The organism is Moraxella sp. CTOTU47579, assembly GCF_032004885.1.
Lineage (GTDB): Bacteria > Pseudomonadota > Gammaproteobacteria > Pseudomonadales > Moraxellaceae > Faucicola > Faucicola tetraodonis.
In genome coordinates this window covers 1-57,671 of record NZ_DALZOJ010000010.1, presented here as the reverse complement: position 1 = coordinate 57,671, position 57,671 = coordinate 1, and the positions used below count along the sequence as shown (strand labels likewise).

General features: G+C 44.5%; 49 protein-coding genes (1 of these 49 running past the window's edge). 30 read left to right on the top strand and 19 right to left on the bottom strand.

Annotated features, from left to right (window positions below):
* Both RTP55_RS08285 and RTP55_RS08280 read left to right on the top strand, forming a co-directional pair.
* A protein-coding gene (locus RTP55_RS08285) for an ABC transporter permease (RefSeq protein WP_312385517.1) crosses the window boundary here: on the top strand, positions 1–303 show its final stretch. 885 nt of this gene lie to the left of the window's left edge; only the last 303 of its 1,188 coding nucleotides appear in the window; its start codon lies off the left edge, out of view; its stop codon occupies positions 301–303.
* Positions 304–515: 212 nt separating this feature from the next.
* Positions 516–1,958, top strand: a complete 1,443-nt coding sequence (locus tag RTP55_RS08280) for an L-serine ammonia-lyase (RefSeq protein WP_312385516.1) — start codon at positions 516–518, stop codon at positions 1,956–1,958.
* A 50-nt stretch (positions 1,959–2,008) separates the two neighbouring features.
* Here RTP55_RS08280 and RTP55_RS08275 read toward each other — a convergent pair whose 3' ends face one another.
* The 3 genes from RTP55_RS08275 to RTP55_RS08265 form a co-directional block, all read right to left on the bottom strand.
* Complete coding sequence (locus RTP55_RS08275; protein WP_312385514.1) at positions 2,009–3,568, bottom strand: pyridoxal phosphate-dependent decarboxylase family protein; 1,560 nt, start codon at positions 3,566–3,568, stop codon at positions 2,009–2,011.
* A gap of 77 nt (positions 3,569–3,645) precedes the next feature.
* Positions 3,646–4,215 (bottom strand): nucleotidyltransferase family protein, encoded by a 570-nt coding sequence (locus RTP55_RS08270; protein ID WP_007117375.1) that lies wholly within the window; start codon positions 4,213–4,215, stop codon positions 3,646–3,648.
* Between the two features lie 83 nt (positions 4,216–4,298).
* Positions 4,299–5,663 carry a diaminobutyrate--2-oxoglutarate transaminase gene (locus RTP55_RS08265; RefSeq protein WP_007117374.1) on the bottom strand — a complete coding sequence of 455 codons (1,365 nt, stop codon included), beginning with the start codon at positions 5,661–5,663 and terminating at the stop codon, positions 4,299–4,301.
* 849 nt (positions 5,664–6,512) lie between these two features.
* On the opposite strand from RTP55_RS08265, the gene RTP55_RS08260 reads away from it, so the two are divergent.
* From RTP55_RS08260 to pgsA, 12 genes are all read left to right on the top strand, one after another.
* Positions 6,513–7,118 carry a 2Fe-2S iron-sulfur cluster-binding protein gene (locus tag RTP55_RS08260; protein WP_312385513.1) on the top strand — a complete coding sequence of 202 codons (606 nt, stop codon included), beginning with the start codon at positions 6,513–6,515 and terminating at the stop codon, positions 7,116–7,118.
* Positions 7,115–8,158 (top strand): FAD binding domain-containing protein, encoded by a 1,044-nt coding sequence (locus tag RTP55_RS08255; RefSeq protein WP_312385512.1) that lies wholly within the window; start codon positions 7,115–7,117, stop codon positions 8,156–8,158. Before RTP55_RS08260 ends, RTP55_RS08255 begins: the two co-directional genes overlap by 4 nt.
* Positions 8,155–10,578: a molybdopterin cofactor-binding domain-containing protein gene (locus RTP55_RS08250; RefSeq protein ID WP_312385511.1), complete on the top strand. Its 2,424-nt coding sequence runs from the start codon at positions 8,155–8,157 to the stop codon at positions 10,576–10,578. The genes RTP55_RS08255 and RTP55_RS08250 overlap by 4 nt, the downstream gene beginning before the upstream one ends.
* A 21-nt stretch (positions 10,579–10,599) precedes the next feature.
* Positions 10,600–11,694, top strand: a complete 1,095-nt coding sequence (locus RTP55_RS08245) for an XdhC family protein (RefSeq protein WP_312385509.1) — start codon at positions 10,600–10,602, stop codon at positions 11,692–11,694.
* Positions 11,678–12,367: a nucleotidyltransferase family protein gene (locus RTP55_RS08240; protein ID WP_312385508.1), complete on the top strand. Its 690-nt coding sequence runs from the start codon at positions 11,678–11,680 to the stop codon at positions 12,365–12,367. Before RTP55_RS08245 ends, RTP55_RS08240 begins: the two co-directional genes overlap by 17 nt.
* Before the next feature lie 7 nt (positions 12,368–12,374).
* Positions 12,375–13,661, top strand: a complete 1,287-nt coding sequence (locus RTP55_RS08235) for a molybdopterin molybdotransferase MoeA (protein WP_312385507.1) — start codon at positions 12,375–12,377, stop codon at positions 13,659–13,661.
* 2 nt (positions 13,662–13,663) lie between these two features.
* Positions 13,664–14,668, top strand: coding sequence for a GTP 3',8-cyclase MoaA (gene moaA / locus RTP55_RS08230; protein WP_062332791.1), 1,005 nt, complete (start codon positions 13,664–13,666; stop codon positions 14,666–14,668).
* Between the two features lie 128 nt (positions 14,669–14,796).
* Complete coding sequence (moaC, locus tag RTP55_RS08225) at positions 14,797–15,294, top strand: cyclic pyranopterin monophosphate synthase MoaC (RefSeq protein ID WP_062332788.1); 498 nt, start codon at positions 14,797–14,799, stop codon at positions 15,292–15,294.
* The gene (gene moaD, locus RTP55_RS08220; RefSeq protein WP_065254024.1) at positions 15,281–15,544 is read left to right on the top strand and encodes a molybdopterin converting factor subunit 1; all 264 of its coding nucleotides are present in this window, start codon (positions 15,281–15,283) and stop codon (positions 15,542–15,544) included. The genes moaC and moaD overlap by 14 nt, the downstream gene beginning before the upstream one ends.
* A 37-nt stretch (positions 15,545–15,581) precedes the next feature.
* A complete protein-coding gene (locus RTP55_RS08215) occupies positions 15,582–16,073 on the top strand; it encodes a molybdenum cofactor biosynthesis protein MoaE (protein WP_224053189.1) in 492 nt (163 codons plus the stop codon).
* 6 nt (positions 16,074–16,079) lie between these two features.
* Positions 16,080–16,817 (top strand): sulfite exporter TauE/SafE family protein, encoded by a 738-nt coding sequence (locus RTP55_RS08210; RefSeq protein ID WP_312385506.1) that lies wholly within the window; start codon positions 16,080–16,082, stop codon positions 16,815–16,817.
* A gap of 602 nt (positions 16,818–17,419) precedes the next feature.
* The gene (pgsA, locus tag RTP55_RS08205; RefSeq protein WP_248147795.1) at positions 17,420–18,094 is read left to right on the top strand and encodes a CDP-diacylglycerol--glycerol-3-phosphate 3-phosphatidyltransferase; all 675 of its coding nucleotides are present in this window, start codon (positions 17,420–17,422) and stop codon (positions 18,092–18,094) included.
* Between the two features lie 144 nt (positions 18,095–18,238).
* Here the strand turns inward: pgsA and RTP55_RS08200 are convergent, their stop codons facing one another.
* A complete protein-coding gene (locus RTP55_RS08200) occupies positions 18,239–18,745 on the bottom strand; it encodes a pyridoxamine 5'-phosphate oxidase family protein (protein WP_219332007.1) in 507 nt (168 codons plus the stop codon).
* 350 nt (positions 18,746–19,095) lie between these two features.
* Here RTP55_RS08200 and purL point away from each other — a divergent pair, with 350 nt between their 5' ends.
* The 9 genes from purL (at position 19,096) to RTP55_RS08155 (ending at position 32,177) form a co-directional block, all read left to right on the top strand.
* The gene (purL, locus tag RTP55_RS08195) at positions 19,096–23,079 is read left to right on the top strand and encodes a phosphoribosylformylglycinamidine synthase (protein ID WP_312385505.1); all 3,984 of its coding nucleotides are present in this window, start codon (positions 19,096–19,098) and stop codon (positions 23,077–23,079) included.
* Positions 23,080–23,349: 270 nt separating this feature from the next.
* A complete protein-coding gene (locus RTP55_RS08190; protein ID WP_201665032.1) occupies positions 23,350–24,045 on the top strand; it encodes a YceI family protein in 696 nt (231 codons plus the stop codon).
* A 283-nt stretch (positions 24,046–24,328) separates the two neighbouring features.
* Positions 24,329–25,054 carry a LemA family protein gene (locus RTP55_RS08185; RefSeq protein WP_050325213.1) on the top strand — a complete coding sequence of 242 codons (726 nt, stop codon included), beginning with the start codon at positions 24,329–24,331 and terminating at the stop codon, positions 25,052–25,054.
* Between the two features lie 197 nt (positions 25,055–25,251).
* Positions 25,252–26,547, top strand: a complete 1,296-nt coding sequence (locus tag RTP55_RS08180) for a TPM domain-containing protein (RefSeq protein WP_312385503.1) — start codon at positions 25,252–25,254, stop codon at positions 26,545–26,547.
* Positions 26,548–26,639: 92 nt separating this feature from the next.
* Positions 26,640–27,233 carry a TPM domain-containing protein gene (locus tag RTP55_RS08175; protein ID WP_227716714.1) on the top strand — a complete coding sequence of 198 codons (594 nt, stop codon included), beginning with the start codon at positions 26,640–26,642 and terminating at the stop codon, positions 27,231–27,233.
* 333 nt (positions 27,234–27,566) lie between these two features.
* A complete protein-coding gene (locus tag RTP55_RS08170; protein ID WP_203171333.1) occupies positions 27,567–29,960 on the top strand; it encodes an ATP-binding protein in 2,394 nt (797 codons plus the stop codon).
* A gap of 50 nt (positions 29,961–30,010) precedes the next feature.
* The gene (locus tag RTP55_RS08165; RefSeq protein WP_203171334.1) at positions 30,011–30,493 is read left to right on the top strand and encodes a tetratricopeptide repeat protein; all 483 of its coding nucleotides are present in this window, start codon (positions 30,011–30,013) and stop codon (positions 30,491–30,493) included.
* A 36-nt stretch (positions 30,494–30,529) separates the two neighbouring features.
* Positions 30,530–31,285: a tetratricopeptide repeat protein gene (locus RTP55_RS08160; protein ID WP_203171335.1), complete on the top strand. Its 756-nt coding sequence runs from the start codon at positions 30,530–30,532 to the stop codon at positions 31,283–31,285.
* Between the two features lie 274 nt (positions 31,286–31,559).
* Positions 31,560–32,177 carry an LOG family protein gene (locus RTP55_RS08155; RefSeq protein ID WP_409034776.1) on the top strand — a complete coding sequence of 206 codons (618 nt, stop codon included), beginning with the start codon at positions 31,560–31,562 and terminating at the stop codon, positions 32,175–32,177.
* 69 nt (positions 32,178–32,246) lie between these two features.
* On the opposite strand, the gene RTP55_RS08150 is transcribed toward RTP55_RS08155, so the two are convergent.
* On the bottom strand, positions 32,247–33,656 hold the full coding sequence (locus RTP55_RS08150; RefSeq protein ID WP_312385501.1) for an FAD-binding oxidoreductase: 1,410 nt from the start codon (positions 33,654–33,656) through the stop codon (positions 32,247–32,249).
* 219 nt (positions 33,657–33,875) lie between these two features.
* Between RTP55_RS08150 and serA the strand changes: the two genes are divergently transcribed.
* Entirely contained in the window at positions 33,876–35,108 is a 1,233-nt protein-coding gene (gene serA / locus RTP55_RS08145; protein WP_138017899.1) for a phosphoglycerate dehydrogenase, read from the top strand.
* A 158-nt stretch (positions 35,109–35,266) separates the two neighbouring features.
* Here serA and RTP55_RS08140 read toward each other — a convergent pair whose 3' ends face one another.
* The 3 genes from RTP55_RS08140 to ettA form a co-directional block, all read right to left on the bottom strand.
* Entirely contained in the window at positions 35,267–36,010 is a 744-nt protein-coding gene (locus RTP55_RS08140) for a DUF4435 domain-containing protein (RefSeq protein ID WP_157796991.1), read from the bottom strand.
* Positions 36,003–37,160 carry an AAA family ATPase gene (locus RTP55_RS08135; protein ID WP_099833371.1) on the bottom strand — a complete coding sequence of 386 codons (1,158 nt, stop codon included), beginning with the start codon at positions 37,158–37,160 and terminating at the stop codon, positions 36,003–36,005. Before RTP55_RS08135 ends, RTP55_RS08140 begins: the two co-directional genes overlap by 8 nt.
* A gap of 100 nt (positions 37,161–37,260) precedes the next feature.
* Positions 37,261–38,922 (bottom strand): energy-dependent translational throttle protein EttA, encoded by a 1,662-nt coding sequence (gene ettA / locus RTP55_RS08130; protein WP_007117348.1) that lies wholly within the window; start codon positions 38,920–38,922, stop codon positions 37,261–37,263.
* 286 nt (positions 38,923–39,208) lie between these two features.
* Here ettA and RTP55_RS08125 point away from each other — a divergent pair, with 286 nt between their 5' ends.
* Entirely contained in the window at positions 39,209–39,493 is a 285-nt protein-coding gene (locus RTP55_RS08125; RefSeq protein ID WP_312385498.1) for a GNAT family N-acetyltransferase, read from the top strand.
* 79 nt (positions 39,494–39,572) lie between these two features.
* Here the strand turns inward: RTP55_RS08125 and infC are convergent, their stop codons facing one another.
* Both infC and thrS read right to left on the bottom strand, forming a co-directional pair.
* Entirely contained in the window at positions 39,573–40,070 is a 498-nt protein-coding gene (gene infC / locus RTP55_RS08120) for a translation initiation factor IF-3 (RefSeq protein ID WP_172460503.1), read from the bottom strand.
* Between the two features lie 35 nt (positions 40,071–40,105).
* On the bottom strand, positions 40,106–42,034 hold the full coding sequence (gene thrS / locus RTP55_RS08115; protein ID WP_203171342.1) for a threonine--tRNA ligase: 1,929 nt from the start codon (positions 42,032–42,034) through the stop codon (positions 40,106–40,108).
* A 465-nt stretch (positions 42,035–42,499) separates the two neighbouring features.
* Here thrS and RTP55_RS08110 point away from each other — a divergent pair, with 465 nt between their 5' ends.
* The gene (locus tag RTP55_RS08110) at positions 42,500–43,519 is read left to right on the top strand and encodes a 5'-nucleotidase (protein ID WP_312385495.1); all 1,020 of its coding nucleotides are present in this window, start codon (positions 42,500–42,502) and stop codon (positions 43,517–43,519) included.
* Positions 43,520–43,596: 77 nt separating this feature from the next.
* Here RTP55_RS08110 and RTP55_RS08105 read toward each other — a convergent pair whose 3' ends face one another.
* The 6 genes from RTP55_RS08105 to RTP55_RS08080 form a co-directional block, all read right to left on the bottom strand.
* Positions 43,597–45,240, bottom strand: a complete 1,644-nt coding sequence (locus RTP55_RS08105; protein WP_312385543.1) for a cation acetate symporter — start codon at positions 45,238–45,240, stop codon at positions 43,597–43,599.
* 184 nt (positions 45,241–45,424) lie between these two features.
* Complete coding sequence (locus RTP55_RS08100; RefSeq protein WP_099807461.1) at positions 45,425–45,745, bottom strand: DUF485 domain-containing protein; 321 nt, start codon at positions 45,743–45,745, stop codon at positions 45,425–45,427.
* Positions 45,746–46,237: 492 nt separating this feature from the next.
* Positions 46,238–46,642, bottom strand: coding sequence for a thiol-disulfide oxidoreductase DCC family protein (locus RTP55_RS08095; protein ID WP_007117339.1), 405 nt, complete (start codon positions 46,640–46,642; stop codon positions 46,238–46,240).
* An 18-nt stretch (positions 46,643–46,660) separates the two neighbouring features.
* The gene (locus RTP55_RS08090; RefSeq protein WP_312385491.1) at positions 46,661–47,596 is read right to left on the bottom strand and encodes a TIGR01777 family oxidoreductase; all 936 of its coding nucleotides are present in this window, start codon (positions 47,594–47,596) and stop codon (positions 46,661–46,663) included.
* Between the two features lie 48 nt (positions 47,597–47,644).
* A complete protein-coding gene (locus tag RTP55_RS08085) occupies positions 47,645–48,109 on the bottom strand; it encodes a hypothetical protein (protein WP_201665014.1) in 465 nt (154 codons plus the stop codon).
* Positions 48,110–48,131: 22 nt separating this feature from the next.
* Positions 48,132–48,650 carry a GbsR/MarR family transcriptional regulator gene (locus RTP55_RS08080; protein WP_312385486.1) on the bottom strand — a complete coding sequence of 173 codons (519 nt, stop codon included), beginning with the start codon at positions 48,648–48,650 and terminating at the stop codon, positions 48,132–48,134.
* Between the two features lie 210 nt (positions 48,651–48,860).
* Between RTP55_RS08080 and RTP55_RS08075 the strand changes: the two genes are divergently transcribed.
* Positions 48,861–49,682, top strand: coding sequence for an enoyl-CoA hydratase/isomerase family protein (locus RTP55_RS08075; protein WP_007117335.1), 822 nt, complete (start codon positions 48,861–48,863; stop codon positions 49,680–49,682).
* A gap of 52 nt (positions 49,683–49,734) precedes the next feature.
* On the opposite strand, the gene RTP55_RS08070 is transcribed toward RTP55_RS08075, so the two are convergent.
* Positions 49,735–50,469 (bottom strand): glycosyltransferase, encoded by a 735-nt coding sequence (locus RTP55_RS08070; RefSeq protein WP_312385484.1) that lies wholly within the window; start codon positions 50,467–50,469, stop codon positions 49,735–49,737.
* A gap of 185 nt (positions 50,470–50,654) precedes the next feature.
* Between RTP55_RS08070 and RTP55_RS08065 the strand changes: the two genes are divergently transcribed.
* Positions 50,655–51,467 (top strand): NRDE family protein, encoded by an 813-nt coding sequence (locus RTP55_RS08065; RefSeq protein ID WP_312385482.1) that lies wholly within the window; start codon positions 50,655–50,657, stop codon positions 51,465–51,467.
* Positions 51,468–51,535: 68 nt separating this feature from the next.
* Here RTP55_RS08065 and RTP55_RS08060 read toward each other — a convergent pair whose 3' ends face one another.
* Both RTP55_RS08060 and ompR read right to left on the bottom strand, forming a co-directional pair.
* Entirely contained in the window at positions 51,536–52,618 is a 1,083-nt protein-coding gene (locus RTP55_RS08060) for a CobW family GTP-binding protein (RefSeq protein WP_312385480.1), read from the bottom strand.
* A 60-nt stretch (positions 52,619–52,678) separates the two neighbouring features.
* Positions 52,679–53,452: an osmolarity response regulator transcription factor OmpR gene (ompR, locus tag RTP55_RS08055; protein ID WP_239741383.1), complete on the bottom strand. Its 774-nt coding sequence runs from the start codon at positions 53,450–53,452 to the stop codon at positions 52,679–52,681.
* A 556-nt stretch (positions 53,453–54,008) separates the two neighbouring features.
* On the opposite strand from ompR, the gene RTP55_RS08050 reads away from it, so the two are divergent.
* Positions 54,009–56,558: a Tex family protein gene (locus tag RTP55_RS08050; RefSeq protein WP_312385478.1), complete on the top strand. Its 2,550-nt coding sequence runs from the start codon at positions 54,009–54,011 to the stop codon at positions 56,556–56,558.
* A gap of 84 nt (positions 56,559–56,642) precedes the next feature.
* Positions 56,643–57,575, top strand: coding sequence for a 1,4-dihydroxy-2-naphthoate octaprenyltransferase (gene menA / locus RTP55_RS08045; RefSeq protein WP_312385475.1), 933 nt, complete (start codon positions 56,643–56,645; stop codon positions 57,573–57,575).
* The last annotated feature ends 96 nt before the right edge of the window (positions 57,576–57,671 follow it).

Genomic DNA, 57,671 nt, shown 5'->3' with positions numbered 1-57,671 from the left:
CTACTTGGGGTGTGGTTTGGGGCGCGAGAACGGGCGATGCAAATCTTGGTCGCAAGTTCAATGCCGATGCTGTTTGTCTCAGGGATTTCATGGCCGTATCAAATGCTGCCTGAGCCTCTGCAGTATTTGCGCTGGGTATTGCCTAGCACCTCGGGAATGAATGCCTCTGTGATGCTGAACCAAATGGGCGTGCCACTGGCGTATGTCAAAGTGTATCTCATGGCACTCATGATGATTTTCTTGGTTTGTTTATTGCTGCTACTTTTATTAGCGAGTAAAGAAAGTGAATCGTTAGCAGATTAATCCTTGCCAACGGTTATTTTCTTCCTCATGCGGTTACACGTGCGGTTATTTGCCAAATTTGCGATGCGTGTAGCAAGTATCTATCATCCATCATCTATCATTTGATAAACTTTTCGATAGCACATTGACACAGATGGGCAATCCGTGGTTATCTAACACAATGGATGCAACATAATTGAATTTTTCAACTGATTGGCATATAGGATTTATCAGTGATCAGTATTTTTGATTTATTTAAGATTGGGATTGGACCTTCAAGTTCGCATACGGTCGGACCGATGAAAGCGGCGAATCTGTTCGTTAGCGCATTATCACAGCAGCTACTGACGCAGGTGGATAGGGTGCAAGTTGAGCTGTTTGGTTCGCTCGGTGCGACCGGTAAAGGGCACGGTAGTGATATAGCGGTGATGCTAGGTTTGATGGGAGAGCAACCACAAACGACGGATGTCGCCGCTATTTCACAAAAAATTGCCGATATCCAAGCGCAAAACACGCTATATCTAAATCAGCAGCATAAGATTAACTTTGTTGCTGACAAGGATTTAATCCTAAATGGTAGGGTATCGCTGCCCCATCATCCCAATGCCCTAACTATCACTGCTTTTACAGGCAATGAAATTGTTTACCAAAATACGTATTATTCAATCGGCGGCGGGTTTGTGCAGACCGAGCAAGAAGCCCAAGCAAAAGAACCGGTGATTGAAAGCGTCAAAAAACCAGTACCTTATCCCTTTAACAACGCCAAAGAATTATTACAAATTTGCCAACACCATCAACTGTCAATCGCCCAGGTCGTTCGAGCCAATGAGCTGGCTAACTTGAGTGAAGATGAGCTGCTGGGTGGACTTAATGACATTTGGCAAGTCATGCAAGACTGTGTCAATGATGGTTGTCGCCACGATGGTATTTTGCCAGGGGGCTTACAAGTACAGCGCCGCGCTAAGGCGATTTATCAGCAGTTATCCGCTGCCGATAGCCGAAAAGCGTTTAATGATGCCCTTGCTGTGATGGATTGGGTGAATCTGTACGCGTTGGCAGTTAATGAAGAAAACGCCAGTGGCGGACGTGTGGTGACTGCCCCCACTAATGGTGCGGCAGGCGTGATACCTGCGGTCATGCATTATTATCGAGATTTTTGCCCAAGTTATACGCTGCAAGGGTTACATGATTTTCTGCTAACCGCTGCGGCGATTGGTATCATTATCAAAGAAAATGCTAGCATCTCAGGCGCAGAAGTGGGCTGTCAAGGGGAAGTCGGATCGGCGTGTGCGATGGCGGCGGCAGGGTTAACCTATGTGCTTGGGGGTAGTCCTGCGCAATGTGCTAACGCTGCCGAAATTGGCATCGAACATCACCTTGGCATGACGTGTGACCCGATTGCGGGGTTGGTGCAAGTACCTTGTATTGAACGCAATGCCATGGCGGCAGTAAAAGCGATTAATGCCTCAAGGCTTGCGCTTAAAGGCAATGGACAGCATGTGGTATCGCTTGATAAAGCCATCAAAACCATGAAAGAGACAGGCAGAGATATGATGTCAAAATATAAAGAAACCGCAATGGGCGGGCTTGCTATCAATGTCCTAGACGAGGATGTTGCCGCCCAGTCAAATTTGATTCCGACGCTGGATGTGACGGTCAATTACAGTCAGTGTTAGTGCTACAATAAAAAAACCGATTCCTTGGCGAATCGGTTTTTTTGTGCTTATCAATCAATCGCAGGCTGATAATCCCCTGTGATAATACCGTCTTTGATGTCATCGGCTTGCGCCAACACTTGCGCCAATAAGGCTTTGACATTTTCAAGCGTGGCGATGGGGCTTAACGTGGTCATTTTAAGCGATTGCACATCTTGGTTAGCATCCCCTTGCTTTTGGTAACTGACGCGCGTCACGCCGATATTGGCTTCACCTTTGGCAAATAGCTCATCGGCGACATTTTGGTTCAAGCTATCAATCAACTCAGCCGGGTAGTCTTTGGGTACCACGCGAAATAGCACGGAGGCAAACTGTGGCTCTACCAACAATTCAAGCCCATCAGTGGCTTTGATATAGTCAGCGACTTCGCGGGTCAAATCAACGCCATGGTCAATCATCGAGCCGTATAATTCTTCGCCCAAGGCTTCCACTGTCAGCCATAATTTTAGCGCATCAAAACGGCGCGTGGTCTGTAGCGACTTAGAAACTAGGTTGGGTACGCCATGTTCTTCGTCATACGCAGAGTTTAAATACTCAGCTTCATAATGCATGAAGCGATAGTTGGCTTCCTCTTTGAGCAAAAACGCCCCGCAAGAGATGCTTTGGAAGTAATGTTTATGGAAGTCGAGGGTGATAGAATCGGCTTGCTCAATACCTGCAAGTTTATCGCGGTAGTTATTCGATAAAATCAGCGCCCCGCCCCAAGCGGCATCAATATGAAGCCATGCACCGTACTCATGGGTAAGCTTACGAATCGCAGGGATTGGGTCAATCGCGCCCGCGTCCGTGGTGCCTGCAGTAGCGACCACACAGGCGATGATTTTGCCTTCGGCTTTCAATTGCGCCATGGTGTGTTCAAGTGCGGCAACATCCATCTGCGCTTGGTCATTGACTGGCACAGTGACCACCGATTGAAAACCCATGCCCATCATTGCCATGTTTTTTTGCACGCTAAAATGCGCGTTTTCTGAGCAGATAACTTTCACTTTTTGCATGGCATCGGCTGGGATACCGTCACGCTGTACCGACCATTCTGACCCATCGTCATTTTTATAGTTTTTAGCGATACACCAATCACGGGCGAGTAACACGCCCATCAAGTTGGATTGGGTGCCACCTGAGGTGAATACGCCCGCTTGTCCGCTACCAAAACCGACTTTTTGACGTAGCCAATCAATCAGTTGCACTTCCATCAGTGACCCTGCTGGGCTTTGATCCCAAGAGTCCATCGATTGGTTGGTGGCATTAATCAGCACTTCGGCGATTTGGCTTGTGACCATCGTTGGGCAGTGCAAGTGAGCAAGCGAATGTGGGTGATGCACCTTTAAGCTTTTATTAAGAAATAATTCGACTGAACGTTTTAACGCATCTTCCAAGCCAAGTCCTTCTTTTGATGGCTGAAAAGCAATCTCAGCGCGCAGCTGCTTGATACTACCGCCTGTGTACATTTTGTCGTTTTTGAGCCAGTCGGTGACGGCTTGCACGGCAGTGTTCATGTTTTTTTGGTAATCGGCAATGGATTGGCTGTCATTACAAAATAACGCTTGGCGGTGCTGTGATAAGTTTGACATGGTAAGTCCTTGCATTCTTTAAGATAGAGTTAACTATAAATTGTCATTAAACAGAGTGATACGAGCAAATGGTTAATTTATTTTACAAAATTACGCTTATACAGTTGATGATTTACAATATTGGCTTTGGCATCGTTTATATCCCAAATTTGCAATTCCCACGGATAATAAAAATTGCTCGCATTTTTAAAATACACATGCACACCGATATACCCGTCGATATCACGTAAATACCAATTTTTTAGACTGTAATCTGTTTTCCAATCATCCAGTTTTTCCATGATGTTTTTCACATCAGCCGATGGCAAAATTATCCGAGCACCAAAAATATCATTTAAAATATTATTGACTGGGTACTGGTTTTCTCGTGCCAAATAGCGATTGACTTTGTCATAGATGCTTTCAGCCGTTTTAACGCGGTAAAAAAAATCAATATTTTGGGTGTCGGCAAATGCCAAATAATCATTAATCGCTTCATGCAAATTAAGCCGATATGACAAGATAGGCTCAATAGGGACGGTTTTGAGCGTATGTGATAGGTTGATTTTTTGTACCTTGCCTGTTTCGAAATAATCTTGTGAATACTCACCATGAATCCGATTGATTTCTCGAATCAGGCGTTCGGTCTTGGCGATATTGGTTTCCATATTTTACTCAAAATGAAATAAACAGATAATAAAAACGGCAAAGCCACGTCAGTAACTTTACCGTCTTGATAGGCAATAATCAATTACCCACGTACTTTTTGCACGGCTTCTTTGACTGCCTTTTTAAAGCGTTCAAGCACTGCATCACATTCTTCTTGAGTGATGTTAATCGGGCAAAGCAAGCGAATCACTGTACCGCCACGACCGCCTTTTTCCAACAATAACTTGTTGTCAAAACACGCTCTTTGAATCGCATTCGCCATGTCAATATCAGCAGGATAAGAGCCGATACGGTCAGCAGGCTTACGCTCATCGACAATCTCAATACCGGTCATCAAGCCGCGACCGCGCACGTTACCGATACAAGGAAATTCTTTGGCGATTTTTTTGAGTTCATCACGCAAGAATTCACCACGGATACGCGCATTTTCTGCCAAGTTTTTGCTGCGGATTTCATCCAATACTTGAATCGATGCCGCCATTGCAAGCTGATTGCCACGGAAAGTACCCGTGTGACCGGCTGGCGCCCATGCATCGAATTTTTTGTTGATGGCAAGTACACATAATGGCAAACCACCCCCGACCGCTTTACTCATCACCACCACGTCAGGCACGATGTCGGCATGTTCAAAAGCAAACATTTTGCCTGAGCGCGCAAACCCAGCTTGCACTTCATCCAAAATCAATACGATATCATGCTTAGCGGTCACTTCACGGATTTTTTGTAGCCATTTTTTGGGCGCAGGCACGACACCGCCTTCACCTTGAATCGCTTCTAGGATGACCGCTGCAGGTTTGACCACGCCGCTTTCAACATCTTCAATAAAGTTTTCAAAGTAGTAAGTCAGCGCATCAACACCCGCTTCACCCCCTAGACCAAGTGGGCAGCGGTATTCATGCGGATAGGGCATAAACTGTACCCCTGGCATCAAATTGCCCACTTTTTCTTTGGCAGACAAATTGCCAGTCATGGCAAGCGCGCCATGAGTCATACCGTGATAACCACCGCTAAATGCGATAACGTTGTCACGCCCTGTATAAGTTTTTGCTAATTTAATCGCCGCTTCTGTACCATCAGCACCGGTCGGACCGCAAAATTGCAATACAAAATCTTTTGGGAAAAAAGACAGCAAGGATTCGGTAAATGCATCTTTGACAGGGGTAGTGATATCTAGGGTGTGCAGTGGCAGACCACTTTCTAACACATCATATAAGGCTTGTTTGACGGCTGGGTGGTTGTGACCCAAGGCTAATGTACCAGCACCGGCTAGGCAATCAAGGTAATCATTGCCTTCAACATCGGTGACCCAAATACCTTGGGCTTTGGCAATGGCTAGCGGTAGTTTGCGGGGATAACTACGAACATTAGATTCCATCGTGTTTTGACGAGTTAAGTAATATTCGTTAGTGGCATGAGAAATAGGGTGTACAGGGGTGTGAACGCTCATATCGGATTACCATCTCAGATAAGGGTTTAAGAAAATTTGCTTGTGGCTATCTTTCTCGAACTTGTGAATAACATATCAGTCAGGATGACTGACACCAAAACAAAAACGTTATACCGCAAAACCCCAAAATGCCATGACACTGCACCCAAGACCTAACAATATAACGTTCAAAATTTATGGGGGCATAATACCCTTTTTTTGTGAAAAATACAGTCTTTTTTGCAAAAAATCGGCTCAATCTTTCAAATTGATAACACAGGCTGTATTTTGCGATAACAGAGGTAAAAAATCATGGCAAGCGGTGAGCAAGGTGAGTAATGAGCGGCACAACACTACGAAGAAGTGGGGAAGGTCTGACAATCGTTGACAGTCTATGCGGTATATAAAACTCTGCAGTCACAATTTTAGTCACGATAATGATAAAAAAATTACCTAGTTAATACCATGTTAATAAATTGTTTGGTACAAAATAGGCGAGTGTCAACAAGGCTAACAACATCCAAGCTTATACCATCAAAATTTTATAAAAGCTAAATTGCTTATTGAGACTTTTACACGGATAAACATACAAAAGCTGATTAAAAAAATAAAATAAAATAAAATCAATTACCTAGCAAAATAGACTGGCAAAAAAACTAGTAAAAAAATTAGCAAAAGAAACTGCCAAAAAAAAATTGCCAAAAAAACGGGATGGCTACATACGCAAAAATAACAAACCCTTCTAATGTTAGTATCGTCCTTGCGTAGGCAAGGCGTAGCGAATTTTTAGAAATGAGTTTGATAACATGCGTTAATCTTAGATAAGACACTTAAAAATAAATCCATAACAACTAGACGAGAAGCAACTTTATGCCACAATCCTTAACACTTACTATCAATCAGCAACAACACACGTTGACGAATCTAGATGTACGCACCACGGTGCTAGATGTCTGTCGCAATCATCTTGGCTTGACAGGCAGCAAAAAAGGCTGTGACCACGGTCAGTGTGGCGCGTGCACCATGCTGATTAACGGTCAGCGGGTCAACAGCTGTCTAACCCTGGCAGTCATGCACGAAGGCGATAGCATCGAAACCATTGAAGGCATTGGCTCACCTGAGGCGCTTGACCCGATTCAACAAGCGTTTTTGGAACATGACGCCTTTCAATGTGGTTATTGTACCCCTGGGCAAATTTGCTCGACCAAAGCGATGATTGAAGAGCTACGCCAAAACTGGGCAAGTCATGTGTCGGATGATTTGATGCAGCCTTTATCAAGCGATACAGCACAATTTAAACAACAATTAGATAAAGAAATCTCTGAGCGTATGAGTGGCAATATTTGTCGCTGCTCGGCATACCCCAACATCGTGCGAGCGATTAAACAGGTATTACAAGAAACCGGTTTTTCGGCAGAGACAGATAACGTAACCACTCAGACAGCAGCTACTCAGGCTACAGGAGTGTCGCTATGAAAACTTTTGATTATCAGCGCGCCAACTCGGTGGATGACGCCATCAAAATAGCCACGTTAACTGAGGGGGATTTGGCTGAGGTGCAGCGTCCGTTTTTTATCGCTGGGGGTACCAATTTACTTGATTTGATGAAACTCGAAATCGAACAGCCAACACAGCTGATTGATATTTCACGTTTGCCGCTTAATACAATTGAAGCCACGCCAGAAGGTGGGTTAAAAATCGGCGCTATGGTCAGTAATAGTGAATTAGCGGCTCACCCTGTTATTCGTCAAGATTATGCGGTGCTTGCCCGTGCCTTGTTGTCGGGTGCATCGCCGCAACTGCGTAACAAAGCCAGTACCGGTGGCAATCTACTACAGCGCACCCGTTGTTATTATTTTTATCAGCCCGATAGTCCGTGTAATAAGCGTGAGCCCAATTCTGGCTGCGGGGCAAAGGCAGGTCTTCATCAGAACTTAGCAATTTTAGGCACAAGCGAGCAGTGTATTGCCACCCATCCATCAGATATGGCGGTGGCAATGCGATTACTCGATGCCGTCATTGTTATCCAGCAACCCGACGGACAAACCCGCCAAGTGCCTATCGCTGAATTTTATCGCTTACCTGAGCAAACCCCCCATATCGAAACTTGCTTAAATCTAGGTGATTTGATTACCCATATCATTCTACCGCCACCCTTAAAAGGCGTGCATAGCTATGACAAAGTGCGTGACCGTGCGTCGTATGCCTTTGCTTTAGTGTCCGTCGCTGCCGTGATTGAGCATGATAATGATACACTCACCAATGTGCGACTAGCATTTGGCGGTATTGGCAGTCAGCCTTGGCGAAATGAAGAGATTGAAAAAATACTGATTGGTAGCACGGGCGATGCCGTGAGTATTGAGCTTGCCGTAGCGACCCTATTTAAAGAAGCAAAAACCGATGAACAAACCGAGTACAAGACCGTGTTAGTACAGCGTCTTTTACACCATGTTGTGCAACGAGCATTACAACAACCCAATCAATCAAGTCCTTTAAGTAGTGGAGTGAGTGCATGAGCCTAACACAAATTTTTGGCGAATCGCCCCTTGAAAAAAAACTGACCATGGACAAGCCTATCGAGTCACGACTAGATACGACCGATAGCAAACTCGTTGGCAAACCACTGAGCCGTATCGAAGGACACCTAAAAGTCGCAGGCAAAGCCACATATACTGCTGAGCACCAATTTGACGACTTGTGTCATGGGGTGATGGTCGGCGCAACCATTGGTAAAGGCAAGGTAAAAAAAGTACATAAAGATACCGCCTTACAAGTTGCAGGTGTGATTGGGGTGTTTCATGACCCCCTGTTTTTACGCAACCCGCAACAAGGCGGTGTCAAAATGGCACCTGTGCAAGGGGCAAGTGAGGTTTTTTATCATGGACAGCCGATTGCTTTGGTGGTCGCAGAAACCCTAGAGGCAGCTCAAGAAGGCGCGAAGGCGTTACAAATTGACTATGAAAATGATGAAAAACACGGGCATTTTGACTTTAACAAGCAAAAAAAGCATACCCAGTTTATTGATTGGGTAACCGATAAAAGTGACGACATTGGCAAGCCTGAAAAAACGCTTGAGCAAGCAGAAGTCAAAGTCGATGTGACTTATACCACACCTAGCCAAAGTAACATGCCGATGGAACCGCACAGTTCGTTGGCGCGTTGGTTTGAGGGTAAGCTAACCCTTCATACTTCTAACCAAATGCTTGCCTCTTCCAAAATACAACTTGCCAGAGCCTTAGATATACCGGAAGACGATGTCCGTTTGCTATCGCCCTATGTTGGTGGCGGGTTTGGCTCAAAACTGGGTATTTCGCCAGAGTCAGTGATGGCAGCCATTGCGGCTAAAGACTTAAAACGCCCGGTACTTGTGAACATGACCCGACCGCAAGTCATGGAAACTACCGTCAGACGCACCAACACCGAACAACGGGTGGCATTGGGGGCGGATAAAGATGGTAAAATCCATACTATTATTCATAATAGCATTGTCACCAATTTACCGTCAGAAACGTTTTTTGAGCCAGTGGCGGTTTCTACCCACTTTTTATATGGCGGTGACAATCGCCAAATCAAATACGAAATGGCGCGCATGAATTTTACCTTAACAGGTTCTATGCGTGCTCCTGGCGAAGCGGTGGGTCAGTTGGCGCTCGAATGTGCCATGGACGAACTGGCGCATGCACTAAATCTGTGCCCCATCGAACTGCGAAAACGCAATGAACCTAGCGAAGACCCAAGTAAAAAAATTCCTTACAGCACCCGAAAATTGCTGGCGTGTATGGAGCAAGGGGCAAAAGCCTTTGGATGGGATGAACGCCCACAAACGCCCGCGAGTCGCCTTGATGGCGATTGGCTGATTGGCTATGGGATGGCGTGCGCGGCGCGTAGCAACGAATTAAAACCCTCGCAAGCCCGTGTGAGCCTGTTGCCCTCTGACAAACCGCTTGGGGTCATGGCTCGTATCGAAACTGACATGACTGATATCGGTACAGGTAGCTATACTATTTTTGCGCAAGTGGTTGCCGATATGCTGGGCTTACCGATTGACCATGTCGAGGTCAAACTTGGCGATACCGATCTGCCTCCTGCTGCAGGGTCAGGTGGTAGCTGGGGAGCATCAAGCGCTGGTAGTTCTATTTATCTGGCGTGTGAAGCGCTACGAGAAAAGATTGCCCAGAGTGTGGGACTGCATGCCGATAGCATTGGCTTTAAACAAGGCAATCTATATAGACAATTTGAGCATGCCCCTAGCTTAGCTGAAAAAATTGGCGAAAAAATTAACCACACGTTAACCGATACGTTGGATAAACTAGCAGAAAAAACCGGGCTTAGTTCTGAGGTCTCTGTGAACCACCAAGATAATGTACTCGATTGGGAACAAGTCGATACCCAGTTACCGCTGAGCAGTTTTTTGCAGCAATATGCCCCTCACGGCTTGGTAGCTAATGGTGAAATCGAACCTGGTAAAACTAAAAAAGAGTACCGTCATGCAGGCTATGGCGCACAGTTCGCTGAAGTCGCGGTACACCGGGTAACCGGTGAAATTCGGGTTCGCCGTATGCAAGGCACATTTGCCGCAGGGCGTATCTTAAATGAAAAAACAGCGCGCTCGCAGTGCTTTGGTGGTATGGTGTTTGGTATAGGGGCAGCCTTGATGGAGCAAATTCACCATGACAAACGTGACGGTCGTCTGTGTAATCACGATTTAGCTGAATATCAAGTGTGTGTGAATGCCGATGTGCCTGACTTAGAGGTAATAATGTTACCCGAAACTGACCCCTATGCCAATCCGCTTCACAGCAAAGGCATAGGTGAATTGGCATTATCAGGGGCAGGGGCAGCCATTGCCAATGCAATTTTTAATGCCACAGGCGTTAGAGTACGAGACTACCCCATTACTTTGGATAAACTGCTGTACCAGTTGCCATTACTGTAATCGGGTACACTGTCATTTGCTATGAACCATTTGTTTGATATCTTTGATACCCTTGAGCAGTTGCCGCCCAACAGTGAAGCCGTGTTGGCCACAGTGGTGAGTGTCGAAGGGTCAGCCTATCGGCAACCTGGTGCTAGAATGTTGATTTTAGCCGATGGTCAATCCATAGGCATGGTGAGTGGCGGTTGTCTTGAAAAACACTTGGTACAGCGAGCCTTTTGGCTCACCCGACATGGGGCAACGCTCAAAACCTATCATACCGCAACCGATAGCCAGTTATCACAAGATGAGGTAATCGATGACAGTGATGAGCAGGAAGGCTTTGGGCTTGGCTGTCAAGGCGTCATTCAAGTATTATTTGAACGTCTGGTTTTGAATGAGCAATCTGTATTATTTGCTTGTTTCCAGCAATTAAAACAGACAAAACAGCCACAAAAACTAGCTACAGTTATCACCTCAAACTCAGATGACTTTGTAGTTGGACAACATCTGCCTTTGACACAGTTGTCGCAATTGGGTCAACAAGACTGGCAATTGGTTAATCAAGTCGCTGCCAGCCGTAAAAGTCGCTTTATGCTGCATGTTTATCAAAAACAAGCACAACAACTGAGCGTCTTTGTAGAAACGCTACAACCGCCGCTACAATTATTAATTTTTGGCGCTGGGCAAGATTGTTTACCCTTGATGACCATGGCAAATTTGCAAGGCTGGCAGGTGACGGTGATTGATAGTCGTTTGGATGTGATTGCCCGTTATCGCGGGCAGACTCATACCAATTTTGTGCAGATTGCCCTTGATGAGGCTGAGTCTGTGCAGACTTTTTTTGAGTCACCGCAGCCGACCGCTGTGGTGATAATGACCCATAGTTTGAGTCAAGATAGAGTATGGCTCAGCCAAGCCTCTAAAGCCCAAAACTCGCCTTTTTTTATTGGGCAATTAGGGCCGAAATATCGCACTGAGCAGTTGCTTAGTGCGATTGACGATGATTATCAATGGGTGAAATCTGCTAATTTGTTCTATCCTGTGGGTTTAGCACTCGGTGGGGATACGCCCGAAGCGGTGGCTTTATCTATCACTGCCCAAATTCAACAGGTATATCATGAGCGTCACGCCTAGCAATTTAACCGTGGTGATTTTGGCGGCAGGATTGAGCCAACGTCTTGGTTTTGCCAAACAGCTGATTGTAAAAAATCATCAAACCTTGCTGGCTGAAAAAATTCAACTGGCACGCCAATTGCAGCCTTATCAAGTGTTGGTGGTTTTGCCAAAGCTTGATAACCCAATATCTAAAGCGTTATACAACGAAGTTGCACCATTTGACGTCAAAGTCGTCGATAATCCCACGCCGCAAACAGGGATGGCGCAATCGATTCAGTATGCAATGACAATATTACAACAACAGTCAGTAAGTGCTGCGAGGCGGATTTTGTTTCTGACTGTTGACCAAGTGGCACTAACCCTCGATGATTTGACGCTATTAAGCCAAAATGTTGAGGACAATCAGCTGATTGTGAGTGAGTATGGTAACAATAATCAACCAATTTGGGGGATTCCCGTCAATTTACCTTGGGGTTTTTTGCGAGCATTTGGTCATCAGTTGCAAGGCGATAAAGGTTTTCGGGCGTTATGGCAACACCAAACCGCTATCGTTTCGCCCACCGACGGTACGGTTTATCAGCTTTATCCGATACCGCTGCCGCATTTAGGCCAAGATATTGATACCTTAGAACAATTTGAGCAGCTAAAAACAGCCTATCAGCTTTTGCAGCCGACCAAACATTTTAATTGAGATAATGATGATTTCTGTCAATGAACTAAAACAAGCGATTAATAAGCGCCTAGAGAACTATTTAACGTCGCGTCTGGGCGAGGTAAATATCATAACAGTGGGTTTATTGGAGGCGCAAAACCACATTTTAGCCCAAGATATTGCCGCATCCTTTGATATTCCCCGCCAAAATCTATCAGCTATGGATGGTTTTGCGATAGCTACGGGTAGCTATCTTGACCACGATAGCCAACTTGAAATCATCGGTGAATCGGGGGCAGGTAAACCTTTTAACGGTCGTTTGCGACCCAATCAAGGCGTGCGAATTTTTACCGGCGCGGTGGTGCCAAATGACTGCGACACGGTGGTGATGCAGGAAGACACCAACCTTAGCGACATTCAGCCCAGTTTGGATAACAGCCATGCCTATCACATTCGCTTGACCCAAACTGCTAAAGTGGGTGCAAATATTCGCCGCCAAGGCGAGGAAGTACAAGCAGGCGAAACTGTTTTAACGATTGGAAAACGCCTAAACCCCAGTGATATCAGCTTACTTGCCAATTTAGGCGTGGATAGCGTGCAGGTATTTCAGCCACTCACGGTTGGTATTATTGCCACCGGCGATGAGCTGGTCGACGTGGGACAGCCGCTGGCAACGCTTGCCCAAATTTATAATTCCAACACGCCCACGCTAAAAGCGTTATTAAAGCAGTTGCCGATTGCGATTCAAGATTATGGCATTGTCCCTGACAACCTTGAGACTACTCGCCGCACTGTTCAGCAAGCGATAGCCGAATGTGATGTAATTATTTCTACGGCGGGTGTATCGGTGGGCGATTATGATTTTTTAACCCAAGTCATTCAGGCGCTTGGCAAAATTCACCATTACAAAGTGGCGATGAAACCAGGTAAACCTTTTATATTTGGGGAATTTGAGCAAGATAAAAAAACGGTCATGTATTTTGGGTTACCCGGCAATCCGCTATCTACCGTGGTGTGCTGCCTTAATTTTGTCCAACCTGCGCTGTGGCAACTATCGGGCGCGATACCATCAGACATCCCAAAACCGCTGCAATTGTTTGCCAAAACCACCCACGACATCAAAAAGCGAGCAGGACGCCAAGATTATCAGCGAGCGGTTTTTTGCCAAAATGAAGACGGCAGTTTTAGTGTCACTCCTTTATCTGCCCAAGACTCCCACCGTGTAAAACAGCTTAGCCACGCCAATTGCTTGCTTGTATTACCCAAAGATAATGCAGGGGTAAAAGCAGGCGAAATAGTGACAGTGCAGCCGTTTAGTTGGAATTTTAGCTGACGATGACTCCGCAACCTTCTTCATTAAATTTGGTGGACAATTTCCATCGCCAGTTAAGCTATTTACGCCTGTCGATTACCGATTTTTGTAACTTTCGCTGTCACTACTGTCTGCCCGATGGCTATACTGCCAACGCGGGTAAACGCCCTGACAACGAGCTTTCTGTATCCGAAATCGATGTTTTAATACAAGCCTTTGCCAAACTAGGTACCACCAAAGTGCGGCTGACGGGGGGTGAGCCATCGATTCGACAAGATTTACCGCGCATCATCGAACTTGCCAAACAGACCCAAGGCATCCAAACAGTGGCGGTTAGCTCCAATGGCTATCGCCTTGCCAAGCATTTATCCGATTGGCAAACGGCAGGGCTAAATCAGCTTAACATCAGTATCGACAGCTTTGACCCCACCATTTTTAAACAAATCACCGGCTTTGATATATTGCCAACGCTGCTAAAAGACATAGATAAATTGCTAGCAACCACCGATATTAAGCTAAAACTTAATGGTATTTTGATGGCAGACACCGCTTTTGATAACTTGCAATCCGTGTTAAGTTTTGTCAAAAATCGCCCTGTCACTTACCGTTTTATTGAGTTTATGCAAACTTCGGATAATAAAGCTTTGTTTTTTGCCCAACATAGCAGTGGTCAGCGTATCAAAGATTTTTTGCTAGAAAATGGTTGGCAATCCCAACGCCGAGCAAGCGATGCAGGCCCTGCGATTGAATATCGCCATGCCGATTATGTCGGTGGCATTGGGCTGATTGAGCCTTACGCCCCGCAGTTCTGCGACAGTTGTAATCGGCTGCGAGTGAGTAGCCAAGGCAAAGTACATTTGTGTTTGTTTGATAATGGCAGTTATGATGTGCGAGCGTTTTTGGCAAATGGCGATGTCGATGGATTGGTTCATGCCTTGCAAAGGTTAATGCCGATTAAGCCCGAGCATCATTTACTCAAGCAAAACGACAGTGGTATCATGGCGAATTTGTCGATGATTGGCGGCTAATCGATGGCGGGTTTTTTGAAAATATAAAATAGGCAAATTTAAGAAAAATTGACTCATTCAAGCGCAGCTTGATAAGCGTACACGTCGCTATAATGTTGTGCCACATTTGAGGGGTGAAAATCCAAAACATGACAACACAATTAACTCCCTTAGACCTGACACATTTAGACGCACACGGCGATATCGCCATGGTCGATGTATCGGGCAAAACAATAACCCAACGCAGCGCCACCGCCGTAGGGCAAGTCATTTTCCCTAGCAACAGTTACCAAGTGATAAAATCTGCCGACGGCATCACCAAAAAAGGCTCAATCACCCAGACCGCGCATATCGCAGGGGTCATGGCAAGCAAACGCACCCACGAGCTGATTCCGCTTTGCCACCAGCTGCCACTTGATGGGGTAAAAATCGGCTTTGAGTATGATGATAACAACTGCTCAATCCACGTCACTGCCACCGTCAAAGTCACCCACAAAACAGGCGTGGAAATGGAAGCCTTAACCGCTGTGTCGGTGGCTTGCCTAACGATTTACGACATGACCAAAGCATTATCTCACGACATCACCATTAGCGATATCAAGCTACTCACCAAAACAGGGGGCAAATCCGACTATGCCAACACCTAGCACGTCTGAGAAAAATTTAGCCATCTTATACTTTGCAAGCCTTGCTGAACAAGCAGGGAAAGACGAAGAAACGATCCGCTTTGACGGTGATAACTTGACCGAGCTTTACCAAACGTTAAGCGCACACTACGGGTTTAAACTCGCCCAAACCAAACTTGCTGTGGCAATCAATCACCATATTACCAACTGGCAAACGCCGCTTCAAGATGGTGATATCGTCGCCTTTATTCCGCCTGTGGCAGGTGGTTGAATATCACGTACGCCCTTTAAACAATATAGAGAAAACCATGAATGCATTGCATAAAGGCTCATCCACCATTAGCATCAGTGAAGACCAAGCCTACCAAACCGTGATTACCAGCGGCTTTGCATTGACTGACCGAGCCATTGACGATAGACGGCTTAAACACGCCTTAATGAGCGATACTTGTGGGGCGTTAGCGACATTTGAAGGCTGGGTGCGTAACCACAATAACGCTCGCCCTGTTAGCAAACTCACTTACTACGGCTACGAGCAACTGGCACTCAATCAAGGCAAAAAACTGATTGAACAAGCCAAAGCCCAGTTTGACATCGAAAACGCCATTGCCATACACCGTATTGGCGACCTTGCGATTGGTGAGATGGCGGTGTGGATTGGGGTAGTGGCTGCCCACCGTTATCCTGCATTTGATGCGTGTCGTTGGCTACTAGATGCGATTAAAGCGGATATTCCTGTGTGGAAACAAGAATTTTATGCCGACAGCACTGAGAGTCTGTGGCTTTCTAATAATGGTTAATAAGCAATGACAACTACCGTATTAAGCGTGCTGTTTTTTATTTCTGCCTTGCTCTATTCATCAGTCGGGCATGGTGGCGCATCGGGTTATCTAGCGATGATGGGGTTAGTCGGCGTTGCGCCAAGTATGATGAAACCTACCGCACTATGTCTCAATATTTTGGTGTCAATCATTGCGTTTTGGCGATTTTATTCTGCAAAAAACTTTTCTTGGCAAATTTTTATTCCCCTTGCTATTGCCGCGGTGCCGATGGCGTTTATCGGGGGAATGACCCATTTGCCCAGTCATTTATATAAGCCGATTGTTGGGATGGTACTGATTTTTTCGGCTATTTATTCATTTATCTTTGCCAAAAAACTCACCAGCGAGCAACCATTAAAACAGGTGTCAAAATGGCTTTTGGCAATCGTGGGGGCGGTTTTAGGGTTGCTGTCGGGATTGACGGGGGTGGGCGGTGGTGTGTTTTTAAGTCCAATTTTATTGTTTAACCGTTGGGCAAGTCCTAAAGTTGTTGCAGGCGTAGCGTCGGGGTTTATTTTGGTGAATTCAATTTCAGGCTTGTTTGGTGTGTTATCGACAGGGGCAAAACTGCCAAATCAACTACCAATCTGGCTTGTAGCGGTTTGTGTAGGGGGTTTTATCGGCGCAACTTATGGTAGCAAACGCCTTGCTGACCCCATGCTCAATAAATTATTATCTCTGGTATTAGTGATTGCAGGGCTGAAAATGCTGGCAAATTTTTAACGCTTAGGTAGATACCAACCGATGCATCTAGTACCAACCTAAAAAATGCGATGAATTGCAATATCCAATCATTTCAAAGCTTAAGCTATAAAAAAAACCCATTGCAGGAGGTGAGCAATGGGCTGAGGAAAAGCACAGGTAAGTGTTAAAAGTCTGAAAATGAACGCGGTTTATCAAAATTGTCAAATCAGTATATGATAAAAAATTGATAAAAAAATTCGCAAATTAATACGTTATGACTGATGAGTTGGGTACAAAGCATTCAAATTTCAATAAACCTGACAACAGCAAAATTTGCTAATAGCGAAATAAGTCTTATTGTTATTATTATTTCGTTGTCGGACGTTATGATATCAATAAAAGTCTAAATTTTTGACTGTCTAATTACACCCTGTTACTTTTGAAGTGTTTTTTATACAATGACATATTTGGTAAAAAATACCATGAAATCAATAAGGTAAAGTGGCTTGATTGTTGAAAAATATGACAAAAATGAGCATTATGGGCAAAAAATAATGACATTACTTTGAGAACCGTTATAATTATTTCAACTAAAATTAGCGTTACGCCGCGCCTTACAATAAGAATGAACGAAAAATCCCATGACCGATAAGCCAGTGACCGACGAGACAGCCAAATCCTCTGTTGCCTCGGGCAGTATTTTTAACTTGCCCAACAACTTGACCATCGCGCGCATCGTGATGATTCCGCTGTTTGTGGCGATTGCTTATTGGCCACCTGCGATGGGGATTGGGCAGAGCGCCATTAGTGACAATGTGATTGCCAACATCGGTATGTATCAGTTTAGCGATAGTTTACTGCGCCACTTTTTATTGACGGCTGTATTTATTTTGGCGGCAATTACCGATTGGTTAGATGGCTACTTTGCCCGCAAGCTTAATATGACATCGGCATTTGGGCGGTTTCTTGACCCTGTGGCGGATAAACTGATGGTTGCTGCCGCGTTAATTATTTTGGTGCAGTGGCATCCTGATATTGTCATGGCGATTTCAGCGATTGTTATTATTTCAAGGGAGATTGCCGTCTCAGCCTTGCGTGAGTGGATGGCAGAACTGGGCAATCGTACTAGCGTTGCTGTGTCATATGTGGGCAAGATGAAAACCACTTTTCAAATGGTGGCAATTACAGTGTTACTGCTCAATTGGGAATCACTTGAGATGACGGGGTATTTACTATTGGTCATTTCAGTGGTATTGACGTTATGGTCAATGTTTATTTATCTAAAAGCGGCATGGCCCTATCTAAAACAGCCCTAATTGATGACTTTAAAAAAAGCTGATAACGTTAACAAAAGCTGATGACGTTAAAAAAATGGATTATTCTAAAAAATTCTTAGCTAAAAATTTACCATAAAAAACCCCAGTCAAAAAACTGGGGTGATATTTTTTTAAAGCCAATAATTAAAAGGTCACTGAATGATTTTCACCCATATTTTCTGCAGTTTTACCTTCTTGGACAGCCGCTGATACCATTTTAAACATATCCACCACTGTGTTACCGCTTAACCAATACTGCGCACCATTACATTCAATACAAATCACTTGTACGTTAGGATCTTCTTTACCTTTTTCATAGAACGCTGCATAAATTGGGCTCCAAAGCTCATCTAGTTTGGCTTTGTCATTAACCAGTTTAGCCGTACCATTGATAGAAACAAAATCTTTTTGGTCGCTTGAGGTATAAGATAAGTTGACTTGTGGGTTTTTTTCCAAGTCTTTGATGGTTTCTGATTTGCGATCGCCGATGAACCAAATTTTACCATTTTCTAATTCATTTTTATTGGTGGTCATTGGGCACGCATGTAAATGTTTTTCGTCTGCAGTAATGGTGGTCATCATTGCATATTTGACGCCTTTAATTACTTTATTAATATTTTCAATATGTTGCTCTTTGGTGAGATCTGCCATGAGAATGTCCCTGTCATTATATGGTTATTATACGTCTCAAAGTTAATGCTAAAAAATTTATTACTAACTTGCAAAAAAGTTACGTTAAAACTGGGTTAAAGTCGTTAACTTGGATGATAATATCGGCTTTGGTTGTTTAAGTCTGTCGAAAAGCTGCAAATAAATGGTATAAAACCGTTAACGATGTTATCGCAAGGTAACGCAATTGAAAGGCACTTTAGAAAAAACACATCGTGAAATGACAGTCTATCACCATCAAGACAAGTGATACGCCCATGGGTTTAATGCTATAATAACCGCAAATTTTTCTGTTATTTTCCCAACTTTTCCCGAAGCAAGCGGAACTTTCTATGACTATCATCGCTGGACACCCATTTTTAACCGATTTTCAAACCACCAAACTGCTAAATTCCCTTAGCCAAAAAACCAATCTCAAAATCACCCACTTAAAAAGCCAGCAAGTGTATATTTTTTCTAAAGATTTGGCAGAACACGACTATAAGAAAGCGATAGATTTGCTCAATCACGGTGACGAAATCGCGCTCAATCAAGCAAGCCAAGATGACAATAAAGAGGCGCTGCAAATCATCGTTAGCCCACGTTTTGGTACAATTAGCCCTTGGGCAAGTAAAGCGACGGATATTTTTAACAATTGTGAGATAGCGATTGACCGTGTTGAGCGCTTGGTGGTGTATACGCTCATCGGCGAAAATTTGCCTGAAAAGCTCCCGCATGATATCGAGATGATGTTGTACGACCGCATGACCCAAAGCCTATTTTATGACTTGGCAAAGGCTCATCACTTATTCGATGACCACGAGCCAGCACCGCTCAACCATGTCGATGTGATGGGTAAAGGGCGTGAGGCGTTAGAGTCGGCCAACCGTGAGTTTGGTTTTGCGTTATCGAGCCAAGATATTGACTACTTGATGGATGCCTACGTTCATGTGCTAAAGCGCAATCCGACCGATGTTGAGCTCATGATGTTTGCCCAAGCCAACTCGGAGCATTGCCGCCACAAAATTTTTAATGCGCAATGGACGATTGATGGGGAAGTACAGCCAAAATCCCTATTTGGCATGATTAAAAATACCTTCGCGCAAAATCCCAACGATATTTTATCGGCGTATAAAGACAATGCCGCGGTGGTAAAAGGGCATGAAGGGCAGCGTTTTTATCCGCTATTAAACAGCGACAACAATCATTTAGCATACGATTTCCACCAAGAGCCGATTGATATTTTGATGAAAGTCGAAACCCACAATCACCCAACGGCGATTGCACCGTATGCAGGCGCGGCAACAGGCTCTGGGGGTGAAATCCGTGACGAGGGCGCGACAGGTCGTGGTGGTAAACCCAAAGCAGGCTTGGCAGGATTCCATGTGTCGCATTTGCAGCTGCCTGATATGCCAGAAAAATGGGAGCACAGCGGAAAAATCTCGACGGCTGACTACGGCAAGCCAGCGCGTATGGCGTCCGCCTTAGAAATTATGACCCAAGCACCGCTTGGTAGTGCAGCATTTTCCAATGAATTTGGTCGTCCAAATCTGGTCGGTTACTTTCGCTCATTTCAATTGGATACCTCAAAAGACCAAGATGGCAGCCAAATGCGCGGCTATCACAAACCCATTATGATTGCCGGTGGTTACGGTAATATCAAACGCAATTTGGTGGAAAAAAATCCGATTCAGCAAGGCGATTTGCTGATTGTGTTAGGCGGTCCTGCCATGCAAATCGGCTTGGGCGGTGGCGCGGCAAGTTCGGTGGATAGTGGTGAGCTTGATGAAGGCTTGGATTTTGCGTCCGTGCAACGTGACAATGCCGAGATGGAACGCCGCTGTCAAGAAGTCATTGACCGCTGTTGGGCGATGGCAGGAAACCAGCCAGATGAAGATAACAATCCGATTGTGTCGATTCATGACGTGGGCGCAGGTGGCTTATCAAACGCCATGCCCGAGCTTGTGAATGACCACGAACTTGGGGCGGTGTTAAACTTGCGTAAAGTGCCGTCGCTTGAGCATGGTATGTCGCCAATGGCGATTTGGTCAAATGAAGCCCAAGAGCGTTATGTGTTGGCAATCCGTCCACAAAGCCGTGAGCTATTTGATAGTATCTGTGAGCGTGAGCGTTGCCCGTATGCGATTTTGGGTGAAGCGACTGACGTGCGTGAGTTGGTAGTCAATGACCCACTACTCAACACCAAAGGCGACCAACAACCGGTCGATATGCCCCTACAAGTGCTACTCGGTGGCACGCCAAAAATGCAGCGTAGCTTTAGCCGTAGCACGCCAGATTTGACAGCGTTAAACCTTGATAAAGTCGATTTGGCTGAAGCGGTCAAAGACGTGCTGCGTCATCCAACGGTTGCCAGTAAATCTTTCTTAATCAGCATTGGCGATCGTTCCATCACGGGTATGGTAGTGCGTGACCAATATGTTGGACGTTACCAAGTGCCAGTGGCAGACTGTGCTGTTACCGCTTCTGCTCTCATCCCTGTGGATGGCAAGCCGATGACAGGCGAAGCCATGAGTATGGGCGAGCGTACCCCAGTTGCTTTGATTAATCCTGCCGCATCTGCGCGCCTTGCCGTTGCCGAAGCCATTACCAATATCGCAGGGGCGAATATCGCCAAGCTATCAGACATCACCTTGTCGGCGAACTGGATGGCAGCCTGTGGTGAAGACAAAGAAGACCAAGCCTTGTTTGATGCGGTGTATGCCGTGGGCGAAGCGCTTTGCCCGGCACTTGGCATTGCCATTCCTGTGGGTAAAGACAGCTTGTCGATGCGGGCGAATTGGTCAGATGAGCAAGCAAACAAGTCTGTGGTGTCACCCATGTCGCTCGTTATCACTGCCTTTGCCCCTGTGCAAGATGTCACCAAAACCCTAACCCCAGAATTGCTAACCAGCTCGGCGCTTGGCGAAACCGCTTTTTATCGCTTAGACTTATCAAAAGGTCAGTTCCGATTGGGTGGCTCAATCCTTGCCCAAACCCTAAGCCAACTGGGTGATACTTGCCCAGATTTGGATAATCCGCAAGATTTAATCAACTTTTTTGACTTTATCCAGCAAGCCAACAACCAAGGCTTAATCACCGCATATCATGACATTGGGGATGGCGGTTTGCTTGCCACCATTGCCGAGATGCAATTCACCAGTCGCCAAGGCGTGAAATTGGTATTAAGCGATGACAATTTACTCGGTCAATTATTCGCCGAAGAACTCGGTGCGGTAATTCAAGTCAAATCGGATAAGGTTGCCGAATTGCTTGAATTAGCAGAAAAAACAGGCGTCAGCGAATTATTAAGCCTAATCGGTCAAAGCACCGATGAAGACAGTTTACTCATCCAAACAGCCACGCAAAATTTACGTTTTGAGCGTAGCGAGCTTGAGCAGGAATGGAGCAAAGTGGGCTACCATATCGCCAAAAACCGTGACAACCCCGAATGCGTACAACAGGCCTTTGATTTGATTGGTGATAAATCCCATCAAGGCTTAATTGCCCAAGCCAATTATGATCTCAACCAAGCGATTGAAGCCCCGTATATCAATAGCCGCAGCACACAGCCTAAAGTCGCCATTTTGCGTGAGCAAGGCGTGAATGGTCAGCTAGAAATGGCAGCAGGCTTTAAACGCGCAGGACTAGAAGCCGTCGATGTGCATATGAGTGACTTACTCAAAGGGCGTGTCAACTTGCGTGACTTTGATGGGCTGGTGGCTTGTGGCGGCTTTAGTTATGGCGATGTGCTTGGCGCTGGCGCTGGCTGGGCAAAATCGGTACTGTTCCATGATGAACTACGCATGCAATTTGTGCGATTCTTTACCCGACCAGAAACCTTCTCGCTTGGCGTGTGTAACGGCTGTCAGATGATGAGCCAGCTTAAAGACTTGATACCAGGCGCAGAGAATTTCCCCCGTTTTATCGCCAATAAATCGGCACGCTTTGAAGCGCGCACGGTGAATGTGAAAATTGAACGTACCAAGTCGGTGCTGTTAAAAGGCATGCAAGAGAGCATTCTACCGATTGCGGTGGCACATGGCGAAGGCTTTGCGACGTTGAGCGATACCGATATCGCAGGAATGAGCGCACATGGGCAAATTGTGATGCGTTATGTGGACAGTCACGGCACAGCAACTGAGCATTATCCGCTCAATCCAAACGGCTCACCGCAAGGGGTGACAGGGATTTGTAGTACCGATGGGCGTGTGACCTTGATGATGCCACACCCAGAGCGTAATTTGATGGCGTATAACCATAGTTGGAAACCTGAAGCGTGGGATAATGATGGGGCGTGGATGCGGATGTTTAGAAATGCCCGGGCATTCTTAAGATAAAAGTTAAGATAAAAGTTAACATAGTGGATTTTTTTATAAAAGGATGGCAAAAGCTGTCCTTTTTTAATGACCTAACCCGACTTAATTAATAAAGGCTGTCACGGTGAAAGTTTTGGCTCGGTCAAAAACTAGCAACAATTTACAAACAATACACGATAACAAGGGAAAGGTATATGTTATAATAACTTAATCCTACATAGACTAAGTTAAGTTTCATTAACAATGTTTTGTAAGCCCACACAGCTCTTATAATGTATCGAGGAAAATCCCATGAATAGCAAACTTTTAGCCACTGCCGCTATCACAGCGTTGTTAGCCACACAATTTGCCAATGCAGAATTGGTTATCTCGCAAAACGGTGAAACGCAAAAAGTTGGTGAAACCGCGGCTCAACCTGCAGCGGTCACAAAAGCGCCTAAAACCGCCAAAGTAGAAAAAGTTAAGCCAAGCAACAGCACCAGCTACAAATTAGACCCAAACCACGCCAATGTACGTTTTGCGATTGACCACTTCGGTACAACGACCAACCAAGGTGGTTTCTACGGTGTAACGGGTGACTTGAACTACAACCCAGCCAAAAATACAGGCAGCATCAATGTTGATATTCCTGTCAATAACCTTGACACGGGTAACGAACATTTTACCAACCATTTAAAATCAGCTGAATTCTTTAACGCTGAAAAATACCCAACGGCTAATTTTAAATCAACCAAATTCCATTTCAAAAATGGCAAAGTAACGAAAGTTGACGGTAACTTGACGCTATTGGGCAAAACCAATCCAGTCAGTCTAAAAGCCACTAGATTTAACTGCTATAACAGCCCAATGATGAAAAATGCGCAAGTATGTGGCGGTGATTTTGAGACTACCATTGACCGCACCAAATGGGGCATGGATACCTATGTCAAAATGGGTTTTGCTAAAGACGTCAAACTCAACATCCAAGTTGAAGCGGTACAACAATAATTTTTTAGCAAACAATGAAAGTAATCAAAAAGATCAGCGTTGGCTGGTCTTTTTTTATGGCACGCTGATTGCAAATTTTTAACTATTCAATTTTTAACTATTCAATTTTTAGCTATTCGATTTTTAACTATTCTAAGCCGCTAAGTTGGCTTTAATAAGTCTGTGGTTTGATACAAAACCATACAGCACTATACAAAACGTAAATTTACAGTATCCGCACATAGCTTCATAATTTTCAAAAACCTAAACATTACTTTATTTAATTTATTTTTGAGGAAAACTTATGAAACCATTCAATACCACAGTAAAAAACACCTTATTAGCCGCAGCCTTGGTGGTGGGTTCTGCTAATTTGACCGGTTGTGGTTATAACTCTATGCAAGCGCAAGATGAGCAAATCAACGCCTCATGGTCAGAAGTAGTCAACCAATACCAGCGACGTGCTGACTTGATTCCAAACTTGGTGAAAGTCGTTGAGCGTTATGCCCAGCACGAACAAGCGACCTTAACCCAAGTCACACAAGCTCGTTCTCAAGCGACGACTATCAATGTGAGTGCCGATGTACTCAATGACCCAGCGGCTTTTCAACGCTATCAACAAGCGCAAGATCAATTGGGCAGTGCGTTATCGCGCTTAATGGCAGTGTCAGAGCGCTATCCTGATCTAAAAGCGGACAAACAATTCCAAGAATTGCAAGCACAGCTTGAAGGCACCGAAAACCGCATTACCGTGGCACGTGGTCGTTATATCCAAGATGTTCAAACTTATAACACTACCGTACGCCAATTCCCAACCAATGTCACCGCAAAAGTGTTTGGTATGCATACCCGTCCAAACTTTACCGTAGCCAATGAGGCGCAAATCTCAACTGCACCAACCGTTGATTTTGGCAATAACAATACCAATACCGCAAATGCGGGCGGTCAGCCAGTGCAAAACAATGGGAACACAGCCAATGCCGGTGGTCAGCCTGTCAATAATTCGGCTACCGCAACAGCGAAACCTTAATTCACCATTGTTAATGTTAACTGTATAGTTAAAGTTTGAGAGTTAAGAAGATTTTTTTAAATAGTCTGCTATCAGTCGGTGGCAAGCTCATTGAATAAGATTTGCATAAATTGTCAGACTAATTTTTTAATTTTTTAAAATAGTTGTTGAATTGACTACATCATAATAAAAAAATTGCATACTTTGAGGAAACACAGGTGTCATTGAATATTGTACAGACACAGCCCAATTTACAGAACTCCCATAAACAGCCGCAAAAATTGTCGTCTCGTTTGTTAGCCAAGCGGTTGGTAGTGAGTACGTTTACTGTACTGTCTATGAGCATTGGGCTTGCGATGCCTATCGCAGCCGTTGCAGAAACCGCCACAGCGACAGCCAATTCCGCAACCCTTAGCGCTAAGCCCACATTACAAGATCATAGTGTTGAGGACATGGTTGCGATTGCCAAAACCGCACAAACCAATGAAGCGCTCAATGATGCTGTACTCAATAATGATGCAATTAAAGAGACGTTAGGCAATGATGCACTGCCGATACCAGGGGTCAATACTCAAGCAACTGGCAATCGAACAAATAGCAATCAGGCAACAGCTACCGCTAATGCCCAGACGACTACGACACCTAAACAGTCAACCCAAGCCCCTATTGCCGCTGACAAATTAATCCTAAATAATCCTGTCATAGATGAAGCAAAAATTTTATCTGCCATTGACAAACAAGCGATTGAAACCAAACTGCGTAGTCTTAATGACCGCGGTTTGGCGCAAGCAGCCGTGGTCATTGTACCAACCACCAATGGCGAGGATATTTTTGACTATTCAATGAAAGTTGCTGATCGCTGGAAACTGGGCAAAAAAGACACCGATCAAGGTCTGTTGATGGTTGTTGCTGTCAATGACCGTAAAATGTACATTTTAACGGGCTATGGTCTTGAAGGTACCATTCCTGATGCCGTCGCTAAACGCATTATTAGCGATGACATAACCCCAAGATTTAAACAAGGCGATTATGCCGGTGGTATCACGGCGGGAATTAATCGCATTGAAGAACGCTTGACAACCGATCCGGCTATTTTAAAGCAAGCAGATGCCAATCGAGTCAATACCAATGCCAATAGCAATGCTCAGTCAAATCAAGAGGGCGGAATACCGCTTATCTTCCTAGGCTTTTTTGGCTTTGTCGCTGGTATGATTTTGACCAGTATATTAGGGCGCTTTTTTGGTTCGATTGCTACGGCAGGTGGCATTGTAACGCTTGGTACAATCTTTGGTGCAGGGTTACTAGGCAGTATATTTGTGGCATTTATTGTCTTTTTATTTTTGCTATTTCGAGGTGGCGGTGGTGGTCGCGGTGGCAGAGGCGGCGGTGGGGTTGTCTTCCTACCGGGTGGCGGATTTGGTGGAGGCGGTTTTGGCGGCGGTGGATTTGGTGGTGGTGGCTTTGGTGGCGGCGGTGGTGGCTTTGGCGGTGGTGGCGCTGGGGGCGATTGGTAATCAATAGTCAGTAATCGGCTAGTTATTAAAAATTATTTTAAATTTACCCCTTATCATCAACTATATACTTCATTATTTTTTATGGAATTTTCATGAGCACAAATGACCCAATAACAGCAACGAATGGTGCCAACGAAGAAACCATTGCTTACACCTCGCCGATGGCGACAGTGACTTCCACTGTGCCAAGTTGGGCCAGATGGTGGCGTCAAGTTGCGTTTATATCTAGCCTGCACAATCGGTGGTTAACGCCTACTGCCCAACAACAGCTAAATCAAGCAATTACCGAAGCTGAGCAAGGGCATCGCGGCGAAGTGGTGCTAGTGATTGAGAATCATTTGCCCATTTCGTCCGCTCGGCTACAAAACAGCCGAGACAGAGCAATCGGAGTTTTTGGGGATTATCGCGTCTGGGATACGCAGGATAATACTGGGGTGTTGGTGTATCTTAATATCTGTGAGCGGCGTCTGGAGATTGTCGCTGATAGAGGCATTAATAGCCATGTGATGCCAACCATGTGGCAAGCGATGTGCGACAAAGCTATCGAAGGTATTAAAGCCAATCGACACATCGATAGCTTGGTTGCACTATTGGGCGATGTGGGGCAATTGCTTCGTCAATATTACCAATTAGACAATGACCCAAACGGCAACGAAATCGCTGACAAGATGATTTTCATAAAGTAGTTTTAAACTTAATTAGTATAGTGCGATGATGTAATCCTACCAAAAGCGATGTTACCCATCGCTTTTTTTATTGCTCAGCTTTTAAGACCCAACAGTAAGCGGGTAAATTTCAAAAACTTGGGTATCAAAAATTATTAAGGATTATCTTTGCGGTGCTAAAAAATTGCATTAAGGCTAGATAAAAGAATCGACAAATTTTGCTAGGCGAAATGATAAAATTTTACATATAATGAAACCGACATACCGCCACTCAGCTTGTTAGACAATTAGGCAATTAGACCAGTCGTCATGTTAGCGATAAATCATTACTTATAAAAATTTTGAGGGAATCCCATGCCAACGCTCACCAATAATATTCCTGATAGTATCGGTCAATTTTATCTCGGTCAAGACGTGTACCCAGAGTCTACACAAGGTCAAGCAACCCTATATGATGCAGCTGACTTAACAACCCACGCGGTGATTATCGGGATGACGGGCTCGGGTAAGACGGGTTTGGGGATTAGCTTACTGGAAGAAGCTGCGCTTGATAATATTCCGGTGATTGCGATTGACCCCAAAGGTGATTTGGGCAATTTGGCATTGACGTTTCCAAATTTGGCAGCCAGTGACTTTGAGCCATGGATTGATAGCGGCATGGCAAGTCAAGCGGGTATGAGCGTGGCAGAGTTTGCCAAGAAAACCGCAGACAACTGGCAACAAGGGCTTGGCAACAGTTTTCAAACCCCGGAGCGTGTGCAAGCACTCAAAGCCGCCAATCGCGTTAGCGTCTATACCCCAGGTAGCGAGAATGGCTTACCGATTGCCCTACTTGGCAATCTCGTGCCGCCGCCCGATAGTGTCAAAAATGATGGCGAAAGCTATGCTGAGTATATCGATGCGACAGTGTCGGCACTGTTGGGGCTATTAAAAGTTGATGGGGATAACCTTGCGCCAGAGCATGTGTTTTTGGCACAGCTACTTAAAAACGCCTGGGATAACAACCAAACTTTAACCTTGGTGGATTTGATTACCCAAATCCAAACGCCAGCGTTTGACAAAATCGGCATCCTGCCGCTGTCACAAGTATTTGCGGATAAAGACCGTGGCGCACTGGCGATGAAGCTCAATACGCTTTTGGCATCACCGAGTTTTGCCAGCTGGCTTAAAGGCATGCCGCTGGATGCTGGCGCACTGTTTTATGATAAAAACGGCAAAGCACAAACCAGTGTGCTCAATATTGCCCATCTATCCGATGATGAGCGTTTATTTTTTGTCACCTTGTTACTCACCAATTTATTGGGCTGGATGCGCCGTCAGCAAGGCACCTCGACCTTGCGGGCAATTTTGTACATGGATGAAGTGTTTGGCTATTTACCGCCGATTGGCAATCCACCGACCAAAGTATTGCTGTTAACCCTGCTAAAACAAGCGCGTGCATTTGGTTTGGGGATTGTGTTATCGACCCAAAACCCAGTGGACTTGGACTACAAAGCATTATCCAACGCGGGTACTTGGTTTATCGGACGGTTGCAGACTGCCCAAGACCGTGAACGGGTGATGGATGGCTTGCTCTCTGCCAGCGGCAGCAGTGGACTGGACAAAGCGGCGCTCAATGCGTGGTTTGATAAACTCGGTAAACGCCGATTTTTACTGCACAATGTGCATGATGCTAGCCCTGTGATTTTTAGCACCCGCTTCACGCTCAACTACCTATCAGGGCCGCTTAGCAAACAAGCCATAGCACAGCTCAAAGCCAATAGCCAAGCGATTGCACCTACCGACCTAGCGCAAGCGCAAGCCACCACGCCTGCCATCAATCCATTAGCAAGCACCATGAGTCAGCCGCCGGCCTTGCCCAAAGATGTGGGCTTGTATTATGCACCCAAAGACGGGGCGGGCGATGGTCAAACCTTCTATGAGCCTACTGCCTTTGCCTATGCGCGGGTATTTTTTAATGACAAAAAATCAGGCGCTCAAAGTCAGCAGCAGCTATTATTAACCACAGCATTTGGTGAGCCGCCGTTGGTGGTAGATTGGCATCAAGCGATTTTAAGTGATTTGACCTTTGAGCAGTTACAATCGGCTCCGCACCAACCCGCTGTGCTCAAACAACTACCTACCCAAGCGCTCGACAAGGCATCATGGAAAGCTTGGGAAAAAGATGTGAAAGAAGCCATCCGTCAGCAGCAAGTGTTAAATCTGTGGTATGTCGATAGTTTAAAGCTGTATAGCGGAGTGGCAGAGAGCGAAGACGCCTTCCGCAATCGGCTCATCGTACCGCTGCATGAACAGCGTGATATCGCCATTGCCCAGCTGCGTGATAGCTTTGCTAAAAAACAAGACGCGCTAGCCAAAAAACTGCAAGCCGCCAATGAAAAATACCAACAACAAGCCGCCGAGTCGAGCAAAGGCTGGCTTGATGCAGGGGTCAGTATTGGCTCTGCGGTCTTAGGGGCGTTTATGGGGCGCAAAACTTTGTCACAGACCAATATCAATAACGTCAAACGTGCCATGAACTCGGTGGGCGATATCAATGCCAACAAACAAACCGTCGCAGAGCTTGATGCGATTCGCCAGCAGCTGCAACAGGAGTTAGACAACATTGGGCAGCAGTTACAAAGCCAAATCGATAGCTTGGCAACCACGTATGATGCTCAGTCAATAGCACTTGATACTGTACAGATTGCCCCAGCAGCGAAGGACATCACGGTGTTGTTGGTCGGCGTGTTGTATCAGCCGCTATAAACAGACGCAATATAAACCTTTTGACCCCATCAAATTTCGCGGAATGCGGTATGACCTCAACGTCTGAATACGAACAGCAATCCCAAGCGTTTTCACAGTCTTATCAGTTGGCGCAGACAGGCGATGCCGAAGCGCAATATCAGACTGGGTTTTATTATGCCCAAGGCATTGGCGTGGCTCAAAATTACCGCAGCGCGGGGTTTTATTGGCTAAATGCTGCCAAGCAGTCACACCCTGCCGCGCAAACTTATCTGGGGCTATTGTTTGAACAAGGCTTGGGCTACCAGCAGGATTTGAATAAAGCCATCCATTGTTACCAAACCGCTAGCGAATTGGGTTTTACCGAAGCCAAAGTACGTTTGGCGATGCTATATTTGACAGGCAAAGGCTTAGCGCAGGATAGCAAAAAGGCGATTTTACTGTTTATCCAAGCGGCAGAACAGGGCGAAGCGGTTGCCCAATACAATTTGGGTATCGCTTATGAGAGAGGACTGGGCGGGCTCAAGCACAATGATGATTTGGCACACTTTTAGTACCAGCAAGCGGCTTATCAAAACCATCCACAAGCAATGGCACGCTTAGCGGCAGATAAATTTGCCCAAAAGCCGACACCTAATACCACGCCAACTAGCACAATGCCAACTAGCACAATGCCAGAGAATTACAGGGTAGGCGATAATTTAGCACATCAAGCGGCATCAGATACGACGCCTGATTTTACTATTGATGATGTATTCACTCCCCAAAGTCAGCCCATCAATTTTGATGACGATGATGTGCCCGTCCATCCTGATAGTGACACGATTTTTGCGCGAGGTGTTGCGATTATTCAGGCGGACTTAAAACGCGCCTTTAACTTTTTTGAGCAAGCAGCATTACTTGGTCATGCCAAAGCCGAATACAATATGGGATTGGCTTTTTTATATGGACTCGGTGGCAATCATGTTTGTACTGAAACGGCACTGGAATGGCTAGAAAAATCCGCCAATCAAAGTTTTCGCCCTGCCTATCTTGCGTTAGGCTGGCTGTACCAAGGTGGCAATCCGTATCTCAATGACAGTAGTGATGACATTGGTGAAACTATCATTGTCGATTGTGACAATGCCATCAGCCAATACGAAATGGCGAGCGAGCTTGGACACGCGCAAGCCCAATATTTTCTTGCCAACATCTATGCCAGTGGCAATGGCGTCGCTGCCGATGCTGACAAAGCAAGCGCTTGGCTAAAGCAATCTGGCAAACATGGTTATGCTGCAGCGCTCACTGAGTTACGCCCATCTGTGCCAGAGACTGCTCATGCCCACAATGCCTATCATCAGACTTAGGTCATCATACCTAGGTGGTCTCCTTAATAGCTTTTGATAGACTATTTTTGTTATCAAGCCTTTCTTATTCAACCGTTCATTGATGGCTTTTTAACAGCCATTGCTTTATTTTTCGCCAACTGCACCAATTATAATGCCTATGCGCCAAATGTAGCCAAAATGAGATACGCTGCGCCTAGGATGCGTTCACGAATTTGTAGGATGATTGAGCTATAATGACAACACATTAAAAGGAAAAAGCATGACACCCGTAGATATTATTACTAGTAAAGAAATGAGCGATATTGCACAAATTGTCAAACTTCATGATATTGATGTTCCCTTAGTCGCTGTGTATTGCGGCTCTCGCAAAGGCAATGACCCCGTCTATGTCCAATCGGCGTATGAATTGGGTAGGGCATTGGTTGAAGCAGGATTAGGTCTGGTATATGGCGGTGCGGTGATTGGCTGTATGGGCGCGGTTGCCGATGGTGTAATTGAAAAAAACGGCATTGCCGTGGGCGTGATTCCTGAGTTTATGATGGATCGAGAAGTGGCGCATGGTGGGCTGACGCGTCTGCATTTGACCGATACCATGCATACCCGTAAAGCCATCATGGCAGAGTACGCCAGTGCCTTTATCACCTTGCCAGGTGGGCTTGGCACGCTTGAGGAAATCATGGAAATTGCCACTTGGCGACAGCTATATCAACATGAAAAACCGATGATTATTCTCAATATCAATGGTTTTTATGACAAATTGATTGAACATCTACAGTTTACCGCTGAGCAAGGTTTTATGAAACCAGAAGATTTACAGCGATTAATCGTTTGTAATACTGTCGCCGATGCCATTGAACTCCTCAAACCGATTGTTAACATGCCAGACACGCTGAATGTGAATAAAATCTAACTTTGTTAGCGACAAAAAAAAGACCTCAGTTAAAGGTCTTTTTTTGTATCCTTTTTTTATCAATGTTATCTAGTCGAAAATCTTACCACGATTCATAATCCCATTGGGGTCAAAGACTTGTTTGATGGCACGCAAATAATCAATTTCTTCATCAGGACGGGTGTAATTAAGATACGGCTTTTTGGTCATACCCACGCCATGCTCGGCTGAGATAGAGCCGTTGTATTTTTGCACCGTTTCAAACACATACTTGTTGACCACTTGGCATTTTTCAAAAAATTCGTCTTTGCTAAGGTTTTCTGGTTTTAAAATATTTAAATGTAAATTACCATCGCCGATATGCCCAAACCAGCACACTTGAAAATCCGGATAGTTTTGGCTAACAATGGCATCGATATCCGCGATAAACTCTGGCACACGGCTGATGAGCACGGAGATGTCATTTTTGTACGGGGTAAATACTGAGATGGTTTCAGAGATATACTCACGCAGTTTCCATAGCTCTTGGGCTTGGTGAATGGATTGGCTCATCACCCCATCAAGCACCCAGCCTTCGCTCATACAGTCTTCAAAAATCTGCATCGCCATGTCCATAATCGGCTCGTAAGGCGCTTCAAATTCGAGTAGCGCATAAAATGGCGCATCGGTTTCAAACGGTTTTTGCACATGCCCTGTGGCAAGTAATTTATCAACGGCGACATCATCAAAAAATTCAAACGCGGTCAAATCCATTTTACTTTGAAAGGCTGACAAGATTTGCATAATATTGGCAAACTCTGGCACGCCAAGCACCATGACAGTTAGGTTTTTGGGCTGGCGCTCTAGCTTGACTTGCACTTCGGTGACAATCCCAAGCGTACCTTCTGCACCGATAAGCAAATGACGCAAGTCATAACCGGTGGCATTTTTTATCATGCCTTTATTGAGGTGCAAAATATCGCCTTTACCTGTCACCACGGTCATACCCAAAATCCAGTTGCGGGTCATGCCGTATTTGATGACTTTGATACCGCCGGCATTGGTGCCAATATTGCCACCAAGCTGGCTTGAACCGGCTGACGCAAAGTCCACCGGATAGTATAACCCTTGACTGTCAGCAAAGTCTTGCAGCGCTTTGGTGACAATACCGGCTTCCACTTCCACCATACGGTCTGCAGGGTAGAAGCCCAATACTTGGTGCATTTTATCAAGGCTAATTACCACCTCGCCATTGGCGGCAACCGCCCCTGCAGATAGACCGGTACGACCACCGCTTGGGGTAATGACGATGTTTAGCGTATTACATAGCTTGACGATGGCTTGCACTTGCTGGGTGGATTTTGGGAAGACAATGGCGCTGGCGTTGGGCTCAAAATGCTTGGTCCAATCTTTGCCCCAAAAGCCCAAACTGTCCGCATCGGTTTTGATTTGGTGTTCGTCAAATCCTTGCTGGCGTAGTTGTTCAATGAGCGTATTGATGGCGGTCTGATTAGCAGTCATGGTGTGGCTTTTACCCATATTTTTAGACAGATTGAAAAGGTTTTTGAGGCTCTATCATAGCATAACTAACGGCATAAATTTTGACAAAAACACTGGCGATTGATGAAGAATTTTTTACCCATAAGACAAAAAAATCATGCCATCTTGCGGGAATTTCACCACAAAAAACCCGGCAAGTGTGATAGGATAATTGACTAAAAATACTGACTAGGGGTTGTTATGGCACAAAATCTATCACTTGAGAAAGACAAAATCCGCTTTTTGATGCTTGAAGGCTTGCATGACAATGCGTTTAAAGTGCTGTCAGAGGCAGGTTATCACAATGTTGAGAATATCAAAACCGCCTTAGACCCTGAAGAGCTTAGCGAAAAAATCAAAGACGCCCATTTTATCGGCATTCGTTCTCGCACCCATTTGACCCGCGATATTTTAGAAAAAGCCGAAAAGCTCATCGCCATTGGCTGTTTTTGTATTGGCACCAACCAAGTGGACTTGGAAGCTGCCCGTGAACTGGGTATCCCTGTCTTTAACGCCCCTTACTCTAACACCCGCTCTGTCGCGGAGCTTGTCCTTGCCGAAATCATCATGCTGATGCGCGGTATCCCTGAAAAAAATGCCGTGGTACACCGTGGCGGCTGGAACAAATCTGCCAAAGACAGCTATGAAGTGCGCGGCAAAACTTTGGGTATCGTGGGTTATGGCTCTATTGGTACTCAGTTATCGGTACTCGCTGAAAGCCTTGGTATGAAAGTCATCTATCATGATGTGGTCACCAAATTGCCATTGGGCAACGCCACCCAAGTGGGAAGCCTAGAAGAACTGCTTGGTAAAGCCGATGTGGTCACCCTGCATGTACCAGATTTGCCAAGTACGCGTAACATGATTACCGCTACAGAATTGGCTGCCATGAAGCCAGGCGCGCATCTTATTAATGCGGCGCGTGGTAAATGTGTGGATATTGATGCGCTAGCGGCAGCCTTACAGAGCGGTCATATCTTGGGCGCGGCGATTGACGTGTTCCCCAAAGAGCCAAAATCAGCGGATGAAGAATTTGAATCACCACTGCGCGCGTTTGACAATGTGATTTTGACACCGCATATCGGTGGCTCAACCCAAGAAGCACAAGCCAATATCGGTCTTGAAGTGGCAGAAAAATTTGTGCGTTACTCTGATATGGGTGATACCGCAACGTCTGTGAACTTCCCAAATGTTAGTATGCCGCAAAAAGAAGGCACGCATCGTCTGCTACATATTCACCAAAACGTGCCTGGCGTGTTGTCACAGATTAACAAATCCTTTGCCGATGCCAATATCAATATCTTTGCCCAAAGCCTGATGACGGAAGAAGATGTGGGCTATTTGGTGATGGATGTGGGTAGCGGCGATTCTGCGCAAGCGGTTGAAGCCTTAAAAAACATCCCAGAAACTATCCGTGTAAGGGTGTTGTTTTAATAACATTTTTTGAAAAAAAGGGCGTATTAAATACGTCTTTTTTTATTTTGGTTGCTAAGCTATAGTTTATGAAGTGGGTATATTGCCCCTGTAAGCATTTCTTATAGTCAAGCTTAAACTATTCAGAAAATTTTTGAATAGCGTGTGAGTTATAAATCCTAAAATTGCTTTTTCACGTCATCAAAAATACGATTAATACTGGTCTTTGGTTCAATAGCAACTTTTTGAAACATCGCTTTGGAGCTATGATGTTTTAGGTGTTTTCTAAAGAGATTTAATAATGACTTACCTCGAATTTGTAACGGATAGTTTTCTTTTAAATTGCTTTGCAATTCGGTTGGATATATTTCATTGGCTGTTAATGCTATAAATTTGGAATATTCATTTCCTAATACTTCATTTGGGTCACGGGCGATTTCTCGTTCTTTGGTTAGGTTTTCACCATTTAACGTTGCTTGTAACGCCAATGCGTACCAATGAATGAACTTCTCTTTGTCTGCCAAAAATTGATTTTTAATAGAGCTGTCTTCTATTTCAAGGATTTGTTCACATCCATAATCAATGAACACATCATTTTCAATAGAGTAACCATTGGTAAAAATCAAAATATCCTGTTGATACTTTGATGGAATACCAGTATTTACCCAAGTATCCTTGTCAGCAATGAAAATTAGTTTTTTTGCTTGCAATTTGGGATTTGTTTTAATGCTATCAAAAATACCTAATACTTTTCCTCTACCCCCAGCCGGTAGAACATCAACGATATCTTCTAATAATTCCTCTATTTTGCGATAAATAATAATGTCATATTTACCTTCTACAACAATAGTAGGTAATGAAGACCTTTCGAGCGTACTTATTAATTCCTCTAAGCTTACCTCTCTTTTTCCAGTATCAGTCATTTTGTAAACACCCATCACCCTTATCACTTGATAGAACAAGTTCTTTATCAGGATACTTATTGTATATAAAAGGTGAATGAGTTGCTATAATGAATTGATTACTTGAATTTTGTCTCATGAGTGTAGGAAAAAGTATACGCTGCCAATCTACATGTAGACTTAACTCAGGTTCATCAATAATAAAAATAGTATCTTGGTAAAAAGCATTATAAGCTAAGAAACTTAGCATTTGCTTTTCCCCTGCAGAAAGCAAATTTGAGTTGATAGTTTCTACTGCACTCCCAAAAGTCAAATTACCAATTTTTATACCAGATATTTTTAGTATATCTAATATATATTGTCTAGCGACTTCTAATGGCTTCATAATATCTACTCGTCTCTGTTCAGACTTAGCCATCATGGTATGTATTTTTTTTAGTTCTTCTTGAACCTTTTCAGTATTTGTTTCTTTTTGAAGCTCTTTAAGTTTTTCTGACATATTTAAATTAGAAAGGTTTTGTAGGGTTGTTACTTCCTCTACTAACTCAGCATTTTTATCACGCAAAAATCTTTCAATATCAATCGTGCCTAAAGAGGCAACAAATTGATGATTTCTATTAGTTAGCATATCTGATAGTTCCATTAAAGAAACTTCTAATCTTCTTGATGAAGACATACCTGCACGAATATTCTTACGTTTAGCTTGAACACCTCCCTCGATACGCCGAAATGTTGGCAAAAATAATGAACCACCATGTTTTGACAAAATACTATTTGGATTTTCTTGTTGTATATCTTTTTTATCAGCAATATTTTTTAACTGAGTAACTAAAAACTCTAAAGCTTCATCTTCATCTTCTTCATCTATAACCCAATCATCAATTTCTATAGGATCTTGCTCATTAACTTTTAAATACAAACTACAATTATTCCTAGTTGTCCTAGAGATGATACAGCTATAATCAGTTGTTTGAAGTTTTATTTTTCTAAAATTTATTTCTCTTATTGCAAAAGAAATGTTGCCGCTTACAATATACCAAATTAGCTTTAAAATAGTAGTTTTACCAGCACCGTTACGACCGGTAATGATATTCAAATCATTATTAAAATCAAGCCTAATGAATTCCTTACTACCATTTAAACCATCAATTTCCACATACTGTATTTTCATAATAAAACCTATACTTTAAATAAAAAATTGCTGATAACTCTATACTACCTTAAAAAAATGAAAAGCATATAGTTACCAGCAAATATTTTATAAACTAAATTTACTTCGCAATCTTTTTATATTTCATGCGTTTTGGCTCGGCATCCGCGCCCAATTGTTTTTTGCGGTATGCCTCAAACTCTGAGTAGTTACCATCAAACCAAATCGGACCCTCATCCTCAAACGCCAAAATATGGGTGGCAATACGGTCTAAGAACCAGCGGTCATGCGATACCACCATCACCGTACCGGGAAACACTTCCACCGCATCTTCAAGCGCGCGCAACGTCTCAACATCAAGGTCATTCGATGGCTCATCGAGTAACAGCACGTTTGCCCCTTGTTTTAAGGTTTTGGCAAGTTGCAGACGGTTACGCTCACCACCCGACAGGCTACCGACCAGTTTTTGTTGGTCTTGACCTTTAAAGTTAAAGCGTCCGATATAGGCACGGCTAGGCGTGGTGTATTCGCCCACGGTAATCATATCAAGACCGTCGGAGACTTCTTCCCACACGGTTTTTTTGTCATCCAGCTCATCGCGTACCTGTCCGACATACGCCACTTTCACTGATTCACCGACTTCAACTGTGCCCGTATCTGGCTTGTCTTTGCCTGTAATCATGTTAAACAAGGTCGTTTTACCCGCACCATTGGGTCCGATAATCCCCACAATCGCCATCGGAGGTACAGTGAAGGATAGGTTTTCGTATAGCAAACGGTCACCAAATGATTTTGAGATATTGTTGACTTCAATGACTTTGTTGCCAAGACGTGGTCCTGGTGGAATGTAGATTTCAGCGGTTTCGTTACGCTGTTGGAATTCTTTGGAGTTTAATTCCTCAAAACGTTGCAAGCGAGATTTGGACTTGGCTTGTTGACCTTTTTGGTTTTTACGCACCCATTCAAGCTCTTGTTTCAGCGCTTTGGCAAAGGCTTCTTCTTGTTTTTGCTCTTGCTCTAGGCGTTTATTTTTTTGCTCAAGCCACTCGGTGTAGTTACCTTGGTAAGGATAGCCATAGCCACGGTCAAGCTCCAAAATCCATTCGGCAACGTTATCAAGGAAATAGCGGTCATGGGTAATCGCCACGATGGTGCCGCTATAATCTTTTAAGAAATGCTCAAGCCAAGCGACTGATTCGGCGTCCAAGTGGTTGGTAGGTTCGTCAAGGAGCAGCATATCAGGTTTTGATAGTAACAGACGGCACAGGGCGACGCGGCGTTTTTCACCACCCGATAATTTGCTCACGTCAGCATCCCACGCGGGTAGGCGCAGCGCATCGGCGGCTTTTTCTAGTTGGTTGTTGAGGTTATGGGCATCCCATGCTTGGATGATGTCTTCCATTTTGCCTTGCTCGGCGGCAAGTTTGTCAAAGTCGGCATCGGGTAAGGCATATTCGCCATAGATTTCATCAAGGCGCGCCAATGCATCTAAGGCTTCACGCACACCATCTTCCACATTGCCGCGCACGTCTTTGGCAGGGTCTAGCTGCGGTTCTTGGGCAAGGTAGCCAATCTTGATACCCGCTTGCGCACGCGCTTCACCGTTATACTCGGTGTCCACGCCTGCCATGATTTTAAGCAAGGTTGATTTACCGGCACCGTTGAGACCCAGCACACCGATTTTTGCACCGGGGAAAAAAGACAGGCTGATGTCTTTTAGGATTTCCCGTTTGGGTGGAACAATTTTTGATACCTTGTTCATGGTATAAATATATTGAGCCATGTTCTTCCTGTTTAAGTTAGCTAATAGCAAATGAAGGTAAGGCGTATCATCCACGCCAAAAAATTTGAAAAATGGTAAGATTTAACCGCTTATTATCGCATTGTTAACGGGGTGGGGCAAGGCAAAAGCCTAGTGAAAAATCATTTGCAAACCCCATACCGAATAGGCAAAAACTTTTACAAGTCATGGACAGTGGTTGTGCTACTATCAAACAGCAAATAATCAAGCGACAAATAACCAAATCACAGATAGCATACTAGACAAAAAAATACACAAGGAGACAACCATGTCGGATTTACAATTATCGATTCACCATAACGAACAATCACAACGTTTTGAAACCACCGTTGACGGCACTACTGCTTACATTAGCTATGTGGATAATGGTGATGTCATCGTATATGACCATACCATTGTGCCAGACGCGATTGGCGGGCGCGGCATTGCAGGGGCGTTGACCAGGCACGCGTTAGACTACGCCCGTGAGCAAGGTAAAAAAGTCGTGCCAGCCTGCTCTTACGTGGCAAGCTATCTACAGAAACACCCCGAATACAGTGATTTAAAAGCTTAAAACTTTATCAATGGGTCAATACGCCAATAAAAAAACCACATAAGTTAATGTGGTTTTTTTATAGATTAGGGTTTGCTGATTATTTTTTCTTGGTAGGTCCAAGTAGCATACCCATTTGACGACCTTCAACTTTTGGTTGTTGCTCAACATTAGCAACATCGGTCGTATCGGCAATGACTTTTTCAAGCTGCTGCAAGCCAATTTGTTGGTGAGCCATCTCACGACCACGGAAGCGAATGGTGACTTTGACTTTGTCTTGGTCTTCCAAAAACTCACGGATTTTACGAAGTTTGACTTGATAGTCGGCTTCTTCCGTGCCAGGACGCAATTTGATTTCTTTAAGCTGCGTTTGTTTTTGGTTCTTTTTGGCTTCTTTGGCTTTTTGTTTTTGGTCGTACAGATATTTTCTGTAGTCCATCACTTTGGCAACAGGAGGCTGAGCGTCTGGTACTATCTCGACCAAATCCAACTCAGCATCACGGGCGGCCTGCAAAGCCGTTTTTATATCCACAACACCAACTTGTTCGCCGTCTTCTTTGACTAAGCGTACCTCTTTGGCACGAATTTCCTCGTTGATGTCTAATCGGTTTGAACTCTTAATAATACTTACTCCTACGCTGTTTTTGATTTGACGCGCCCTTTTTGGGCGGTCGCTTGGTTAACCAAGTCGATAAAGGCATCAATACTCATCACGCCAAGGTTGTCACCTTCACGAGTACGGACGTTAACTTGGTTGCTTTCTACTTCTTTATCACCCATGACAATCATATAAGGAATACGTTCAAGGGTGCGTTCTCTAATTTTAAAGCCAATTTTCTCATTACGCAAATCGGTGATGACACGAAGTCCGGCTTGATTCAATTGTTCGGCGACTTTTTGACAGGCTTCGGCTTGGTTGTCGGTAATATTCATCACCACGACTTGCTGCGGTGCAAGCCAGACTGGCATCCAGCCCGCGTAATGCTCAATGAGCATACCGATAAAGCGTTCAAATGACCCCAAAATCGCACGGTGTAGCATCACAGGGCGCTCACGTTCGCCTTGCTCATTGACAAACTCCGCACTTAGTCGTTCTGGCAGGTTAAAGTCAAGCTGCAGTGTACCGCATTGCCATACGCGACCAAGACAGTCTTTAAGGCTAAACTCGATTTTTGGTCCATAAAATGCGCCTTCACCTGGCAGATACTGCCAGTCAAGCCCTGCATTATCCAACGCGTCTGCTAAGTCTTTTTCTGCCAAGTCCCACAGTTCGTCAGCACCGACCCGTTTTTCTGGACGAGTCGAGAGTTTCATTTGCACGTCATCAAAACCAAAGTCTTTATACACATCAAGGGTAAGCTTGATAAAGTCTTGGGCTTCTTGTTTGATTTGCTCATTACTACAAAAAATATGGGCGTCATCTTGGGTAAAGCCACGCACCCGCATGATGCCATGGAGCGAACCTGACGGCTCATTACGGTGGCATGAGCCAAACTCAGCAAGACGCAATGGCAAGTCACGGTAAGATTTTAACCCTTGATTGAACACTTGCACGTGACACGGGCAGTTCATCGGCTTAATCGCATAGTCACGTTTTTCACTGTGGGTAGTGAACATCATGTCGCCATAATTTTCCCAGTGACCTGATTTTTCCCATAGGCTTCTATCGACAATTTGCGGGGTTTTGATTTCAAGATAGCCGTTATCTTTTTGTACTTTGCGCATATACTGCTCAAGTACTTGCCACATCGTCCAGCCATTGGGATGCCAAAACACCATACCAGGCGCTTCTTCTTGCATATGAAATAAATCAAGCGCTTTACCGATTTTACGATGGTCGCGTTTTTCCGCTTCTTCGATACGCTGAATATAAGCTTTTAGGTCTTTTTTATCTGCCCAAGCGGTACCGTAAATACGTTGTAGTTGCTCATTTTTGGCATCACCGCGCCAGTAGGCACCACTCATTTTGGTGAGTTTAAAGGCTTTTAAGAAACGGGTATTGGGCACGTGTGGTCCACGGCACATATCAACATATTCTTGGTGATAGTATAAACCCATTTGGGTTTCATTCGGCATATCTTCGATAAGACGTAATTTATAAGTCTCGCCACGGTCTTGGAATACTTTGATAACCTCGTCGCGCGGTGTCATTTTTTTGATGACATCGTAATCTTGGTTAATCAATTGCGTCATGCGCGCTTCGATTTTTTCCATGTCTTCTGGCGTAAACGGGCGCTCGCTGTAGATATCGTAATAAAAACCCTCTTCAATCACAGGACCGATAACCATCTTCACTTCAGGATAGAGCTGTTTGACAGCATGACCCAGTAAGTGAGCGGTCGAGTGGCGAATGATTTCCACACCTTCCTCGTCTTTTGGCGTGATGATTTGGACGGTTGCGTCTTCGCTAATCGGGTCACACGCATCAACTAATTTGCCGTTGACACGTCCTGCAACGGTGGCTTTGGCAAGCCCTGCGCCGATGCTTTGCGCCACTTCCATGACTGACGTTTGTCCATCAAATTGTTTAATATCGCCGTTTGGTAAGGTAATGGCTACCATAATTGCTCCTGTTGTCCTTTGGCAGTGATGACCGTTACTATCGGTCATGTAACCGTGAGAGATGGGAATAAAAAAAGGGAAAAACTCTGCCCTTCCAAACTTACCGTGTCTAGATAGGCATTACAATCCCATGAATTCGTCGCTCTGCAAAAAGCGTAAACGAGCTATTATAACAAATTGCGCTGATGAAACCAACTTGCTGATAGAATTGCTTGCAGTGATGACAGAAACTGAGGCAGCTCATGATAGCCGCGTAAAAAACACTGCAATAGACGACAGCCAATGCTTGGTATCTACAATTTGACTGAGTATCTTTAATTTGATTGAGTGTCTTGACACTAAGCTGTGGGGTCTTTACACCAACAAGTTACAGGAATAATCTAGATTACCCGTGGCAAAACTTATATAACTACAGCATAGTGAGTGCTATGCTTCATAACAACACGATTGATTAAGGGCATTTTTATGTCAGTTGATTTTTCCAATACATTAATTGTGGCGGTCTCTGCCACGGCATTGTTTGACCTATCGGAGTCTGAGCGTTTTTTTCAACAAGCGTTAACCGAAGATCCAGAAACGGCGATTGATAAATTTCGCAAATACATGATTGAACGCGAAAATGACCCCTTGCAAACAGGGACAGGTTATCCGCTTATCAAAGCCTTACTCAATCTCAATCACCATTGTGCAGCCGATGACAAGGGCGAGGGCATAGCTGCGCCTATGGTTGAAGTGGTGATTATGTCAAAAAACAGCCCAGATACCGGTATTCAAGTATTAAATGCGCTGCGTAGTCATGGACTACCGATTAGTCGCTCGGCATTTACCTCAGGCGAAGGGGTGGCGGATTATGTGGCGGATTTTAAGGTGGATTTGTTTTTGACCACCAATCATGACGATGCCCAGCAAGTCACCGATGCAGGCGTGTGTGCCTGCGCGATATTAGATGCGCCGCCCATTGATATGAAAGAGCTAGACACCAATCAGCTACGCATTGCATTTGATGGCGATGCCGTGTTATTTGATGAAGCAGGGGAGCTATTGTCTCGCCAGCAAGGACTCAAAGCGTTTCATGATTATGAAGCCAAAATGAGTGATGTACCGATGAATAAAGGCCCGTATGCGGATTTTTTAATCAAACTCTCTAAACTACAAAAACGCCTGCCTGCTAAAATCAAGCATCCACCGATTCAAATTGCACTGGTGACGGCACGCAATGCGCCTGCTGATTTGCGCGCGATTAAGACATTACGTGATTGGGGCGTCAATGTGGATTTGGCATTCTTTTTAGGTGGCTTGGATAAACGCCATGTACTGCAAACCTTTGCCCCGCATATTTTCTTCGATGACTCCATTCATAATTACGAATCTGCTAAAGGCGTAGTACCTTCAGGGCTAGTGCCTTATAGTTCAAAATCAAAATTGTATGTCAAACAAGCTGATGTCACGGCAACCCAAAACCTTGTTGAGATTCATCAAGCATGAAATTCATAGGTTTTATAAAAAACCCCATATAAAAAAATACCGCTTATTGCAAGCGGTATTTTTTATTGAACATTGGATTAGTGGTCAGATGCACCTGACGCACCGATACCGGTTAATGAACGTACATACTGTGCATCAAAGCCTTTTCTATCTAGCTGAGCGCGTGGTGAGTTGTCAGTGATAGATGCGATCCACGCTAGAATGAAGGTCACAGGCATACTAAATAACGCCACGTTTTTGTATGGGAAAGCGGGTGATTCGTGTTTCATGATATCTACCCAAACCGCAGGTCCTAAGATAATCAGTAACACTGCGACTGCTAAGCCTGCAAACCCACCGATTACCGCACCACGAGTGGTTAGACCACGCCAGAACATCGCTAAGAAAAGAATCGGGAAGTTAGCCGATGCCGCGACCGCAAATACCAAACTTGCAATGAACGCAAGGTTTTGGTTTTCAAAGATAATACCGGTCACGATCGACAATAAACTTAACGCAACCACGGTAATTTTTGATGCACGCATCTCTTCTTCAGGTCTCGCTTGACCTTTTCTGATAACACTAGCATACAAGTCATGGCTGACCGCTGAGGCGCCTGATAAAGTCAGACCTGCCACAACCGCTAGTATAGTCGCAAAAGCAACCGCCGAGATAAAGCCTAAGAATAGGTTACCACCCACGGCATGCGACAAGTGAATCGCTGCCATGTTGGCACCACCGATAAGTGCTTGTGAGCTTACGCCATCTTTAACCACTGTCGTGAAATAATCTGGATGTTCAGCTAGGATAACGATGGCACCCAAGCCAATAAGAACAATTAAGAAGAATACGTATGAAATACAGCTTGCAGCTACCAACACTGATTTACGCGCAGCTTTGGCATCTGGCACCGTAAAGAAACGCATCAATACGTGTGGTAAACCTGCTGTACCAAACAATAGACCCAAACCTAATGAGATAGATTCAATGGGGTTATTAACCAACTTACCAGGCGACAAAATTGATTCGTGTTTGCTATGGGCAGCAACAGCTGACTTGAATAAATTTTCAAAACTAAAACCAACATGGTTCATGACCATGAGGGCCATGAAAGTCGCACCTGACATCAGCAAAATAGCTTTGATAATCTGTACCCAAGTGGTGGCTAGCATACCCCCAAACAATACGTAAACCATCATTAACACACCAACGATGATGACTGCGTAAATATAATCTAATCCAAATAATAATTGAACCAGTTTACCCGCGCCGACCATCTGCGCAACCAAGTAGAGCGCAACGACGACCAAGGTACCGGATGCAGCAAAAATACGTACTGGGGTTTGGGAAAAACGATAAGATGCCACATCTGCGAAGGTAAATTTACCCAAGTTACGTAGCCGCTCAGCGATTAAGAATAAAATAATTGGCCAGCCAATCAAGAAGGCTAGCGTATAAATCATGCCATCATAACCGACGGTAAAAACCATACTCGATAACCCCAAAAAGGTTACCGCTGACATATAGTCCCCGGCAATAGCAATCCCGTTTTTGGTACCTGAGATACCGCCGCCCGCGGTATAGAAGTCGCTTGCGGTTTTGTTTTGTTTTGATGCCCAGTAAGTAATACCGAGTGTTGCAAAAACGAAAATCAAGAACATGATAATGGCTGAGATATTCAGCGGTTGTTTTTTTACTTCGCCTTCTAGGGCGCCCGCTGCCCATGCTGGCATCTGTGCCATCAGACCCACTAGCGTCAAGCTTACGGCAGTTGAAACCTTGCCGATACGCTTGTGCAAGCCTTTAACAGCCAGGCCGTTATATTGTTGTTTTAACATGCCACCCTCCATGGTGTCAAAAATGATGTCAAAATTGTTATAAAAAGCACAATTTTAAAATTGAAAACCCAACACAATCCCTGTGAGGTTATACTTTACCACTGTTGATATCATCGATTACTTTACGAGTCATCGTGTCAAATTCGCCGTTTGCTTTGCTGACATATATCCAAGTGATGACTGGTACAAAAATCATAATGGCAACAACAATGTAAAAGCCAACAGGGACAGTCGAGCCTGCTGACAGTGGCGCAGCAAACATTTCAGGATCAAAGCCCACGAGTAACAGATAGCCAAACCACACAATTAAAGTAATGATAGAAAAAGTAAGTCCTAGGCTTGTTTTTCTCTTTGCCATGCTTTGGAATTCAGAATGATTAATGATACGCTGAATTTGTGCCTCATCCATGATAACGCTCCTTGTAAATGAATGAAAAAGACAACTCATTGATGATTGATTCAACAATCAGTGTCGAAACTGACAAGGAAGATAGCGATTGGGTGACAATAACAGTAGACAAAAATATGGTGAAGCAAGTCCGCTATGCTAAACGTAATAGATTGTCTTAAATGATACAAACAATCTCATCTTCCTGATTAGTTGCTATTATTAAATGAAAATTGTTAAAAAATCTAGCTATTTTTTCTCAAACTGTAAAAAAATTGTAGAATGTTAGTTGAAAATTAGTGGCAACGTTATCAAAGCACCCAAAGTTAATAGTAGACATAACTTGATACTCATAATCCTGACTAATAATAATTGTATCTAATAATGATTGCACTTAATTATAACTGTAACGCCCAATGACCAGTAAAAATTATCAAGCTATCCATGATAGGTAAATCGTTGAGAATAGATGAATCATTGAGCGTACATACCGCCATTCAAACCAAATGGCATTTATTTGCCTCGTGTTCTACACATACCGTCTTTGCAGTCTTCTGCGACTTTACCATAGGCAAGTTGTGTCATCCAGTTGGGTACACGGTTGCGATGTCGCGCAAAAACAGGGTAAATCATATCACTGGCTTGTTTCACCACAGGCCATTCAAACACGGTTGCAAATGGCAGTTGTGCGGTTTTGTACAGCAGTCGTACAGCATCCATGCCTTTTTGCAAGTTCCCTTGTTTATCTCGCACACACAGATAAGTCATCGCCTCATCTTCGCTAATACCAAATTTGGCAAGTTCTTCCCGTGCGTCATTAATCGAAACGATGCGAATGGCGTCAGGTTTTTTTTCTGCCATATGCAAGGCTTCGGTACGGCAGACAGGGCAGGTATTATCATAGTACATGGTAATCATATTAACAGTCTCCGAAGATTAGCTTTTTAGGGCATCTAATACGGTCAAGTCGTTAAATTCAAAACCTTTATTCAGTAACGCTGTAGGCACAACGCGTTGCCCATCCAACAGTAATGTCGACATTTCACCAAACATGGTCTTGACCACAAAGGCGGGCAGGGTCATCACAGTAGGGCGGTGCAACCAAGTGCCCATCGCATCGGTAAATGCAGCATTGCTAATAGGCGTTGGATTGGTCAAATTGTAAATTTGCTGAGTGGGCAGCGTGTGAGTCAGGTTTTGTTCAATGATAAAAATCACCGCACGCACCCAATCAGTACGGCTAATCCAGCTCATGATTTGCTGACCATTGCCAAGCTTACCACCTGTGCCCATTTTAAACGGGGTAATCAGTCGCCCAACCATACCTCCCTCGGGCGCAATCACCACCCCTGTACGTACAATCGCAACTGGCACAGCGTCTGTTACAACACCTTGGGCAGTCAAAGCCAGCTGCTCCCATGCCTGACAAATTTCGTGAGCGAAGTCGGTTTTTGTCACGGGGCTGGTTTCATCAAGCGCGGTTGGGTCGTTTTCATGTTGGATACCGTACCAACCGATGGCTGAGCCGCTAATCAATAGTTTTGGCTTGTTGCCCATTCGCTCAATATAGTCAATTACCGCTTGTGTAGGTTTTAGTCGACTATCAAACAATTCTTGCTTACGGGCATCCGTCCAACGGCTGTCGGCAATACCCGCACCCGCCAGATTGATGATGACGTCATACGTCTCATTGGTGCTGGCAAGATCGTCATAGCTAATAACGTCATCTGCGATATTTTTGGTTTTCTCTTTTTCTACAGAACGAGATACCCAAGTGACTGAAGCAGTGTCACCTTTTACGCCATGGATTTTTAACGATTGCGTCAACGCTGTGCCTAAAAATCCTGAACCGCCTGTGATAAGTATTTTCATGATTTATTTCCTTTTTTCTGTCAAAACTGAAATTTATGGGTAAAATTTTTAGCTTTTTGGTAAAACCAATTTGCCAACGATTACACTACTTAAACCGCCAACTATTGCAAGTCTGCCGTTAAACACCAAGATGCCTGACCATGTTACTAGAGTATTAGAAGTAAATAATCTATTAATATCATGAAAGGCTATTACAAAGATAAAAAATGTCACAAAACAGCCAATAACAAATAATCTAAAATATTGCCAAACGCTAGAAAGTACTATTTTTCTCAAAACTATGATAATGCTCGTTAGTATTGAAGGAATAAATCCGAATAAAGTGCCAAACGCTATGGCGGCTAACATAGCCAGAAAAAAGTTATTGAGTCCACCGTGTTGCCAGCTATGGCGGCTAATTGTCTCGTTTATTGGGAAAAGCATTACACCAATCAAATGTATCAGACCGCCAATCCCACCGCCAAATAGAGCATAATAGGTTAAAACTTTGCCAGTCGGATATGTTGCAGTCATTGTCCCAATCCAGCATTTCCCATCATTTCAAAAACTTCTGAATCGTCGCGCCAAGTTTTAAGATACGATTGAGTGTAGTGGACGAAAGTTTTAGCATCTCGTTCGCCCAACTCGTCAGCGTATCGACAAATTGGTGAGTGTCTTTAATCCGTTGTTGTACATCTTTGCTTTCTATGGCAAATTCTGGCTCATTGATTAAATCCGCCAAGAATCCAACCGTCGGCGCAAGCTCTCGGCGATAGCGTTCTTCGACAATCACCTTAGCCAATTCCCACACATCCGTGCCCGTGGTGAAATAATCGCGTCTATCACCGAGCGTATGTACGGTTTGTACCAGATTTAAGCTCTGCAATTCCTTGATACTATTGCTCACATTTGAACGCGCCACGCCTAAGGTTTCTTGGATTTCTTCGGCATTCATCGGCTTGCCTGCCAAAAATAACAAGGCATGAATCTGGGCAACGGTACGGTTTACGCCCCATTTATTGCCCATTTCGCCCCAGTGTAAGACAAATTTTTCCATGGTCGATGTGAGTTGCACTTTTTAGCCTTATATGTAAGTCAATCAATTTTTAATTATTTTGAGCTTTTTATATATTTCTGTCAATACAGAAATTTTGAAAATTGTAAAGATTTTGTGGTTGGGTTTGGATTGTTGACCTTACAAGTCGCGTTTTATTTCCCAAAAAAAAATAATTTCGGTAAGATGAAGTGGTTCATTGTTTTTATTTCTTTGGTATAAGGATGACCCATGACGGCAACCCAAACACAACAACCCACCTTTCAAAAAGTCACGTATGATGTTGCAGATAGTGTTGCGACGATTACCCTCAATGATCCAGCATCACTCAATGCGCTCAATAGCGTGATGAAATCGGAGCTTTATCAAGCCCTTGATTACGCACAATACGACACAGCCGCCAAAGTGATTGTCATCACAGGCGCGGGCAAGGGATTTTCTAGCGGTGGTGATATTCGCGAGATGCTATCAGGCGCAGATAACCGCGAAAACCTACTGAAAATGTCGCATAGTCTGACCATTGGGATTGCGGATATTACGCGCCGTATCCGCAAAATCAGCAAGCCGATTATCGCGCGTATCAATGGCGCGTGTGCGGGCGCAGGCATGAATATCGCGTTAGCGTGTGATTTTCGCGTCGCCAGTGACAATGCTAAATTTTTACAAGCCTTTGTCAATATCGGGCTAGTGCCTGATGGGGGTGGTATTTATCTGTTATCTCAGTTGATTGGTGCTGCCAAAACCACTGAGCTTGTGATGTTAGGTGAGCAAATCACCGCGCAAAAGGCAGAAGATTTGGGACTGGTGAATGCGCTGGTGAGTCAAGATGCGCTGGATGCGGCAGTGAAAAAACTGACTGATCGCCTCACAAGCTTGCCAACCTTGGCACTGGCGGCAATGAAGCAATCGATTAATCAAGTGGCATTTGCAGGATTGGATATCGCGCTAGACCAAGAGGTAATTTACCAAATGCAAATGGCGACCAGTGAAGACTTTAAAGAAGGGATTACCGCCTTTATGCAAAAGCGTCCTGCTGAGTTTAAAGGGCGATAAAGCATAGGGCAAGCTCCTAAAAACCCTGCAAAAAATAGCGTCACCACCGACGCTATTTTTTTTGCGTACCATAATGCCCAAACTGGTAGCGGATTTTGTTATCACGGATTTCACCAACAAAGAAACGATATAAATTGGCGTGAAGATATTTCCAGCCTGTATTAAAATAGCCATCTTGCTGCAAGCGGCGTGGGTCAAAGCGAAAGGTGAGCGGTAGCATCTGATAGCGGGTGATTTTTTTGGCGCGATTGACATAGTCACAATCTTCACACAAAGTTATAGACTCATCAAACCCACCCAATTGCTCATGCACGGATTTACTGGAAAAAATACACGCACCCACCGCCGTTGGCGATAAAAATTGGCTAGCAAAAATACCTATGTTAAACAGCAGATAACCCACTGTAAACCAAGGTTTTAGGTGGTCAGCATTCATATACACGCCGGCTACTTTCAAGGATTTTTTATCCAATAATTGACTGGCTTGTTGCAAAAAGTCTGCATCCAACCGCACATCGGCATCTAGGAACAGTATTCGTTCATTTTTGGCTAGGCTTGCCCCTGTATTACGACCCAAGCTGACGCCACGTTTTGGCATTTTATGTACGCTTATCGCGGGCAACTGATGGCGAAAACTGGCTGCAATTTGACAGGTGTCATCTTCGCTGTTGGAATCCACCACAATGACTTCAAAATTTTGGTAGCTTTGCTGGGCTAAGTCACGCAAAATATTACCGATACGTTCGGCTTCGTTTAGGGTAATAATCACGATGCTAATTGGCGTCATAAGCTTATTCACAAGGGCAACAATCGTTTAAAACGGCAGTTTTTTAGATTTTTTATCATAAATGAACAATATGACGATTTGGTGATTGCCAAAAAAGTTTTGGCTGCTAAGCTAGGGCATGAGTAATCGAGCTGATGCAAGGTCCAATGGGCGATGGCATGGTAACAAGTTAGAAGGAATAAAGTATGTGCATTGTGGCGTTGGCTTGGCAGCTGTTTGAGGATAAGCCCTTGGTATTATTATCCAATCGGGATGAATTTTTGCAGCGTCCTACGCGCGCACTGCATGAATGGCAATTGCCGAATGGAAAAAAAATCATCGCGGGGCAAGATGCGCAAGCAGGGGGCACTTGGTTGGGTATCGATCCAGTGCATGGGCGCTGGGGGGTGATTTTAAACTACCGAGAGATTATCAAAGATAAGCCTGTCTTTGCCACGTCCCGCGGTCAGTTAATCCTTGATTATTTGAGTGGTGAGTGGTCGCCCCTAGCTTTCGCAAGGCAAATTGATTTGCCTTGCTACGATGGGTTTAATCTAGTCATCGGCGATCGGCAGCAAGCAGTGCTACTTAATAATAAAGGGTATGGCATCGAGGTATTGGCAAAAGGCTTATACGTGTTATCCAATGGTCAACCAAATACGGCATGGTTTAAAACGCAGAAACTGCGCAGGCGAGTACGACAAGAGTTGTTGCCGCTGCTTGCTGAGCACGAGGATTGGCAAACAGCCAATTGGAAAAACGTGGCATTTGAGATATTGCAAGACCGTGAACAAGCGCCTATCACCCAGCTACCTGATACAGGTTTAGGTATGGAGACAGAGTTGGCGTTGTCTTCCATCTTTATTCCTGCCAATCGCCTCGATAAGTTGCTAGGAAGTAGCTATGGGACGCGCGTGAGTAGCTTGCTTACCATCACTCATACAGGGTTTGATATGCAAGAAAAGAACCTTGAAAATGAAACTATCATCCGTATCACGCCCGATGTTAACGCCACATAATTAATGAAAAAAACAGCCGCAAAATCAAAAAAATAGACAATAAAATGGGCTATCTATTAACCATAAGCTTAACGGATATGCCCAAACATCATCATCAGCTCAGTATCGAGCCTATCGAAATCCAATTCGATAGTGTTATCCAAAAAAATCACTTCAATACGGTTATCGGTTTGTGGCTCACAGGCCACCAAATCGAGCGAATCAGGGGTAAAATTCATGGTTTGCCATTGCTCATCATGCGTATGTTTGATATGAACCACCGATTTGATACGTTGCCAGTTGGGCAGTGCTAACAACCATTCCATCAGCACAGTCATATCAATGGTCCAGTCGGCTGACACCCGCCAGCCGATGATTTGATAGCCGTTTTGCACATCATGATAGCGAAATGGCAAGTCATCATTGGCAGCTGTTGGTGATTGGGTCGGGTCGGCTTGGATAGTGGGTGGAGTAGGGGACTGAGCAAAGCTTGTTAAGCTAATTTTTTGGTAATGGCTACGCTCGGCAAGCACTTGGCTTGATTGCTTGAGCGCTTGTTGCAATTGCCGCAGATTGTCTTCGCTCAGCGTTTGTTCTGCTTGCCAAATCAATTTTGCTTTAGGGTTTAAGCCGTTCATCCATGCGGTCAGTTGGGTTTTTTGGGTGTCATCCAACTCATGAAAACGATTAATCACCACTACATCACAAAACCGCACATGCGCTTGGTAGCCTTCATTGTCACGATAACGGCTATCTTGCCAATGACGCGCATTGACGATACTGATGGCGGATTTTAGCGACAGCGCAGTTTGCCAATGCGGTGCAGATAGCTGTTCAATCAGCTCTCGCGGGTGTGCAAGCCCTGTTGGCTCAATCCATAATCGGTCAGGTCTATACTCAGACGTCAAGCGAGCGAGCGCAATCTGTAGCGGCAGTTGCGAAGTACAGCAGATACAGCCACCAGATACTTGGCGAATCGCTAAATCATGGTCAGCATTACCCGTCAATAGCTTTTCATCAATACCGATTTGACCCGCTTCATTGACCAAAATCGCCCACTTTTCTTGGTGCTGAAAATGTGTGATACAGGCATTGATAAAACTGGTTTTTCCAGAACCTAAAAAGCCCATCACCAGGTGACAGGCTGTATTTACAATCAACGGTTTTATCATAACAATTTCTTAACTCTGTTAACTTGGCTTTTTTAATCCGCTCTTTTAAATAGTGCTTGTTTAGCTTTCTGCCCCATCGGGTACAAACACGTACCCCACGCCCCAAACGGTTTGGATATAGCGCGCTTGCGAAGGGTTATCTTCGATGAGACGGCGTAAACGCGATACTTGCACATCAATTGAGCGCTCCATTGCGCCCCATTCACGGCCGCGTGCCAGATTCATCAGTTTATCACGGGTTAAGGGCTCACGGGGATGTTGTACCAAAGCCTTTAATACACTAAATTCACCTGTGGTTAAGGTCACGATATTGCCATCACGTTTTAGGGTACGTGTTGATAAATCTAATGTCCATGAGCCAAATTCGACCACTTCCATTTGCTGACTGGGTGCACCTGGCAATTCACGCGTTTGCCGACGCAACACGGCTTTAATACGTGCCAATAATTCTTTGGGGTTAAAGGGTTTTGGCAGATAATCATCCGCGCCTGCTTCAAGTCCTGCGATACGATCGGCATCGGAACCTTTAGCGGTCAACATAATAATCGGGATATCGGAGTTTTCTGCGCGTAAGCGATGGCAAATACTGATACCGTCTTCGTTAGGTAGCATCAAATCAAGCACAATCAGCGAAAATAACTCGCGCTGCATCAATTTGTCCATTTGGCTACCATCATGCGCAGTACGTACGATATAACCATCGTCTTCTAAGAAACGTTGCAGCAAAGTGCGAAGGCGCGCATCATCATCAACGACCAAAATGCGCTGATTCATATCGCCGGCGGCTGATGGATTGGGGGTAGATTCTACAGTGGGGTTAATGTCATCACTCATTGATTATTTTCCTCATTTTTATCGTCGATATTCCTATCACCAATATTCCTATCATTAATGTTATTTTCACTCGAATGTTGTTTTCGCTACATAGTTTTCATAAACACCCAATTATTTTTTATAAAGGCTAAATATGTTCCATTAGCGTGTTAACCCTGATGGTTAGGACAAGCAATGTTATAAAATATATGGGTATAAAAATTTTTATTAAGGACTGATAAAGGTATTTTGAAACGATTGGTTACAACTTGCAAGCATTATCAATCTTATTATTTAGCTAAATTTGCGTGGTTATGCGGTTATTAAAGCAAAAAAATGTGTCGATTGCTGTAGTGATTTTGCTAAAAATGCGACGTTAGCTTGTAGGGTAGCCACCTATGATATAGTCATCAGTTAGCAAAATCTTAGTTTAGCAACAGGGGTATAATTGGCAAGGTAAAAATTCACTAAAGATTTTTGTTAAAATAGCGTTTACCTATTATCTTTTTGTATTGTTTTGTTATAATGCGTGAACTCTGAAGTTTTGAGTTCATCCTTATAAGTGTTAGGCAAAAATATGACTACAAACGTTACTGCCATTGCGGCTAATCCAGCGGTAGATGTACTCTCTGAGCAAGTCCAGCAAGCCATTTATCAAAAATTAGCTGCCAATCTTGGTATCAAACTCAACCAAATGATGGCATTCGTCAAACTCTACGATGATGGCGCGACGATTCCGTTTATTGCACGCTATCGTAAAGACCAAACCGGCGGGCTCGATGACATACAGTTGCGTAGTCTGGAAAAATCGCTCAGCTATGAACGAGATATGGCCATTCGCCGCCAAAAAATCATTGAGCTGTTGATCTCACAAAATAAGTTGACCGATGAATTAAGTGAACGCATCAATCAAGCGGCATCCAAACTTGAATTAGAAGACATTTATTTGCCGTATCGTCCGCGCCGCCGCTCATTGGCAACCCAAGCGCGTGAAGCAGGACTTGAGCCAATTGCCTTGGCAGTTTTAAATGACTCGGTAAGCCCAGCATCAGCATTATCAGATTACCAAGCACCAGCGCCTGTACAAGATGACAATGGCGAAGCCGAAGCGTCAATTTTTGAAGATAAAGAAAAACAGCTATCAGGCATCGGTGCCATTATTATCGATGAGTGGACACAGCAGCTTGACCTACTCGATAAACTGCGCGTCGGCTTTGGTAAAATCGCCCAAATTCATAGCCGTCTAGTGGGCGAGGAAAAACGGGAAGTCGGCGAAAAATACAAAGACTATTTTGACCACGCTGAAAGCTTGGCGCGTCTACCCAATCATCGATTATTAGCGATGCTACGCGGTCGCCAAGACAACGTACTGACGATTGCCATTGAAGGTGATGATGCGCCATTTATTGAGCAGATTAATCAGGCATTTAACTTAACGGCTGCCGAGCCTAGTGACCGTCAACAGTTTTTATTGTCACTGGGCAAAAAACTGTGGTTGGACAAATGGCGTCCGCATATTGAGCATCGTTTGCTCACAGAAAAACGCTTAACGGCTGAATCTGCAGCAATTGACGTGTTTGCAAACAATTTACAGCATCTATTAATGGCAGCGCCAGCGGGTCAAAAAACGATTTTAGGCGTCGATCCGGGTATCCGTCATGGCGTCAAAATGGCTGTGGTTGATAGCCTAGGTCATGTTGCCAAAAATAGCGATGATAGTTTTGCGATTGCAACGGTGTATCCATTTGCTCCAGACAATAAGGTCGATGAAGCCAAACAAACCATTGCAGATTTACTCAAAAATCACCATGTGCATTTAATCGCCATTGGTAATGGTACGGCTAGCCGTGAGACAGATGCTTTAATCAAAGAAATTTTGGCAGAACACAGCGCTCAAGGAAACGGCGATATCAAAGCCGTGCCTGTGGTAGTCAATGAGTCTGGTGCGTCTGTGTACTCAGCGAGCGAACTGGCATCGCAAGAATTACAAGAGCTTGATGTATCCATTCGTGGGGCAGTATCGATTGCCCGTCGTTTGCAAGATCCCTTGTCTGAGCTGGTTAAAGTCGATCCCAAAGCCATTGGCGTGGGTCAATATCAGCATGACGTCAACCAAACGCAGCTGGCTGATAGTTTAACCAAAGTCACGCAAGACTGCGTGAATGCGGTGGGCGTAGATGTCAATACTGCAAGTCCTGCGATTTTATCTTATATTGCAGGTCTCAATGTCAATGTAGCACAGCAAATTGTCAACTACCGCAACGAACATGGCGCCTTTGCCAACCGTGAACAGCTCAAAAATGTGCCAAGATTGGGTGCCAAAACTTTTGAACAAGCGGCAGGTTTTTTACGCATTCGTGGCGGTGATGAGCCGTTAGATGCAACAGGCTTACACCCAGAAAACTACGAGATGGTCAAACAATGGCTGGCCTCAACCGACAACAACCTCAACGATGTGCTAGGTGACGAGTCAGCGCTTAACAATCTGACCGCTTCACTTATCGCTGCCGCAAACGATGAGGTTAATGATGACGAGCAAGCAACGCTGAAAGCCGCTGCCATCAAACAAGAATTAGCCAAACCTGCCCACGATCCAAGACCGAGCTTTAAAACAGCGCAGTTCCGTGACGATGTCAATAGCCTCAACGATTTAACCGAAGGCATGACGCTTGAAGGCGTGGTCACCAATGTGACAAGTTTTGGTTGTTTTGTTGATGTTGGCGTACATCAAGATGGCTTGGTACATATCTCAGAGATGGGTAACGAGTTTATCGCCGATCCGTTAAATCATGTCAAACCAGGTGATATCGTCACCGTTCGCGTGATTTCAGTGGATGCCGAACGCAAACGCGTGGGCTTTAGCATGAAGTCAGACACCCCAATGGCAGCCAAACCTGCTGAAAAAGCCCCCGCTGATAAAGCAAAAAATACCAACCAACCAGTGGCTGGTACCGCGAAAAAACACGCAGACCATAGCGAGCGCGGCAGCAAATCAGCCAAACATTCGGGCAAACCCCAACGTAGTGACAAAGCCGCTAAACCGCAAAACCAAGCAGCCGACAAACCGCAAAAAATCGGTAGCTTAGGTGCGTTGTTGGCACAAGCAGGTCTAAAAAAATCAACATAAACCCCGCATCATTGGTAAACGGGCATCTAAATGGCTAAATCAATTTAGATGTTGGTATTTGTGATACAAGGTTTCGAGTGAGTGATGGTCAATTTTTTACAAGCATTTTGGCAAGCGACTCGCCCACGCACTTATCCACTAGCGGTGGCTGGCATCATAGTAGCCAATGCGTTGGCATACTCCCGTATTGGCAGCTTTAACAGCAAAAATTGGCAAATCTTTTTGCTAAGCCTTTGGGTTGCCTTAGGCTTACAGATTTTATCCAATTTAGCCAACGACTACGGCGATGGCATACGGGGTACGGATGCCCATCGACTCGACAGACAGACTGCCCAAGGGACAATCAACCCCAAGACCCTCAAGAAATTAATCATAAGTTGGGCACTGTTTATTTTCGGCTGCGGTATTGGCTTACTTTGGCTGAGCTTTAACAGTCTGACCGATTTTTTCACCTTCTTAGCATTGGGCATCATCGCGATTATCGCCGCAGTGACCTATACCATGGGTAAAAACCCCTATGGGTACAATGCGAAAGGCGAAATAGCAGTATTTTTATTCTTCGGCTTAGTTAATGTACTAGGGGGCGTGTACCTACAAACACAATTTATCCGCGTGATGGATATTATTGCTGCGGTGGTGATCGGACTGCTATGCACTTGCGTATTGATGATTAACAATATGCGGGATTTTGACACAGATACACGCGCTGGTAAAAATACCCTTGCCACCACCTTAGGCAAAGAAAGCATGAGCCACCTGTATCGGTTTATGTTGTTGGGTGCTTACTTTTTACTCATTACCTTTGTGACCTTGCGACAAAATTTTTATCTATTAAGCCTACTTGTTCTAATCTCTCCGATTGCGAAGCATCTTAAAATGGTTCGCCATTATAGTGATGAAAATATCCCCTCAAACGCACTAGCGCCAGAGCTAGCCAAAATTGTCTTAATTACCCTAGCGACCAGTATATTGATGAGTGTAAGCATTCTTATCTTTAACTATAAAAAACTAATTTGAAAATAAATCAAAAAACTTTTCGTAGTGGTATTGACAGGGGAAAAGAAAAGCGTATAATACGCACTCACTGGCAGCGACTACAGCCACAAACTGTAG

Bases quoted from the DNA above. Each gene is read 5' to 3' on its own strand.
- RTP55_RS08095 (WP_007117339.1), bottom strand. From the start codon at position 46,642: ATGATTACCATGTACTATGATAATACCTGCCCTGTCTGCCGTACCGAA.
- RTP55_RS08210 (WP_312385506.1), top strand. From the start codon at position 16,080: ATGACAACTACCGTATTAAGCGTGCTGTTTTTTATTTCTGCCTTGCTC.
- RTP55_RS08070 (WP_312385484.1), bottom strand. From the start codon at position 50,469: ATGACGCCAATTAGCATCGTGATTATTACCCTAAACGAAGCCGAACGT.
- RTP55_RS08060 (WP_312385480.1), bottom strand. From the start codon at position 52,618: ATGATAAAACCGTTGATTGTAAATACAGCCTGTCACCTGGTGATGGGC.
- RTP55_RS08155 (WP_409034776.1), top strand. From the start codon at position 31,560: ATGAGCGATATTGCACAAATTGTCAAACTTCATGATATTGATGTTCCC.
- RTP55_RS08160 (WP_203171335.1), top strand. From the start codon at position 30,530: ATGGCACGCTTAGCGGCAGATAAATTTGCCCAAAAGCCGACACCTAAT.
- RTP55_RS08260 (WP_312385513.1), top strand. From the start codon at position 6,513: ATGCCACAATCCTTAACACTTACTATCAATCAGCAACAACACACGTTG.
- RTP55_RS08170 (WP_203171333.1), top strand. From the start codon at position 27,567: ATGCCAACGCTCACCAATAATATTCCTGATAGTATCGGTCAATTTTAT.
- RTP55_RS08135 (WP_099833371.1), bottom strand. From the start codon at position 37,160: ATGAAAATACAGTATGTGGAAATTGATGGTTTAAATGGTAGTAAGGAA.
- RTP55_RS08075 (WP_007117335.1), top strand. From the start codon at position 48,861: ATGACGGCAACCCAAACACAACAACCCACCTTTCAAAAAGTCACGTAT.
- RTP55_RS08240 (WP_312385508.1), top strand. From the start codon at position 11,678: ATGAGCGTCACGCCTAGCAATTTAACCGTGGTGATTTTGGCGGCAGGA.
- RTP55_RS08190 (WP_201665032.1), top strand. From the start codon at position 23,350: ATGAATAGCAAACTTTTAGCCACTGCCGCTATCACAGCGTTGTTAGCC.
- ettA (WP_007117348.1), bottom strand. From the start codon at position 38,922: ATGGCTCAATATATTTATACCATGAACAAGGTATCAAAAATTGTTCCA.
- RTP55_RS08255 (WP_312385512.1), top strand. From the start codon at position 7,115: ATGAAAACTTTTGATTATCAGCGCGCCAACTCGGTGGATGACGCCATC.
- RTP55_RS08235 (WP_312385507.1), top strand. From the start codon at position 12,375: ATGATTTCTGTCAATGAACTAAAACAAGCGATTAATAAGCGCCTAGAG.
- thrS (WP_203171342.1), bottom strand. From the start codon at position 42,034: ATGGTAGCCATTACCTTACCAAACGGCGATATTAAACAATTTGATGGA.
- RTP55_RS08125 (WP_312385498.1), top strand. From the start codon at position 39,209: ATGTCGGATTTACAATTATCGATTCACCATAACGAACAATCACAACGT.
- moaA (WP_062332791.1), top strand. From the start codon at position 13,664: ATGACTCCGCAACCTTCTTCATTAAATTTGGTGGACAATTTCCATCGC.
- menA (WP_312385475.1), top strand. From the start codon at position 56,643: ATGGTCAATTTTTTACAAGCATTTTGGCAAGCGACTCGCCCACGCACT.
- RTP55_RS08050 (WP_312385478.1), top strand. From the start codon at position 54,009: ATGACTACAAACGTTACTGCCATTGCGGCTAATCCAGCGGTAGATGTA.
- moaC (WP_062332788.1), top strand. From the start codon at position 14,797: ATGACAACACAATTAACTCCCTTAGACCTGACACATTTAGACGCACAC.
- RTP55_RS08275 (WP_312385514.1), bottom strand. From the start codon at position 3,568: ATGTCAAACTTATCACAGCACCGCCAAGCGTTATTTTGTAATGACAGC.
- serA (WP_138017899.1), top strand. From the start codon at position 33,876: ATGGCACAAAATCTATCACTTGAGAAAGACAAAATCCGCTTTTTGATG.
- RTP55_RS08265 (WP_007117374.1), bottom strand. From the start codon at position 5,663: ATGAGCGTTCACACCCCTGTACACCCTATTTCTCATGCCACTAACGAA.
- RTP55_RS08085 (WP_201665014.1), bottom strand. From the start codon at position 48,109: ATGACTGCAACATATCCGACTGGCAAAGTTTTAACCTATTATGCTCTA.
- RTP55_RS08100 (WP_099807461.1), bottom strand. From the start codon at position 45,745: ATGGATGAGGCACAAATTCAGCGTATCATTAATCATTCTGAATTCCAA.
- RTP55_RS08110 (WP_312385495.1), top strand. From the start codon at position 42,500: ATGTCAGTTGATTTTTCCAATACATTAATTGTGGCGGTCTCTGCCACG.
- RTP55_RS08105 (WP_312385543.1), bottom strand. From the start codon at position 45,240: ATGGCACAGATGCCAGCATGGGCAGCGGGCGCCCTAGAAGGCGAAGTA.
- purL (WP_312385505.1), top strand. From the start codon at position 19,096: ATGACTATCATCGCTGGACACCCATTTTTAACCGATTTTCAAACCACC.
- ompR (WP_239741383.1), bottom strand. From the start codon at position 53,452: ATGAGTGATGACATTAACCCCACTGTAGAATCTACCCCCAATCCATCA.
- RTP55_RS08270 (WP_007117375.1), bottom strand. From the start codon at position 4,215: ATGGAAACCAATATCGCCAAGACCGAACGCCTGATTCGAGAAATCAAT.
- RTP55_RS08175 (WP_227716714.1), top strand. From the start codon at position 26,640: ATGAGCACAAATGACCCAATAACAGCAACGAATGGTGCCAACGAAGAA.
- RTP55_RS08250 (WP_312385511.1), top strand. From the start codon at position 8,155: ATGAGCCTAACACAAATTTTTGGCGAATCGCCCCTTGAAAAAAAACTG.
- RTP55_RS08165 (WP_203171334.1), top strand. From the start codon at position 30,011: ATGACCTCAACGTCTGAATACGAACAGCAATCCCAAGCGTTTTCACAG.
- RTP55_RS08140 (WP_157796991.1), bottom strand. From the start codon at position 36,010: ATGACTGATACTGGAAAAAGAGAGGTAAGCTTAGAGGAATTAATAAGT.
- moaD (WP_065254024.1), top strand. From the start codon at position 15,281: ATGCCAACACCTAGCACGTCTGAGAAAAATTTAGCCATCTTATACTTT.
- RTP55_RS08245 (WP_312385509.1), top strand. From the start codon at position 10,600: ATGAACCATTTGTTTGATATCTTTGATACCCTTGAGCAGTTGCCGCCC.
- RTP55_RS08185 (WP_050325213.1), top strand. From the start codon at position 24,329: ATGAAACCATTCAATACCACAGTAAAAAACACCTTATTAGCCGCAGCC.
- RTP55_RS08090 (WP_312385491.1), bottom strand. From the start codon at position 47,596: ATGAAAATACTTATCACAGGCGGTTCAGGATTTTTAGGCACAGCGTTG.
- pgsA (WP_248147795.1), top strand. From the start codon at position 17,420: ATGACCGATAAGCCAGTGACCGACGAGACAGCCAAATCCTCTGTTGCC.
- RTP55_RS08200 (WP_219332007.1), bottom strand. From the start codon at position 18,745: ATGGCAGATCTCACCAAAGAGCAACATATTGAAAATATTAATAAAGTA.
- RTP55_RS08215 (WP_224053189.1), top strand. From the start codon at position 15,582: ATGAATGCATTGCATAAAGGCTCATCCACCATTAGCATCAGTGAAGAC.
- RTP55_RS08150 (WP_312385501.1), bottom strand. From the start codon at position 33,656: ATGACTGCTAATCAGACCGCCATCAATACGCTCATTGAACAACTACGC.
- RTP55_RS08065 (WP_312385482.1), top strand. From the start codon at position 50,655: ATGTGCATTGTGGCGTTGGCTTGGCAGCTGTTTGAGGATAAGCCCTTG.